This window comes from Thermocatellispora tengchongensis, from assembly GCF_014202315.1.
GTDB classification, from domain to species: domain Bacteria; phylum Actinomycetota; class Actinomycetes; order Streptosporangiales; family Streptosporangiaceae; genus Thermocatellispora; species Thermocatellispora tengchongensis.
In genome coordinates, this window is record NZ_JACHGN010000022.1 from 117403 (window position 1) to 175073 (window position 57671).

At 71.6% G+C, this 57671-nt stretch carries 53 protein-coding genes and 1 pseudogene (1 of these 54 running past the window's edge); 45 read left to right on the forward strand and 9 right to left on the reverse strand.

From position 1 onward, the window contains the following. Nucleotides 1-182 precede the first annotated feature (182 nt). The 3 genes from HNP84_RS39275 (at nt 183) to HNP84_RS39285 (ending at nt 2012) form a co-directional block, all read left to right on the forward strand. The gene (locus HNP84_RS39275) at nt 183-818 is read left to right on the forward strand and encodes a hypothetical protein (protein WP_185055131.1); all 636 of its coding nucleotides are present in this window, start codon (nt 183-185) and stop codon (nt 816-818) included. Beyond that, nucleotides 815-1231 (forward strand): roadblock/LC7 domain-containing protein, encoded by a 417-nt coding sequence (locus HNP84_RS39280; protein ID WP_185055132.1) that lies wholly within the window; start codon nt 815-817, stop codon nt 1229-1231. Before HNP84_RS39275 ends, HNP84_RS39280 begins: the two co-directional genes overlap by 4 nt. Before the next feature lie 232 nt (nt 1232-1463). After that, nucleotides 1464-2012 carry a GTP-binding protein gene (locus HNP84_RS39285; RefSeq protein WP_185055133.1) on the forward strand — a complete coding sequence of 183 codons (549 nt, stop codon included), beginning with the start codon at nt 1464-1466 and terminating at the stop codon, nt 2010-2012. A gap of 67 nt (nt 2013-2079) precedes the next feature. Here the strand turns inward: HNP84_RS39285 and HNP84_RS39290 are convergent, their stop codons facing one another. Further along, nucleotides 2080-2862, reverse strand: coding sequence for an ABC transporter ATP-binding protein (locus tag HNP84_RS39290; protein ID WP_185055134.1), 783 nt, complete (start codon nt 2860-2862; stop codon nt 2080-2082). A gap of 280 nt (nt 2863-3142) precedes the next feature. Between HNP84_RS39290 and HNP84_RS39295 the strand changes: the two genes are divergently transcribed. The 26 genes and pseudogenes from HNP84_RS39295 to frr all read left to right on the forward strand — a co-directional run bounded on the left by HNP84_RS39295 (nt 3143) and on the right by frr (nt 31389). Further along, nucleotides 3143-4120: an ABC transporter substrate-binding protein gene (locus tag HNP84_RS39295; protein WP_185055135.1), complete on the forward strand. Its 978-nt coding sequence runs from the start codon at nt 3143-3145 to the stop codon at nt 4118-4120. Then, nucleotides 4117-4893: an ABC transporter permease gene (locus tag HNP84_RS39300; RefSeq protein WP_185055136.1), complete on the forward strand. Its 777-nt coding sequence runs from the start codon at nt 4117-4119 to the stop codon at nt 4891-4893. The genes HNP84_RS39295 and HNP84_RS39300 overlap by 4 nt, the downstream gene beginning before the upstream one ends. A gap of 17 nt (nt 4894-4910) precedes the next feature. Next, the gene (locus tag HNP84_RS39305; RefSeq protein ID WP_185055137.1) at nt 4911-5702 is read left to right on the forward strand and encodes an ABC transporter permease; all 792 of its coding nucleotides are present in this window, start codon (nt 4911-4913) and stop codon (nt 5700-5702) included. Nucleotides 5703-5724: 22 nt separating this feature from the next. Then, nucleotides 5725-7008, forward strand: a complete 1284-nt coding sequence (locus HNP84_RS39310) for a flavin-dependent oxidoreductase (RefSeq protein ID WP_185055138.1) — start codon at nt 5725-5727, stop codon at nt 7006-7008. 241 nt (nt 7009-7249) lie between these two features. Further along, nucleotides 7250-10396 carry a sensor histidine kinase gene (locus tag HNP84_RS39315; RefSeq protein WP_185055139.1) on the forward strand — a complete coding sequence of 1049 codons (3147 nt, stop codon included), beginning with the start codon at nt 7250-7252 and terminating at the stop codon, nt 10394-10396. 115 nt (nt 10397-10511) lie between these two features. Beyond that, nucleotides 10512-10934: a roadblock/LC7 domain-containing protein gene (locus HNP84_RS39320; protein WP_185055140.1), complete on the forward strand. Its 423-nt coding sequence runs from the start codon at nt 10512-10514 to the stop codon at nt 10932-10934. An 86-nt stretch (nt 10935-11020) separates the two neighbouring features. Continuing rightward, complete coding sequence (locus tag HNP84_RS39325) at nt 11021-11419, forward strand: DUF742 domain-containing protein (protein ID WP_185055141.1); 399 nt, start codon at nt 11021-11023, stop codon at nt 11417-11419. Further along, entirely contained in the window at nt 11400-11993 is a 594-nt protein-coding gene (locus HNP84_RS39330; protein ID WP_185055142.1) for a GTP-binding protein, read from the forward strand. Before HNP84_RS39325 ends, HNP84_RS39330 begins: the two co-directional genes overlap by 20 nt. A gap of 267 nt (nt 11994-12260) precedes the next feature. Then, complete coding sequence (gene ffh, locus HNP84_RS39335) at nt 12261-13811, forward strand: signal recognition particle protein (protein WP_185055143.1); 1551 nt, start codon at nt 12261-12263, stop codon at nt 13809-13811. 232 nt (nt 13812-14043) lie between these two features. Further along, nucleotides 14044-14514, forward strand: coding sequence for a 30S ribosomal protein S16 (gene rpsP, locus HNP84_RS39340; protein ID WP_185055144.1), 471 nt, complete (start codon nt 14044-14046; stop codon nt 14512-14514). A 1-nt stretch (nt 14515) separates the two neighbouring features. Continuing rightward, on the forward strand, nt 14516-14758 hold the full coding sequence (locus HNP84_RS39345) for an RNA-binding protein (RefSeq protein ID WP_185055145.1): 243 nt from the start codon (nt 14516-14518) through the stop codon (nt 14756-14758). Between the two features lie 114 nt (nt 14759-14872). Next, the gene (rimM, locus tag HNP84_RS39350) at nt 14873-15388 is read left to right on the forward strand and encodes a ribosome maturation factor RimM (RefSeq protein ID WP_185055146.1); all 516 of its coding nucleotides are present in this window, start codon (nt 14873-14875) and stop codon (nt 15386-15388) included. An 18-nt stretch (nt 15389-15406) separates the two neighbouring features. Next, nucleotides 15407-16213, forward strand: a pseudogene (gene trmD / locus HNP84_RS39355) (tRNA (guanosine(37)-N1)-methyltransferase TrmD); the annotation flags it as partial. Nucleotides 16214-16689: 476 nt separating this feature from the next. Next, entirely contained in the window at nt 16690-17055 is a 366-nt protein-coding gene (gene rplS / locus HNP84_RS39360) for a 50S ribosomal protein L19 (RefSeq protein WP_185055147.1), read from the forward strand. Nucleotides 17056-17238: 183 nt separating this feature from the next. Next, a complete protein-coding gene (lepB, locus tag HNP84_RS39365) occupies nt 17239-18120 on the forward strand; it encodes a signal peptidase I (RefSeq protein ID WP_185055148.1) in 882 nt (293 codons plus the stop codon). Continuing rightward, the gene (gene lepB, locus HNP84_RS39370; RefSeq protein ID WP_185055149.1) at nt 18117-18815 is read left to right on the forward strand and encodes a signal peptidase I; all 699 of its coding nucleotides are present in this window, start codon (nt 18117-18119) and stop codon (nt 18813-18815) included. The genes lepB (HNP84_RS39365) and lepB (HNP84_RS39370) overlap by 4 nt, the downstream gene beginning before the upstream one ends. A 36-nt stretch (nt 18816-18851) precedes the next feature. Continuing rightward, entirely contained in the window at nt 18852-19538 is a 687-nt protein-coding gene (locus HNP84_RS39375; protein WP_185055150.1) for a ribonuclease HII, read from the forward strand. 39 nt (nt 19539-19577) lie between these two features. Next, nucleotides 19578-19901, forward strand: coding sequence for a DUF2469 domain-containing protein (locus HNP84_RS39380; protein ID WP_067184127.1), 324 nt, complete (start codon nt 19578-19580; stop codon nt 19899-19901). A gap of 1122 nt (nt 19902-21023) precedes the next feature. Then, on the forward strand, nt 21024-21380 hold the full coding sequence (locus HNP84_RS39385) for a YraN family protein (protein ID WP_185055151.1): 357 nt from the start codon (nt 21024-21026) through the stop codon (nt 21378-21380). Nucleotide 21381: 1 nt separating this feature from the next. Further along, entirely contained in the window at nt 21382-22965 is a 1584-nt protein-coding gene (locus tag HNP84_RS39390; RefSeq protein ID WP_185055152.1) for a YifB family Mg chelatase-like AAA ATPase, read from the forward strand. A gap of 370 nt (nt 22966-23335) precedes the next feature. Next, a complete protein-coding gene (dprA, locus tag HNP84_RS56450; RefSeq protein ID WP_312926773.1) occupies nt 23336-25204 on the forward strand; it encodes a DNA-processing protein DprA in 1869 nt (622 codons plus the stop codon). A 1247-nt stretch (nt 25205-26451) separates the two neighbouring features. Beyond that, nucleotides 26452-27378, forward strand: coding sequence for a murein hydrolase activator EnvC family protein (locus HNP84_RS55515; protein WP_221337313.1), 927 nt, complete (start codon nt 26452-26454; stop codon nt 27376-27378). 156 nt (nt 27379-27534) lie between these two features. Further along, on the forward strand, nt 27535-28434 hold the full coding sequence (gene rpsB, locus HNP84_RS39405; protein ID WP_185055154.1) for a 30S ribosomal protein S2: 900 nt from the start codon (nt 27535-27537) through the stop codon (nt 28432-28434). A gap of 690 nt (nt 28435-29124) precedes the next feature. After that, complete coding sequence (gene tsf / locus HNP84_RS39410; protein ID WP_185055155.1) at nt 29125-29958, forward strand: translation elongation factor Ts; 834 nt, start codon at nt 29125-29127, stop codon at nt 29956-29958. 118 nt (nt 29959-30076) lie between these two features. Further along, a complete protein-coding gene (pyrH, locus tag HNP84_RS39415; RefSeq protein ID WP_221337335.1) occupies nt 30077-30772 on the forward strand; it encodes a UMP kinase in 696 nt (231 codons plus the stop codon). Nucleotides 30773-30831: 59 nt separating this feature from the next. After that, the gene (gene frr / locus HNP84_RS39420; protein WP_185055157.1) at nt 30832-31389 is read left to right on the forward strand and encodes a ribosome recycling factor; all 558 of its coding nucleotides are present in this window, start codon (nt 30832-30834) and stop codon (nt 31387-31389) included. Between the two features lie 101 nt (nt 31390-31490). Here the strand turns inward: frr and HNP84_RS39425 are convergent, their stop codons facing one another. Further along, nucleotides 31491-31859 carry a hypothetical protein gene (locus HNP84_RS39425; RefSeq protein WP_185055214.1) on the reverse strand — a complete coding sequence of 123 codons (369 nt, stop codon included), beginning with the start codon at nt 31857-31859 and terminating at the stop codon, nt 31491-31493. 319 nt (nt 31860-32178) lie between these two features. Here HNP84_RS39425 and HNP84_RS39430 point away from each other — a divergent pair, with 319 nt between their 5' ends. Continuing rightward, nucleotides 32179-32985: a phosphatidate cytidylyltransferase gene (locus HNP84_RS39430; protein ID WP_312926775.1), complete on the forward strand. Its 807-nt coding sequence runs from the start codon at nt 32179-32181 to the stop codon at nt 32983-32985. Nucleotides 32986-32995: 10 nt separating this feature from the next. Here HNP84_RS39430 and HNP84_RS39435 read toward each other — a convergent pair whose 3' ends face one another. Continuing rightward, entirely contained in the window at nt 32996-34078 is a 1083-nt protein-coding gene (locus HNP84_RS39435) for a suppressor of fused domain protein (RefSeq protein ID WP_185055159.1), read from the reverse strand. A gap of 44 nt (nt 34079-34122) precedes the next feature. Between HNP84_RS39435 and rlmN the strand changes: the two genes are divergently transcribed. Next, a complete protein-coding gene (gene rlmN, locus HNP84_RS39440; protein ID WP_246519246.1) occupies nt 34123-35316 on the forward strand; it encodes a dual-specificity RNA methyltransferase RlmN in 1194 nt (397 codons plus the stop codon). 141 nt (nt 35317-35457) lie between these two features. On the opposite strand, the gene HNP84_RS39445 is transcribed toward rlmN, so the two are convergent. Both HNP84_RS39445 and HNP84_RS55520 read right to left on the reverse strand, forming a co-directional pair. Then, nucleotides 35458-36156 (reverse strand): hypothetical protein, encoded by a 699-nt coding sequence (locus tag HNP84_RS39445; protein ID WP_185055160.1) that lies wholly within the window; start codon nt 36154-36156, stop codon nt 35458-35460. After that, nucleotides 36153-37172: an ABC transporter ATP-binding protein gene (locus HNP84_RS55520; RefSeq protein WP_281396415.1), complete on the reverse strand. Its 1020-nt coding sequence runs from the start codon at nt 37170-37172 to the stop codon at nt 36153-36155. Before HNP84_RS55520 ends, HNP84_RS39445 begins: the two co-directional genes overlap by 4 nt. Before the next feature lie 102 nt (nt 37173-37274). Between HNP84_RS55520 and HNP84_RS39455 the strand changes: the two genes are divergently transcribed. After that, nucleotides 37275-37943 (forward strand): DivIVA domain-containing protein, encoded by a 669-nt coding sequence (locus HNP84_RS39455; RefSeq protein ID WP_185055161.1) that lies wholly within the window; start codon nt 37275-37277, stop codon nt 37941-37943. A gap of 4 nt (nt 37944-37947) precedes the next feature. Here the strand turns inward: HNP84_RS39455 and HNP84_RS39460 are convergent, their stop codons facing one another. Further along, nucleotides 37948-39417 (reverse strand): PucR family transcriptional regulator, encoded by a 1470-nt coding sequence (locus HNP84_RS39460; RefSeq protein WP_185055162.1) that lies wholly within the window; start codon nt 39415-39417, stop codon nt 37948-37950. Between the two features lie 209 nt (nt 39418-39626). Here HNP84_RS39460 and speB point away from each other — a divergent pair, with 209 nt between their 5' ends. The 3 genes from speB to HNP84_RS39475 are packed head-to-tail and all read left to right on the forward strand — an operon-like array spanning nt 39627 to nt 42780. Continuing rightward, a complete protein-coding gene (speB, locus tag HNP84_RS39465; RefSeq protein ID WP_185055163.1) occupies nt 39627-40565 on the forward strand; it encodes an agmatinase in 939 nt (312 codons plus the stop codon). After that, nucleotides 40562-42112 (forward strand): purine-cytosine permease family protein, encoded by a 1551-nt coding sequence (locus HNP84_RS39470; RefSeq protein WP_185055164.1) that lies wholly within the window; start codon nt 40562-40564, stop codon nt 42110-42112. Before speB ends, HNP84_RS39470 begins: the two co-directional genes overlap by 4 nt. A gap of 20 nt (nt 42113-42132) precedes the next feature. Beyond that, nucleotides 42133-42780 carry a cyclase family protein gene (locus HNP84_RS39475; protein WP_185055165.1) on the forward strand — a complete coding sequence of 216 codons (648 nt, stop codon included), beginning with the start codon at nt 42133-42135 and terminating at the stop codon, nt 42778-42780. On the opposite strand, the gene HNP84_RS39480 is transcribed toward HNP84_RS39475, so the two are convergent. Further along, the gene (locus tag HNP84_RS39480) at nt 42777-43271 is read right to left on the reverse strand and encodes an Lrp/AsnC family transcriptional regulator (protein ID WP_185055166.1); all 495 of its coding nucleotides are present in this window, start codon (nt 43269-43271) and stop codon (nt 42777-42779) included. The genes HNP84_RS39475 and HNP84_RS39480 overlap by 4 nt on opposite strands. Nucleotides 43272-43484: 213 nt before the next feature. Between HNP84_RS39480 and HNP84_RS39485 the strand changes: the two genes are divergently transcribed. The 10 genes from HNP84_RS39485 (at nt 43485) to HNP84_RS39530 (ending at nt 55140) form a co-directional block, all read left to right on the forward strand. Further along, nucleotides 43485-44918 (forward strand): gamma-aminobutyraldehyde dehydrogenase, encoded by a 1434-nt coding sequence (locus tag HNP84_RS39485; RefSeq protein ID WP_185055167.1) that lies wholly within the window; start codon nt 43485-43487, stop codon nt 44916-44918. Nucleotides 44919-44948: 30 nt separating this feature from the next. Next, on the forward strand, nt 44949-46094 hold the full coding sequence (locus HNP84_RS39490; RefSeq protein WP_185055168.1) for an ABC transporter ATP-binding protein: 1146 nt from the start codon (nt 44949-44951) through the stop codon (nt 46092-46094). An 8-nt stretch (nt 46095-46102) separates the two neighbouring features. Next, nucleotides 46103-47347 (forward strand): ABC transporter substrate-binding protein, encoded by a 1245-nt coding sequence (locus HNP84_RS39495; protein ID WP_185055169.1) that lies wholly within the window; start codon nt 46103-46105, stop codon nt 47345-47347. A gap of 6 nt (nt 47348-47353) precedes the next feature. Then, nucleotides 47354-48205, forward strand: coding sequence for an ABC transporter permease (locus tag HNP84_RS39500; protein WP_185055170.1), 852 nt, complete (start codon nt 47354-47356; stop codon nt 48203-48205). Then, nucleotides 48202-48987, forward strand: a complete 786-nt coding sequence (locus HNP84_RS39505) for an ABC transporter permease (protein ID WP_185055171.1) — start codon at nt 48202-48204, stop codon at nt 48985-48987. The genes HNP84_RS39500 and HNP84_RS39505 overlap by 4 nt, the downstream gene beginning before the upstream one ends. A gap of 13 nt (nt 48988-49000) precedes the next feature. Continuing rightward, nucleotides 49001-50395, forward strand: coding sequence for an NAD(P)/FAD-dependent oxidoreductase (locus tag HNP84_RS39510; protein WP_185055172.1), 1395 nt, complete (start codon nt 49001-49003; stop codon nt 50393-50395). A 42-nt stretch (nt 50396-50437) separates the two neighbouring features. Beyond that, nucleotides 50438-52225, forward strand: a complete 1788-nt coding sequence (locus HNP84_RS39515) for a thiamine pyrophosphate-requiring protein (RefSeq protein WP_185055173.1) — start codon at nt 50438-50440, stop codon at nt 52223-52225. A 163-nt stretch (nt 52226-52388) separates the two neighbouring features. Continuing rightward, on the forward strand, nt 52389-53531 hold the full coding sequence (locus tag HNP84_RS39520; RefSeq protein WP_246519247.1) for a DUF418 domain-containing protein: 1143 nt from the start codon (nt 52389-52391) through the stop codon (nt 53529-53531). A gap of 46 nt (nt 53532-53577) precedes the next feature. Continuing rightward, complete coding sequence (locus HNP84_RS39525) at nt 53578-53871, forward strand: hypothetical protein (protein WP_185055174.1); 294 nt, start codon at nt 53578-53580, stop codon at nt 53869-53871. Nucleotides 53872-53961: 90 nt separating this feature from the next. Continuing rightward, nucleotides 53962-55140, forward strand: a complete 1179-nt coding sequence (locus tag HNP84_RS39530) for a cation:proton antiporter (protein ID WP_185055175.1) — start codon at nt 53962-53964, stop codon at nt 55138-55140. 3 nt (nt 55141-55143) lie between these two features. Here the strand turns inward: HNP84_RS39530 and HNP84_RS39535 are convergent, their stop codons facing one another. Beyond that, nucleotides 55144-57057 carry a propionyl-CoA synthetase gene (locus tag HNP84_RS39535; RefSeq protein ID WP_185055176.1) on the reverse strand — a complete coding sequence of 638 codons (1914 nt, stop codon included), beginning with the start codon at nt 57055-57057 and terminating at the stop codon, nt 55144-55146. Then, nucleotides 57057-57671 carry the end of a PEP/pyruvate-binding domain-containing protein gene (locus HNP84_RS39540; RefSeq protein ID WP_185055177.1) on the reverse strand. The gene runs 2025 nt beyond the window's last position, so 615 of the gene's 2640 nt are visible here — the last part of the coding sequence; its start codon lies beyond the right edge, outside the window; the stop codon is at nt 57057-57059. Before HNP84_RS39540 ends, HNP84_RS39535 begins: the two co-directional genes overlap by 1 nt.

Here is a 57671-nt window from a genome sequence, read left to right on the forward strand (position 1 = left end):
ATCGGCCTGTGCCTCCCGGGGCCCACCGGCCTGTGCCTCCCGAGGCCCAGCGGCCTGTGCCCTTGGAGGCGCACCGGCCGGTTCCGCCGGGGCAGGCGGCCCCGCGCCCGGCCTCACCCGCGGGCGCGCCTCCCTGGCCGGTCCGCTCGGCCCCGGCCGGTCCTCCGCCCGCTCAGCCGGCGGTGCTCCCGGCCGCGTACGGCGGCCCCCTGCCGCGCCGCGCGCCCGCCCCCTTCGATCCGCTGCGATCCGACGGCACGGGCCCGCTGCCCCGTGTCGGGGAGCCCCCGCAGGACCCGCAGGACGACTTCCTGCCCATCTACGCCGAGGTGCGGTCGCTGTGGTTCCGCGCCGACCCGGGCCGGGCCGGCCGGGAGGAGCGGGAGGCGCCCGCGGAGTGGACGTCCCCGGCCGACGCGGGCTGGCGCGCGGCCGAGAAGGTCAACGACCCGTCCTTCGGCGGGGTCACCCCGGTCGGCCTGCCCCGGCGCAAGCCCAAGGCCAACCTCGTCCCCGGCTCGGTCGCGCTCCCCGCCCAGGCGGGCACGCCGGCCCCGGCCCCGCCTCCGCCCGCCTCCTCGCCGCTCAGGTACCCGCCGCGGTCGCCGGAGCGGATGCGCAGCAGGTTCGCCGCGCTCCAGGAAGGCGTGCGCCGGGGACGGGCCGAGATCGCCAGGGGGACGGCCGGCCCCCGCCCCGGGCCCGACCAGGACGGGCCCGGTCAGGAGGGGCCCGGCCAGGACGGGCCCGATCAGAACAGGCCCGATCAGAACAGGCCCGGTCAGGACACGTTGGATCAGGATAGGGAGGACCGATGAGGAACCTGAGCCGTCCCGCGCGTGACGTGGACTGGCTGGTGACCGCGTTCGTGGAGGAGGTGCCCGGGGTGGCGCACGCGGCGGTGGTCAGCTCCGACGGGCTGCCGCTGGCGTTCTCGCGCGGGTTCCCACGGGACCGGGCCGACCAGCTCGCGGCGGTCGCCTCGGGTCTGGTGAGCCTGACGCAGGGCGCCTCGCGGGTGTTCGAGGGCGGGGCGGTGACGCAGACCGTGGTGGAGATGGAACGCGGGCTGCTGCTCACCATGGCGATCAGCGACGGGTCGTCGCTGGCGGTGCTGGCCGCGCCCGACTGCGACCTGGGCCTGGTGGCGTACCAGATGACGGTCCTGGTGGAGCGGGCGGGCCAGGTGCTCACGCCGGCCGTACGGGCCGAGCTGTCGCGGTCCCGCTGACCGCTCGCCCGTCCGGGATCGCCCGGCGAATGACGCGATTTCCGCAAATGTCGCTGGATTGTGACCTTACTTTATCTATTCGGTACGCCCCCCTCCCATGCCGATTCGGTCCTAACGATCATCCTTATCGGCCAGGACCGGTAATATCGGACGCGGACAATTCCGCGTGAGCGCGGCAAAGTGGGAAAGGTGCTCAGTGGGGCCTGATTTAGGGACGTCCCCGAACCCGGGGATGACGTCCACGAAGATCGTCGTGGCGGGCGGCTTCGGCGTGGGGAAGACCACCTTCGTGGGTGCGGTATCCGAGATCATGCCGCTGACCACGGAAGCGGTGATGACCGACGCGAGCGTGGGCATCGACGACCTCGCCCACACGCCCACCAAGGCCACGACCACGGTGGCGATGGACTTCGGCCGCGTCACCCTCGACCGCGACCTGATCCTCTACCTGTTCGGCACGCCCGGCCAGCACCGGTTCTGGTTCATGTGGGACGACCTGGTACGCGGCGCGATCGGCGCCGTGGTGCTGGTGGACAGCCGCCGCCTGGGCGACAGCTTCCCGGCCATCGACTTCTTCGAGGAGGCCCGGCTGCCGTTCGTCATCGCCCTCAACGGCTTCGACGGCATGCAGCCCTACAGCGTGGACGAGGTCCGCGAGGCGCTGACCATCTCCGACGACGTGCCGATCGTCACCACCGACGCCCGCTCCCGCGACTCGGTGAAGAGCACGCTGATCACGCTGGTCGAGCACGTCGTCCGGCGCGCCACCACGGCGGCCTGAACAGAGGCGTCACCAGGGGGCGCCACCGGGGGGCGTCTCCCGGGGGCGCCGCCGATCCGGCGGCCGGTCAGCGCGTGCCGGCCGCCTCGTTCACCCGGCCGCGCACCAGGCGGCCGACCTCGGCGCGCAGGTGCACGAACGCCGGGTGCTCGCGGGTGGCGATCTGCTCCCGCGGCGCGGGCAGGTCCACCCGTAGCTCCTTGACCACGGTCGCGGGCGCCTTTGACAGCACCACGACGCGGTCGCCCACGTACACGCTCTCGTCGATGTCGTGGGTGATCAGCAGGATCGTCATGTTGTGCGTGCCGCGCACCCGCAGCACGAGATCCTCCAGGTCCTCGCGCGTCTGCGCGTCCACCGAGCCGAACGGCTCGTCCATCAGCATCAGCGACGGCCGGTACGCCAGCGCCCTTGCGATCGAGGCGCGCTGCTGCATGCCGCCCGACAACTCCCACGGGTACTTGCCCTCCGCCCCGGCCAGGCCCACCTGCTCCAGGGCCTCGGCCGCCGCCTGCCTGCGCTGCTTGGCGTTCATGCCCCTGCGCCGCAGCGGCAGCGCGACGTTGTCGGCCACCGACATCCACGGGAACAGCGAGCGGCTGTAGTCCTGGAAGACGACCGCCAGGTTGTCGGGGGTCCGGGTGACCGGAACCCCGCCGATCCGAATTGTGCCGCCGGTCGGCTTGATGAGCCCGGCAATGGAACGTAACAATGTTGACTTTCCGCAGCCAGAGGGTCCGACAATGCTGAGTAAGTCGCCTTCCGCGACCTTCAGATCGAGGCCGTCAATGGCACGGTGAGCAGTCGGCCCGGTGCCGTACGTATGCGTCAGGTCCGCGATCTCCAGCACGACGAATCCCTCACTATCGCGGTGTTTCCACGGTTACCTCTGGCAACCGATGATCGTGATGAGCAACAGGGGACTCTAGCGGAAGCGTGACCGGCGGAGAAAGGGCCGGAAAGCCTGTCCGGTTGCTCCCACTCTGTCAACTGCTGGGGCCATAGTCGCCCATATCGGAAATTTAATACTAGAGTGGTGAAAGTAGTTTCATGCCGGTATTTCTGCGCTACGATCCTCTGCGTTCCCCTCAAAGATCGTTTTCTGTGCGCGGCGCAGTTCTGGAGGATCCATGAAACTTCGCTCGTCTCTTCTCGCTCTGGTCACAGTCGCAGTCCTCGCGGTCTCCGCATGCGGTGGCTCTTCCGACGAGTCCACAACCGCCAATTCCGGAGGACTGGAAAAGACCACACTCACGGTCGGCACGATTCCGGTCGTGGACACCGCGCCGCTTCAGATGGCCGTGGCCAAGGGCTTCTTCAAGGAGGAGGGGCTGGATGTGAAGCTGCAGACCCTCGCGGGCGGCGCCGAGGCGATCCCCAAGCTCAAAGCCGGCGCGCTCGACGTGAGCTTCGGCAACTACGTCTCCTACTTCGGCGCCCAGGCCAAGGGCGTGCTGGACCTGAAGATCGTCTCCGACGGGTTCCAGAGCGCGCCCAAGACGCACGTGATCATGGTCCCCAAGGACAGCGACATCCAGACCCCCGCCGACCTGAAGGACAAGGTCATCGCGGTCAACACCCGGCGCAACATCGCCTCGATGCTGGTGCGCATCGCGGCCAAGGCCCACGGCGTGGAGCTGGATGAGGACAAGAACTTCGTGGAGTTCCCCTTCCCTGAGATGGAAGGCGTGCTGAAGAACAAGAGGGTGGACGCCGCGCAGGTCGTGGAGCCGTTCGGCACCCAGATCAGCCAGTCGATCGGCGCCCGCATCATCTGGGACACCGCGCAGGGGCCCACGGCCGACTGGCCGGTCGCCGGCTACGCCGCCACCTCCGAGTTCGTCAAGGACAACCCCAACACCGTCGCCGCCTTCCAGCGCGCGCTCAGCAAGGGCCAGGCCCTGGCGGCCGACCGGGCGCAGGTCGTCGCCACCATCCCGACGTACACGCAGATCCCGGCCGAGGTCGCGGCCGGCCTCAACATCGGCACCTTCCCGACCACGCTGAACGCGACCCGGCTGCAGCGCGTCGCCGACGCCATGCGCGAGTACGGGCTGCTGGACGCGCCGCTGAACGTGACGGATCTCATCGTCTCCGGCAGCAAATGACCGAAAACAGCAGGACCCGCCTCGTCAGGGGCGTCATCGGAGCCTTCGCGGCGGCGGCCGTCGCGGAGGCTCTGACCAGGCTCGGCGTCGTGGACGTCGCGCCGGTCACCGAGGTCGCGGCGCGGTTCTTCGCCCTCGCCGCCGACCCGGGCTTCCTGGCCAACGCCCTGGACACCATCCTGGCCTGGGCGCTCGGCCTGGCGCTCGCCACGCTCGCGGCGGTCGCCCTCGGCGTGCTGCTCGGCTCGGTGCCGTTCCTCGGCCGCGCGAGCGAGGTCGTGGTGGAGTTCCTGCGCCCGATCCCGTCGGTCGCGCTGATCCCGCTGGCGATCCTGCTGTTCGAGGGCGGCACCGACATGAAGGTGGCGCTGATCGTCTACGCCGCGTCCTGGCCGATCCTGCTCAACACCCTGTACGCCCTGCGCGATGTGGACCCGCTGGCCAAGGACGCCCTGCGCAGCTTCGGCTTCGGCCCGCTGTCGGTGCTGTGGCGGGTCTCGCTGCCCAGCGCGGCGCCGTTCGTCGCCACCGGCGTGCGCGTGGCGGCGGGGATCGCCCTGGTCGTGGTGGTCGCCGCCGAGCTGCTGGACGGCGGCGAGAGCGGCATCGGCGTGGTGCTGATCGAGGCGCGCAGCACCGGCGGCTCGACCGACGTGATGCTCGCGGTCGCCTTCTGGGCCGGCCTGTTCGGGCTGGCCGTCAACGCCCTGCTGGTCCGCGCGGAGCGGGTGGCCTTCCGCTGGCACGCCGTACGCGCCGGTGAACCGACGTGAGCACGGGGGGACGGACCATGAGAGCGATCACCGGGCTGCTGGCGCGGGGCTGGCTGGCGCTGCTGCTGCTCGTGGTGTGGGAGCTGGTCACCTGGGCCGTGGGGGAGGCGTACTTCCCGCGCCCCTCGCAGATCGCGGCGGCGGCGTACGAGCTGTGGTTCTCCGGCCCCGCGAGCAGCCTGTTCCTGACCGAGAAGGCGCTGGGCGACTTCGGGCCGAGCCTGTTCAACCTGTTCACCGGCTGGTTCCTGACCGCCGTCGCCGGGGTGACCCTGGGCGTGGCGCTGGGGCTGTCGCGGACGGTGGCCGACTACGTGGAGCCGATGGTGCACTTCGGGCGGGCGATCCCGCCGCCCACGCTGCTGTCGGTGTTCGTGATCCTGTTCCCGCTGGGCGCCTCGATGCAGATCGCCGTCATCGTGTTCGGCGTCATCTGGCCGGTCCTGATCAACACCATCGACGGGGTGCGCACGGTCGAGCGGCTGCACCTGGACACCGCCGAGGTGTTCGGTGTGCGCGGCCCGCTACGGCTGCGCGAGGTGGTGCTGCCCGCCGCCGCCCCCAAGATCGTCGCCGGGCTGCGGATCAGCCTCGGCCTGGCGCTGATCCTGATGGTGCTCTCCGAGTTGTTCGGCAGCACGACCGGCATCGGCTCCCATCTCATCGGCATGCAGCGCTCCTTCGAGCTGCCGGAGATGTGGGCCGGGATCGTCGTACTCGGCGTGCTCGGCTACCTGCTCAACTCCGTTTTCGTGCTGATCGAGCGCCGCTGGCTGCGCTGGCACCTGACCGCCAGGGGCGCGGCGTGACGAATCCGAGGGTGGGACTCAGATGCGTGTACTGATCATCGGTGCCGGGATCGGCGGGCTGACGGCCGCGCTCAGCCTGCACGCCGCCGGGATCGACTGCTCCGTGGTGGACTCCGCGCCGGAGCTGCGGCCCCTCGGGGTCGGTATCAACCTCCAGCCGCACGCCGTACGGGAGCTGGTGGACCTGGGGCTGGGAGAGGCGCTGGAGGCGACCGGAATCCAGACGTCGGCCCAGGTCTACGCCAACAGGTTCGGCAACGTGATCCTGACCCTGCCGCGGGGGCGCGGCGCCGGGTACCTGTGGCCGCAGTACTCCATCCACCGCGGCCGGCTGCAGATGATCCTGCTCGACGCGGTGCGAGCCCGCCTGGGGCCCGGCGCCGTCCGGCTGGGGCTGGCCTTCCAGGACTTCGCCCGGGACCCGGAGGAGGAGGGCGGGAAGGCGGGCACGGTGACCGCGCTGCTGCGCGACGTGCGTACGGGCGAGGTGGTGGCGGAGACGGCGGACGTGCTGGCCGGCGCCGACGGCGTCCACTCCGCAGTACGCGCGCGCCTGCACCCGGGCCACGACGAGCTGCGGTGGAGCGGGATCAGGATGTGGCGCGGCGTGACCGAGCGCGACCCCTATCTCGACGGCGCGACCCTGCTGGTCGCCGGCTCCAACGCGGCGGCCAAGTTCGTCGCGTACCCGATCTGCGCCGAGGCGCGGGCGCGCGGACGGGCCTCGATGAACTGGGTCGCCGAGGTCCGGATGGCCGAGGCCGGGGCCGCGGGCCAGGCCGACTGGCACCGCGAGGGCGCCCTGGAGGACGTGCTGCCGCACTTCGCGGACTGGTTTCTCCCGGATTTGGACGTGCCCAAGCTGATTACGGGCGCTGACCGAATCCTGGAATACCCCATGGTGGACAAGGATCCGCTGCCGCGGTGGAACGTGGGCCGGGCCACCTTGCTCGGCGACGCCGCCCACCCGATGTATCCGATCGGTTCCAACGGCGGCTCGCAGGCGATTCTGGACGCGCGCTTTCTCGCCCTCACCCTGGCCCGTAACGTCGATCCCGCCGAGGGCCTGGCCGAATACGAACGCGAGCGGCGGCCCGCCACGACGGACATCGTTCTCGCCTGCCGGCGGCTGCCGATGGACGAGACCATCGAACTCGTCGAGCGGCGCGCCCCGGACGGCTTCGCGGACATCTCCGAGGTGCTTTCGGCGCGGGAACTCGCCGAGATGGCGGCGGCCCAGAAAACGATCAGCGACATGGACGTCACGATGCTCAACCAGCGACCCTCCTGGAATGTGGCCCGGTGAGCGCGGCGGAGTTTCGGACAGTATGTAATACGCCTTACGGCGATGATAGGCCGGGAAGCGGAACTTGAGGGCATTTTCGGGCCTAAGGCCAGAAATTGAACACTTTGAACCATTGGCCGAGGTTGACCGCTTGTGCTCAAATAACCCTCGCCCCATGGATGCGCCCGCGTCCCATCGCGAACATCGTTCGCATCGCGCTTCCCGCTGCACCTGACCGTCCTAGGAGAGGTTGCGCAAGCCAATGAGGACAGCTACGAGCCCCCCGGACCGCGAAAGCCGCGGTCTCGTCGCGGCCTTACAGGCCGGCGTTCCCGCACGCGATCCCGGCGCGGCGCCCGCGACCCGCGACGGCGGCGCGCATCGCAGGAGATGGGGCAGGGGGCTGTCGCTGCGCGACTGGCGGGTGCGAACGCGGCTCGTCGCGCTCGTCATCGTGCCGACGATCACCGGCGTGATCCTGGGGGGCGTGCAGATCGTCTCCTCGATCAGCACCGCGAACGAGTACGGGCGCGCCGGCGAGATCGCCGCGTTCGCGCTCAAGCTCAGCCGGCTGGCGCACGAGGTCGAGCTGGAGCGCGACCTGTCGGCCCGCTACGTCGCCGAGGGACGGCGCGACACCGCGCGGATCGCCATGGAGCAGCAGCAGAAGGCGGTCGATGACAAGCTCAGCGACGTCCGCGCCGGCATCGACGCCGCCGAGCTCGTCAGCGGCGAAACCGGCGGCAGCCGCACGCGCGCCGAGATCGTGCAGATCCGCAGCCGGATCAACGAGCTCAAGGGCACCCGCGCCCTGGTCGCCGGCACCGCCATCCCCGCCTCCCGGGTCGTCGAGATCTACAACGGCGTCGTCACCGACCTGCTCGCGGTCCACGACGAGATCGGGCAGGGCGTCACCGACGACGAGAGCCTGACCGGCAGCATCTCCGCCTTCGCCGCGCTCGCGCGCGCCAAGAACCACGCCTCCATCCAGCGCGCGACGCTCTCGGTCGGCATCGCCGCGGGCTCCTTCGACGTCCCGCTGCTGAACTCCTTCACCGCGGCCCGCGCCCAGGAGGAGAGCGAGCTGGCCACCTTCCGCGCCGAGGCGTCCCTGCAACAGCGCGAGTTCTACAACGACACCGTCACCGGGCAGAAGGTGGACCGGGCCGAGATGACCCGCGTCCGCGCCCTGGTGGCCGCCACCGGCCAGCTCGCCCCCGGCGCGGCGTCCGTGCTGACCCCGGCCCAGCTCAACCGGTGGTTCGACGCCTCCAGCGACACCATCAGGCGCATGCAGACGGTCGAGGAGCAGATCGGCGCCTCGATCGTCGCGGCCAGCGCCCGGCTGCGCGACGCCGAGCGGGCCGACGCCACGTTCGTGTCCGTCGTCGTGGCCCTCCTGCTGCTCGTCGTGCTCCTCGTGACCGTGGTCGTCGCCCGCTCGCTGGTGACGCCGCTGCGCCGGCTGCGCACCGAGGCGCTGCACATCGCGGGGGAGCGGCTGCCCGGCACCGTCCAGAGGCTGCGCGAGACCGGCGAGATGGCCGACGTGGAGGTGCCGCCCATCGGCGTCGTCTCCCGCGACGAGATCGGCGAGGTCGCGCGGGCCTTCGACGAGGTGCACCGCGAGGCCGTGCGCCTCGCCGGTCAGGAGGCCACGCTGCGCAGCAACGTCAACGCCATGTTCGTCAACCTCTCCCGGCGCAGCCAGACCCTGGTCGAGCGGCAGCTCGCCCTGATCGAGAACCTGGAGCAGGGCGAGCAGGACGAGGCCCGGCTCGGCAACCTGTTCCGGCTGGACCACCTCGCCACCCGCATGCGCCGCAACTCCGAGAACCTGCTGGTCCTGGCCGGGCAGGAGCCCGCGCGCCGGTGGAGCCAGCCCATCCCGCTGATCGACGTCGTCCGCGCCGCGCTGTCGGAGGTCGAGAACTACGAGCGGGTCACCCTCAACGTCCCGCCGGGCGTGTCCATCGCCGGCGCGGCCGTCAACGACGTGGTGCACCTCGTCGCCGAGCTGGTCGAGAACGCCATCTCCTTCTCCCCGCGCGAGACCAAGGTCACCGTCTCCGGCAACCGGGTGGACGGCGGCGGGGTGATGCTCTCGATCAGCGACCTCGGCATCGGCATGACCCCGGAGGAACTGGCTCAGGCCAACCACCGCCTGGCCAGCCCGCCCGTGGTGGACGTCTCGGTCTCCCGCCGCATGGGCCTGTTCGTGGTGGGCCGGCTGGCGCTGCGGCACGGCATCCGGGTGCAGTTGCGCCAGCAGGACAGCGGCGGCCTGACCGCGATGGTCCTGCTGCCCGACGCGCTGCTGTCGCAGCCCGGCATGCGCCACCCGGCCTCCGGGTACGGCGTGGCGTTCGGCGACTCGCCGCACGACCGCCAGCCCGTGCTCGCCGGGCCCGGCCCGGTCGTGCCGCAGCCGCGCAACGGCGCCCTGTTCGGCCACGCCATGCCGCAGGCCGCCGCCGACCCCTTCGCGGCAGCCGACCCCTTCGGCAGCGGCGACCCCTTCGGGAGCGGTGGCCCCTTCGCGGCCGGCGACCCCTTCACGGCCGGCGGCCCCGGAGCCGGCCGCAACGGCAACGTGTTCGGCGGCACCGTCGTGGACACCCCCTGGCCGGACCACGTGCCGCCGCCGGGCTCGCAGGCAGGCTGGGCCGGCGACTCCTACGGCGGCGACTCCGGCTCCTGGTCGATGCGCTCCATGCCGTCCATTCCCACCACACCCACCACGCCCACCCCTCCGCCGATGCCGATGCCGAGCGTCCCGCCGCCGTCCTCGGTGCCTCCTGCCGCCGGCCCGCTGCGCAGGTTCGGCATGGGCGAGAGCGACGCGACCGGCCCGCTGCCGAGGGTGCACGACACGGCGGACGAGGCCGAGGAGGACTACTTGCCGATCTACGCCGCCGTCGAGTCCGACTGGTTCCGCAAGGCGGAGCCCGTCGCCAGGCACGGGGACCAAGCCCGCTGGAACGGCACGGGCGAGGACCTGTCCGACCCGGACCGGGACCCCGCGCCCCCGCCCGCGCGGACGGCCGAGCCGAGGCAGTGGACGTCGCCGGGCGACGAGGGCTGGCGGGCCGCGCAGGCGGCGGCCGAGCCCAAGCTCGGCGGCACCACCGGCGCCGGCCTGCCCAAGCGCGTGCCCCGGGCCAACCTGGTGCCCGGCTCGGCCGCCGCGCCCGCCGCCCAGGCCCCCGCACCGCGTCCCACCCTCTCGCCCGACGCCGTGCGCAGCCGCCTGTCCAGCTTCCAGCAGGGCGTGCGTCAGGCCCGCGCCGCCACCCGCGGCGAGCCGGGCGACGAGACCACCGGACACCCGGGACACCCCGGACACCCCGGCCACTCCGCCTTCCGCGACACCTCACGGAATTTCGAGGACGACGGGGAGGGTTCTTGATCGAGCGAACAGGCTTCCCCGGCGGCGCCCCATGCGTGCCCGCCGGTGAGGGAAGGCCCGCCGGTCGGCGGGCGTTGGGACGCGGCCCCCGGCGGGGGCCGGCGAAGGAGGACTCGTGAGAGAGCTGAGCCAGGCAGCCCGTGGCGTCAATTGGCTGATCACCGACTTCGTGCACAACGTGCCGGGTGTCGCGCACACGGTCGTGGTGTCGTCGGACGGGCTTCCGCTCGCGTTCTCGGAGGGATTCCCCAAGGACCGGGCCGACCAGCTCGCGGCCGTCGCCGCGGGATTGATCAGCCTGACGCAGGGGGCGTCCCGCGTCTTCGAGGGCGGCGCCGTCACCCAGACGGTGGTCGAGATGCAACGAGGCTTACTGCTCATCATGTCGATCAGCGACGGCTCGTGCCTGGCCGTGCTGGCCGCGGCCGACTGCGACATGGGCCTCGTCGCGTACCAGATGACGCTCCTGGTTGAGCGGGCGGGCCAGGTGCTGACCCCCGCGGTTCGCGCGGAGCTCCAGGCTTCGCACCCCCGATGATGAGGACGACCTAGGAGGCTGCCGTGACAGGCCACGGATGGACTGGTGACGGCGACGGTTTAGGGGGCCGTCCGCCGTACCATCCGATGGACGATCCCCACCGCTACGGCGGTGGGGCCCAGCATCATGCCGCCGGGCCCAGGGAGCACCAGACCTCCCTGGTCCGCCCGTACGCGGTGACCGGCGGGCGCACCGCGCCCCGCACCCGGCTCGCCATCGAGGCGCTGGTCTCCTCGGTCATGTCGCTCCACCACGACCTCACCAACCGCATCCCCGAGTACCAGGCCATCAGCGGCCTGTGCCGGCAGGTGCGGTCGGTGGCCGAAATCTCCGCAATACTCCGGATCCCGCTCGGCGTGGCCAGGGTCCTGGTCGCCGACATGGCCGCGGAGGGCCTGGTGCAGGTGCACCAGCCGCAACTCGACGCGGGCCAGCCGGATCTCCAACTGCTTGAAAGGGTGCTCAGTGGACTTCGCAGGCTCTAGCAGGGGCGGCGGGCTCACCTCGACGAAGATCGTCGTGGCGGGAGGCTTCGGCGTCGGCAAGACGACCTTCGTCGGCGCGGTGTCGGAGATCTTGCCGCTGACCACCGAGGCGGTGATGACCGATGCCAGCGCGGGCATAGACGACGTCGGCCTGACCCCCAACAAGACCACCACCACGGTGGCGATGGACTTCGGCCGCGTGTCGCTCGACCGGGACCTGATCCTGTACTTGTTCGGCACCCCCGGCCAGCACCGGTTCTGGTTCATGTGGGACGACCTGGTACGCGGCGCGATCGGCGCCGTGGTACTGATCGACACCCGGCGGCTGGCCGACAGCTTTCCCGCGGTGGACTACTTCGAGGAGGCCCGCCTGCCGTTCGTGGTGGCCGTCAACGGCTTCGACGGCAAGTACTCCCACACCGAGGAGGAGATCCGCGAGGCCATGACCATCTCCCCGTCGATCCCCATCGTGCGCACCGACGCCAGGCAGCGGGAGTCGGTGAAGTCCACGCTGATCACCTTGGTCGAGCACGCCCTGACGATCCGCATGGCCGTCCCCGGCGGGGGCAGATGACGGCTGACCCGACCGATCCCGCCGCCCGCGCCGACCGGCCGCACCGGCGACGGGGGAGCCGGGCGCACGGGAGTGGCGGGCACGGCGGCGTACGAGGCGTGGCGTACGGGCGGCGCGCGAGCGGAGCCCGTGCGGGAACGCGCAGGCACGGGCAGGCACGCGCAGGCACGGGCCGCATGGGCCGCCCGACTCCCGGCGACCGGTTAGGCTGGGAGGTCGAGTCGCAGAGACGACGAATGACCTGACGCGCAGAGGCTGGCCAATCACGTGTTCGAGACGCTTTCCGACCGCCTGACATCGGTCTTCTCCTCCCTCCGAGCCAAGGGACGGCTGTCCGAGGCCGACATCGACGCGACCTGCCGCGAGATCCGCATCGCGCTGCTGGAGGCCGATGTCGCCCTCCCCGTGGTGCGCGCCTTCGTCGCCCACGTCAAGGAGCGCGCCCGCGGCGCCGAGGTCTCCCAGGCGCTCAACCCCGCCCAGCAGGTCGTAAAGATCGTCAACGACGAGCTGATCGACATCCTCGGCGGCGAGACCCGCAGGCTGCGCTTCGCCAAGAAGCCGCCGACGGTGATCATGCTCGCGGGCCTCCAGGGCGCCGGTAAGACCACCCTGGCCGGCAAACTGGCCCGCTGGCTGCGCGAGCAGGGCCACGCCCCGATGCTGGTCGCCGCCGACCTCCAGCGCCCCAACGCCGTGCAGCAGCTCTCGGTCGTCGCCGAGCGCGCCGGCGTCGCGGTCTACGCCCCCGAGCCCGGCAACGGCGTCGGCGACCCCGTCGAGGTCGCCCGCACCTCGATCGAGCACGCCCGGCGGCAGCAGCACGACATCGTCATCATCGACACCGCCGGCCGCCTGGGCATCGACCAGGAGCTGATGAAGCAGGCCGCCGACATCCGCGACGCGGTCACCCCCGACGAGGTCCTGTTCGTGGTCGACGCCATGATCGGCCAGGACGCGGTGACCACCGCGCAGGCGTTCATGGAGGGCGTCGGCTTCGACGGCGTCGTGCTGACCAAGCTCGACGGCGACGCCCGCGGCGGCGCCGCGCTGTCGGTGCGCCACATCACCGGCAAGCCGATCATGTTCGCGTCCACCGGTGAGAAGCTGGAGGACTTCGACGCCTTCCACCCCGACCGGATGGCCTCGCGCATCCTCGACATGGGCGACATCCTCACCCTGATCGAGCAGGCGCAGCGGACCTTCGACGAGGAGCAGGCGGCCAAGATGGCCGGCAAGCTCACCTCGGGCGACGGCTTCACCCTCGAAGACTTCCTTGAGCAGATGATGATGGTCCGCAAGATGGGCCCCATCAAGAACCTGCTCGGCATGATGCCCGGCATGGGGCAGATGCGCGACCAGATCAACCAGATCGACGACCGCGACCTCGACCGCGTCGCCGCCATCATCCGGTCGATGACCCCCGCCGAGCGCGAGAACCCCAAGATCATCGACGGTTCCCGCCGCGCCCGCATCGCCCGCGGCTCCGGCGTCACCGTCACCGAGGTGAACAACCTGGTCGTCCGGTTCTTCGACGCGCAGAAGATGATGAAGCGCATGGCCGGCGGCCTCGGCATCCCGGGCATGCCCGGCGGCGGCGCCCGCAAGGCCGCCAAGGCCGCGCAGAAGAAGAACAAGAAGGGCCGGCGCGTCAGCGGCGACCCCCGCAAGGCCGCCCTGGGCAAGAAGCCCGCGGCTCAGGCTCCGCAGGAGTCGCCCCAGCTTCCGCCCGGTCTCGGTGGCGGCCGCCTCCCCGGCGGCCTGCAGCTCCCGCCCGGTTTCGACCCTTCCAAGCTGCGTCTGCCCGGCCAGCAGTGAATTGACCGTCCGATGAACAATGGCCGGTTGTGGTCAAATGTGTGAGCGGCGTGGCCGGGAATTCGGCCGCACCCCTCAGCGTCTGGCACAATGACATGTTGGAACAACGTGGCCATGCGGGTGCCCTCTCATCCCCGCGTGCCGCGCCTGTCCCTCGGGCGGTCTTCCCGTCGTGCCCCACTCGATGAGACGCCGTTCACCCACGCTCATATGTCCAGGAGAGACCACACCCGTGGCAGTCAAGATCAAGCTCAAGCGGCTCGGAATGATCCGCAACCCGCAGTACCGCATCGTCGTCGCCGACAGCCGCACCAAGCGTGACGGCCGTGCGATCGAGGAGATCGGGCTGTACCACCCGAAGGAGAACCCTTCCCGCATCGAGGTGAAGTCCGAGCGGGCGCAGTACTGGCTGGGCGTGGGCGCGCAGCCCACCGAGCCCGTCCTGAAGATCCTCAAGCTGACCGGCGACTGGCAGAAGTTCAAGGGCGAGGACGCCCCGGCGCCGCTTCAGGTCGCCGAGCCCAAGCCCGACCGGCACGCCATCTACGAGGCCGCGGCCAAGGAGTCGCTGACCGGCGACACCGGCGGCGCGGCCACCACGCCGCGCAAGGCCAAGAAGGCCGCCAAGACCGAGGAGGCGGCGGCCGAGGCCCCCGCCGCGACCGAGGCCCCGGCGGAGGAGAAGCCGGAAGGCGAGGCCTGAGGTGCTCGAGGAAGCCCTCGAACACCTGGTCAAGGGCATCGTCGAGCATCCCGACGACGTTCGGGTACGCGCCCGTCGCATCCGCACCGGGCGCGTGCTTGAGGTCCGGGTCCACCCCGACGACCTCGGCAAGGTCATCGGACGTGGCGGCCGCACCGCGAAGGCGCTGCGGACCGTCATCAACTCGCTGGCCGACGGCAAGTTCGTCCGCGTGGACCTGCTCGATCTGAACGAGGCCCGCTAGCCACCCCGTCACCCGTACGAGCCCGAGCGCGGGCTCGTACGGGCGGCGACCCCCGCCCGCGCCCAGGCGACTCCCGCCTGCCGGGGCGGCGAGATCCCGAAAGGTCCCAAATCCGTGCAGCTAGTCGTCGGCAGAATCGGCCGCCCGCACGGCATCCGCGGCGAGGTCACCGTGGACGTGCGCACCGACGACCCCGAGCTGCGCTTCGCGCCCGGGGCGCGGCTCGACACCGACCCGCCGTCCGCGGGCCCGCTGCTCGTCGAGTCCGTACGCCCCCACGCCGGCTTCCTGCTCGTCCGCTTCGCGGGCGTCCCCGACCGCACCGCCGCCGAGGCCCTGCGCGGCACCATGCTCGTGGTCGAATCGGCCGAAGTCCCGCCGCTCGACGACCCCGACGAGTTCTACGACCACCAGCTCATCGGGCTCGCCGTGGAGACCGTCTCCGGCGAGCCGGTCGGCAAGGTGGCCGACGTCCTGCACCACGGGCAGGACCTCCTGGTCGTGCGCCGCGGCGCGGAGGAGGTCTTCGTCCCCTTCGTACGCGCGCTCGTCCCCGAGGTCGATGTCGCCGGCGGACGCCTGGTCGTGGACCCGCCCCCCGGCCTGCTCGACCCCGACCAGGCCATCTGACCCCGGGCCCTCCTTCTCATGCGCATCGACATCGTCTCGATCTTCCCCGAGTACTTCGCCCCGCTCGGCGTCTCCCTCATCGGCAAGGCGCGCGAACGCGGCATCCTGGACGTCTGCCTGCACCAGCTCCGCGACTGGACGGACGACGTGCACCGTACGGTGGACGACACCCCGTACGGCGGCGGCCCCGGCATGGTCATGAAGCCCGAGCCCTGGGGCGAGGCCCTGGACGACATCATCACCAGCGGCGCGGCGACCGGTCAGGACCAGCCCCGGCTGATCGTCCCCACCCCCAGCGGCAGGCCCTTCACCCAGCAACTCGCCGTCGAACTCGCCGCCGAACCGTGGCTGGTGTTCGCCTGCGGCCGCTACGAGGGCATCGACTCGCGCGTCATGGCCGAGTACGCCACGCGGCTGCGCGTGGACGAGGTGAGCATCGGCGACTACGTCCTGGCGGGCGGCGAGGTCGCGGTCCTGGTCATGATCGAGGCCATCGGCCGCCTGCTGCCCGGCGTGCTCGGCAACGCCGACTCCGTCACCGACGACTCCTTCGCCCCCGGCGCGATGCACAACCTGGTCGAGGGCCCCGTCTACACCAAGCCGCCGGAGTGGCGCGGGCACCGCGTCCCCGACGTCCTGCTGTCCGGCCACCACGGCAAGATCGCCCGCTGGCGCCGCGACCAGGCCCTGCGGCGTACACACGCCAACCGCCCCGACCTGCTCGCCGCCCTCGACCCCGCCACCCTGGACAAGCACGACCGCGCCCTGCTGTCCTCCCTGCCCCCGGCCCCGCAGGAGACCGCCTCCACCGAGACCGCCGAACCTCCGCCGTCCGCCACCCCCCACCCGGCACCCCTAGCCCCCGCCGGGCCGGCATCCGCCGCGTCCGGTGCACCCGAGCCCGCGGAACTCGCGCCCGCCGCGCCCGACCCCGCGGAACTCGCGCCCGCCGCACCCGAACCCGCCGAACCGGCGTCCGCCGCGCCCGAACCCGCCGACCCCGCGTCCGGCGCACCCGAGCCCGCCGCGCCCGGGGGACGCCCCCCAGCCACTCCCGCGACCTGAGTGACTGAGCAAGCAAGTAAGTAGATCGTTCGGGCGTCGATTCACGGTGACCGTCCGGTGTATGGCACACTGAATTGCTAGTGTCGGCTGCCCAGGCGCCGGCACGGCGATGGCCGGCCAGAGCGATCGGCCCTTCCGACCGAATATCAGTCCAGCTCGCGCGTCCCCTCCGACGCCGCGCCCCCGCGCGGCCGGGTGGACCTCCGCGTGCTCGTGCCCGATGGGGAACCGCTGTCATGCACACGCAGATCCAGGAGATCGAGAAGGCCTCGATGCGGACCGACATCCCGGACTTCCGTCCGGGCGACACGCTGGAGGTCCACGTGCGCGTCGTCGAGGGCAACCGGTCCCGTATCCAGGTCTTCAAGGGGTTCGTCCTGCGCCGCCAGGGCGGTGGCGCCCGCGAGACCTTCACCGTGCGGAAGGTCAGCTACGGCGTGGGCGTCGAGCGTACCTTCCCGGTGCACAGCCCGGTGATCGAGAAGATCCAGCTCGTCACCCGCGGTGACGTGCGCCGCGCCAAGCTCTACTACATGCGCGACCTGCGCGGCAAGGCCGCCCGCATCCGCGAGAAGCGCGAGGCGACCCCGGCCGCCAAGTAGCCTGCAGCCCACTGTGGCCCGTGATCCAGTGATGGGTCCGGGCCACATGGCCGTCTTGGGGGGTAAGTGTCCCGGGACGTACGGGACAAACCCCTGCCGCCCCCCTCTGATTCGCGACGCGCCCGGGTGCCGTCGTGGCGCTGACGGCCACGAGCGGCCTTACATCATTTAGGCTCGTCAAGGATGACTAGCGAGGACCAGGGGAACGCCGCGGCTGCGCGGGGCCCCGTCGAGGACGAGGTGCACGTGGTCGCGGAAGACACCACCAAGAAGCCTGCCGATGACGACAAGGGCAAGAAGGGCTCGTTCTGGAAGGAACTGCCCGTTCTGGTCGTAGTAGCGCTGGTCCTGGCGCTGATTATCAAGACGTTCGTGGTCCAGGCGTTCTACATCCCCTCCGAGTCGATGGAGAACACCCTGCTGACCAACGACCGGGTGCTGGTCAACAAGCTGGTCTACCGCACGCGCGACATCGAGCGCGGCGACATCGTGGTCTTCTCCGGCGTCGACTCCTGGGACCCCGAGGTCCAGTTGGAGGAGCCGTCCAACCCGGTCGCCGGCTTCTTCCATTGGGTCGGCACCGCCTTCGGGGTGGTGCCCGGCGAGAAGGACTACATCAAGCGCGTCATCGGCGTGGCCGGCGACAAGGTGAAGTGCTGCGACTCCAAGGGGCGCGTCACCGTCAACGGCGTCGCGATCGACGAGGAGAGCTACCTCTATCCGGGCGACGTCCCCTCCCAGCGCTTCTTCGAGGTCACCGTGCCCGAGGGGCGGCTGTGGGTGATGGGCGACCACCGCTCGGTCTCCCTCGACTCCCGCTCCCACACCGGCGACCCGGGCGGCGGCACGATCCCCGCCGACCAGGTGATCGGGCGCGCGTTCGTCATCGTCTGGCCCTTCTCCAGGGCCGCCACGCTGCCGATCCCCGACACCTTCGCCCAGCCCGCCCTCCAGACCGCCGCCGCGCTCGGTGGCGCCACCCCGGCGGTCGCCGGGTTCGCCCTGGCCTTCCCGCTGGTCCTGCTACGCCGGCGGCTGCGGATCAAGCGGAGCGCCTCACGATGACGGCCGCCACCGAGAACGGCGACGAATCCCCGAAGCAGCCGCCCGCCGAGGCCGAGAAGCGGGACGCCGAACCAGCCGACCCCGCCGAGCCCGCCAAGGACGTCACTGAGGGCGCCACTGAGGGCGCCACCGCCTCGGACGGCCCCAAAAAAGGCAAAGGCATCCTGGGCGGCATCCGTGAGACCGTCTTCCTCACCCTCGCGGGCGTCGTGATCGCGCTGCTGGTCAACGCGTTCGTGATCGGCTCGTTCTGGATTCCGTCCGAGTCGATGGAGGACACCCTCCTCGTAGGCGACCGCGTGATCGTCAACAAGCTGAACGGCGACGCCGAACGCGGCGACATCGTCGTCTTCAAAGGCTGGAACGGTCTCGACACCATCAAACGCGTGATCGCCGTGGGCGGCGACACCGTCGAGTGCTGCGACGCGAAGAAGCGCATCACGGTCAACGGCGTGCCGATCGAGGAGAAGGGCTACCTGCACCCCGACGACTACCCGTCGGGCGAGTCCTTCAAGGAGAAGGTGCCCCAGGGGCGCCTGTGGGTGATGGGCGACCACCGCTCGGCGTCCAGCGACTCCCGCGACCACGGCACGATCGCCGAGAGCGACGTCATCGGCCGGGCCGTCGTGATCTACTGGCCCTTCACCCGGATGACCGTTCTGTCCAGACCGGAGACTTTCGACAGGGTCCGATAGCCGTGAGAGGCATGAGGCGCGTACTCTGCCTGTGTCATGACTGATGTGTTTCGCCCTCGACCTAGCGTCGTCAGGCGGGATTCGGGGCTCTACGGCTACGAGCGTGCCCTGACACGACGGGGGCTGGCTCCGATAGCGGGGGTGGACGAGGCGGGCCGCGGGGCCTGCGCCGGTCCTCTCGTCGTGGCCGCGGTGGTGCTCGGCAAGGAGATCGACGGCCTCGCCGACTCCAAACTGCTCACACCCGCGACCCGCGAGGCGCTCCACGACCGCATCATGGCCACCGCCAAGGCGGTCGCCACGGTCGTCATCCCCCCGCAGGAGATCGACGCGCGGGGCCTGCACAAGTGCAACGTGACCGGCATGCGCCGCGCCGTGGCCCGGCTATCCTGTGAACTCGGCTATGTGCTCACCGACGGGTTCCCCGTCCCCGGCCTGCCCGCGCCGTCACTGGCGGTGTGGAAGGGCGACCAGGTCGCGGCGTGCGTCGCGGCGGCGTCGATCGTGGCGAAGGTCACGCGAGACCGCATCATGACGGCCCTGGACGAGCACCATCCGGAGTACGGTTTCGCCGTGCACAAGGGTTATGTCACCGCTCGGCACCGTATGGCGCTCCATCGCCACGGCCCGTGCCCGCACCACCGATTTTCGTTCATCACGGTGGCGCGGTCAGGGCTGGGTAACGAGATAGGTGAGAATGAAGTGGGGGCCGGTGTTGCCTGACCAGGCAGCCCGGGGGAGGCGTGTGACAGGAGGATCGGGATGAGCGCAGAAGATCTCGAAAAGTATGAAACCGAGATGGAGCTGCAGCTCTACCGCGAATACCGCGACGTGGTGGGCTTGTTCACCTACGTCGTGGAGACCGAGCGGCGGTTCTACCTCACCAACTCCGTGGACCTCGACGTACGCACGGCCGAGAACGGCGATGTGTTCTTCGACGTCAAGATGCAGGACGCCTGGGTCTGGGACATGTACCGCCCGGCGAGGTTCGTGAAGAACGTCCGGGTGGTCACCTTCAAGGACGTCAACGTCGAGGAACTGGCCAAGCCCGACCTGGAAATGCCCAAGGAAGGCTTCTCCGGCTAATTCCCCCCAAATCACCACAAATACCAAACCAAGCCCACAAACCCCCCTCCGGCCCCCACAGCCACGTCTTCACCACGCCCAAATCCGCCACCCCCGGCCAGGCCGCGCCTCAGCAGAGTGCTCCGCCCCCTCTCCAGCCCTCTGCCGCCTCCCTCCGGCCCCGGCCACACACCCCCAGACCCGTCCCCGGGCAGACGGCAGGCACTTCCGCGTCAAGACGCCCTCCTCCGCCGCCGGCAACGTCCCCTGCCCGCCGCCACCGCCCCGCCCGATGCGAGTGCGGCCACGCTCACCGGCAGCGCCGCCACAAGCACCGCCCCTCCCCGCGCATACGACCCTCAAGCGCCTCTCATCCCCCTGCCCCCCCGGCATCCGCCCGCCCGGCCGCCGCCACCCCAGCCGCAAACAACACCCGCCACCCGCACCCGCCCGTCCGCGTAACCTCCCCCGGCGCGCCCCATCCGCGTCCGCGCACAGCGCTCGGACGCTCCCTCCCGCGTCCACAGGCGCTCGTTCCGCCCGCTCGCACGCCCGAACGCTCCCCGCCTGCAAGCGCCATGACGCCGCTTGCCGTCTGACAGGGGCGTGCCCGTTCGTATGCGCCCAAGCGGGTGCGTAGCCCCCAGCACGCGACGCTCGCCCCGCCGCACCCGTACGCACCCGCCCTCACCGCGTGCCCCCTGGCAGGAGTCCGCACCGCCCGTACGCCCACAGCCACCCACGCACAGACGCCCATAAGCGCCCCGCCTGCACCCGCCCGCACTCCGACGACAGCCGGAGCGCATAGTCGCAGCAGGCATCGCTCCGCCGTGACCAGTCGGCATAGCCGGCCGTCCGCAGCCGACACATGGCCGCCCGTGCGCAGCCGATACATGGCCGCCCGTGCGCAGCCGATACATGGCCGCCCGTGCGCAGGCGGCACAGGCCGCCCGTGTGCAGGCGGCACAGGCCGCCCGTGTGCAGGCGGCACATGGCTGGCCCGTGCGCAGCCTCACAGCCCGCGCATCCCCGCAGCCGGTTATCCACACCCTGCTACTCCTCGCTCTCGCCTATCCACAGAATCGCGTTCGGCTCCACCTGCCGTCCTTTCCCTGAGAGAAGGTCGGGGCCGGAGGTGGTCCGATGGCCGCGAAAGACAAGCTCGGCAAGGACGGCGAGCAGCTCGCCGTGGAATACCTGCAGGCAGGTGGCATGCAGGTCCTCGACCGCAACTGGCGGTGCCGCGAGGGTGAGATCGACGTGGTGGCGCGCGACGGGGGCACCCTGGTCATCGTCGAGGTGAAGACCCGCTCCGGGCACAGCCACGGCAGCGCGCTCGAAGCGGTGGACCGGGGCAAGCTCGCCCGCCTGCGCGCCCTCGCGGGCAGATGGCTGTCCGAATGGCAGGGCGAGCGCTTCGACTCGGTGCGCATCGATGTGATCGGCCTGGAGAAGGTGGGCAGGACCTTCGCGATCCGCCACGAGCGCGGGGTGATCTGAGATGGCCGTCGCCCGTACTCGCTGCGTCGCGATCGTCGGGGTGAGCGGCCACGTGATCGAGGTCGAGTGCCACATCTCGAACGGCCTGCCCGGCCTGCACCTGATCGGCCTGCTCGACACCGCGCTCAACGAGGCCAGAGACCGCGTCAGGTCAGCCGTGATGAACAGCAAGTACGGCTGGCCCGACTCGCGGATCACGATCAGCCTCTTCCCGGCCAGCCTGCCCAAGCGGGGCAGCCAGTTCGACCTGGCCATCGCGGTGAGCCTCCTCGGCGCGGCGAACGTCATCCCCATCGAACGGATCGCGGAGCCGTTCTTCCTCGGCGAGCTGGGCCTCGACGGGCGACTGCGCCCCGTCCGGGGCATCCTGCCCGCCGTGGCCGCCGCAGGTGACGCAGGGGCGACGAAGGTGGTCGTACCGGCCGCCAACGCCGAGGAGGCCGCGCTCGTGCCCGGCGTCACGGTCCTGCCGGTGGGCGACCTCCGCACGCTCGTCGAGTGGCTGCGCGGCCCCGACCACGATCGCGTACCCCCGCCGGGGCTGTTCGGCCCCTCTGCCGACCCCGACGACGCCCCGCCCGCCGCCGCTCAGAACGGCCAGGCCACCGCCTCCGTACCCGACCTCGCGCGCCCCGCGCCCGACCTTCGCGACGTCGCGGGCCAGCCGCTGGCGCGCAAGGCGCTGGAGGTGTGCGCGGCGGGCGGCCACAACCTGTGGATGCTCGGACCGCCGGGCACGGGCAAGACCATGCTGGCCGAGCGCCTCCCCTCGCTGCTCCCGCCTCTGTCGCTGGACCACGCGCTGGAGGTCACGGCCATCCACTCCATCGCCGGCACTCTTCCGGCGGGGCGTCCCCTCCTGGACCGCGCGCCGTTCGTCAACCCTCACCACACCGCCACGGTCGCCGCCATCGTGGGTGGAGGCACCGGCGTGCCCCGCCCCGGCGCGGTGTCGCTGGCCCATCGCGGGGTCCTGTTCCTGGACGAGGCACCGGAGTTCCCGATGGCCGTACTCGACTCGCTGCGCCAGCCTCTCGAATCCGGCACGGTCACGGTGGCCCGCGCGTCCGGCTCGGTGACCTTCCCCGCGCGCTTCATGCTCGTGATGGCCGCGAACCCGTGCCCGTGCGCCGAGGCCTCCGACGCCTGCCAGTGCACGCCGACGATCCGGCGCCGCTACCTCGCCAGGCTGTCGGGCCCTCTCCTGGACCGCATCGACGTCAAGGTCGCCGTCGCCCGTTCCACCCGCACCGAACTCCTGGCCGACCGCCGTTTCGCCGAACCCAGTGCGGTGGTCGCCGAACGCGTGCTCGCCGCCCGCGAACGCGCCGCCAAACGCCTGGCCCCCACGCCGTGGCGGGTCAACTCCGAACTCCCCGCCAGCGCTCTGCACGGCGAGTTCCGCCCGTCCCCGGCGGCCATGAAGCCGCTGACCACCTGCCTGGACAACGGCGCCCTGAGCGCCCGCGGCCTTGACCGCATAGTCCGCGTGGCCTGGACCCTGGCCGACCTGGCGGCCAAGGACCAACCCGAGGTCGAGGAGACCTCGGCCGCCCTGGCGATGTGGCTGGGAGTAGGCGCCTGACCGGCCACGACCACACCGGCACCCCGAAGGGAACCACATGAGCACGCCCCCCAACCCGGAGCCCGTCCCCACCCCGCCCCACCAGGCATTCGCGGGCCACGCCACCGACGACTCTCGGTCGTACGGCCCGCACGACCCGTCGGCCCCGCACGCATCACGAACGGCCGCCGAGCATGACGCCACCCCTGAGGGCGCCGACCTTCTCCACGCCCCTCAACCGCACGCTCAGCCTGCTGCCGAGGGCGAGCGCCCCTTGCCGTGGGCAGGTACTGCGGGCAGCGCGGGGTCTGGAGAGCCCGGGATGCCATCCCAGGGCGCCCAACTACAAGCCCTTCATACAGGTCGGCATGCCCTCCGTGATCCACACCCGGTGCATGACGAGTACGTCACACGTGATCCACATGCGCTGTCCACCCAGGATGGCGCACCGTATGTGCTGCCTGACCAGGGTGTTGCACTGCATGATCCGCCTGACCAGCGCGCCGCGTCGCGTGTGCCGCCCGAGCAGAGCGTGGCGTCACCTGTGCCGCCCGAGGCGAGCGTGGTGTCGCATGTGCCGCCTGAACTGGGCGTGGCGTCACCTGTGCTGCGGGTGCCCGCTGTGGTGCCGTCTATGCCACCCGAGCCGGGCGTGGCGTCGCATGTGCTGTCCGAGCCCGATGTGGTGTCCCCTGTGCTGCCCGAGCCGAGTGTCGCGCCGCATGGTCTGCTCGGTGAGGGTGCCGCGCTGCATGCACTGCCCGACCAGGGAGTTGCGCCGCATGGTGCCCCCGAGCAGGGCATGGCGTCGCACGGGCTGCCGGAGCAGCGGGTTGCGCCTCATGGGGTGCCGAAGCAGGGAGTAGCGCCGCATGGTCTGCCCGAGCAGGGCGTGACGTCGCCTGTGCCGCCTGACCTGGGTGTCGCGCTGCATGAGCCGGATGACCGGGGCGTCGCGCTGCATGTGCTGCCTGACCAGGCTGTCGCGCCCCATCACCCGCACGAACGGGACGTGACGCCCCGCCCGGTCCAGGATCAGGACGTCGCGCATCACAAGGCGCCCTCCGACACCGCACTTGATGAGGTCAAGCTGGCGAGGGTGACACTGATGCGGCTGGCCGATGCGGGAGATCCCGTCATGGGGAGGCTGGTCAGCCTTTGGGGTCCGTTGGAGGCGCTGGAGCGCATTCGGCGCGGTGACATGGCACTCGGGCCGGGAGAGGTGGGCGGAGAGGCGGGGGGAGAGGAAGGGGAGGGCGGTGAGAGCTGGAAGCGCTTCGCCGACGGATTGCGGCGTCGTCTAGGCGCATGGCGAGCGCGACTGCGCGGGGTGGACCCCAAACGCGATCTGGCCGTGGGCGAGGCGTGCGGTGCTCGCTTGATCGTTCCGGGTGACATCGAGTGGCCGAGCCAGCTTGGCGACCTCGGGGACACCCAGCCCTTGGGGCTGTGGCTCAACGGGTCGGTCAACCTGCGGTTCTCCTGCCTGCGGTCGATCGCCGTCGTCGGCTCTCGCGCCGCCACGGCGTACGGCATCCACATGGCGGCCACCCTTGGCGCGGAACTGAGCGGGGCGGGCTGGACGGTGATCAGCGGCGGCGCGTACGGCGTGGACGGCGCGGCCCACCGGGGCGCGCTGACCGGGGAGGCACCGACGATCGTGGTGCTGGCATGTGGCGTGGACCAGTGCTACCCGAGAGGTCATGACACCCTGTTCGCGGCCGTTCGAGGTCAGGGCCTTCTCGTGAGCGAGTGCCCGCCCGAGGTGTTCCCGACCCGCGCCCGCTTCCTCATCCGCAATCGTCTGATCGCCGCGCTGTCGAGGGGCACGGTGGTCGTCGAGGCGGCGCTACGCAGCGGCGCGCTGAACACCGCCAACCACGCTCTCGCGTTGCAACGCCACGTGGGCGCGGTCCCCGGCCCGGTCACCTCCGACGCGTCCGCGGGCTGCCACCAGTTGCTGCGGCAGGGCAAGGCCATCTGCGTGACCAGCGGCGAGGACGCGATCGACCTCGTGGGCCTGATAGGCGGCGACCTGGCCCCCGACCGCCGCGGTCCCGTCCTCCCACGCGACAGGCTGAGCGAGGTCAGCCGCCGGGTGCTCGACGCCGTACCCGCGAGGGGAGGCGCGGGCCCAGCGGCCATCGCGGTCAGCGCAGGCGTGGACCTGACCACGGCCCTCAGCACCCTCGGCACCTTGGCAGCCGCCGGCTACGTCCACCACTCACCCAAGGGGTGGCGAATAGTCCGCCGCCCGTGATGTCCAGCCTGGGGGCGAGTGTCCGGCAACGGCGGATCTTCCGCAAACCGGGAGAGGTGTGCTGGAACCTGCGCAAACGCTACGTCCTCCCGCGGTCTCCTGCCGACCGTGGCCGTCGGCCAGTCGCGGGGGCCCGGTGGTGGGCCTGCCCGGCGCAGGTGCGCAGGTGCGCAGCTTGGCTGGGGTGTGGTCAGAGGTGGTGGGCTCGGTGCTGCGGTTGTGGTGGGTGCTTGACGTGCTGTGGTGGCGGTGTGGCCGTCGGGAGTTGGTAGATGCTGGCGGTCCCCCGTCCCCCGTCCCCCGTCCTCGGTCCCCGGTCGCCGGTCGGCCGGTTCCCGGTCGCCGGTCGGCCGGTTCCCGGTTCCCGGTCCCCGGTCGGCCGGTTCCCGGTTCCCGGTCCCCGGTCGGCCGGTTCCCGGTTCCCGGTCCCCGGTCGGCCGGTCCTCGGTGCCGGTGCCGCTGCCGGTGCCGAGGCTCGGGCTGGTCCGCTGTGCGGCCGGTGCGGCGGGTGGTGGGTGGGTGTGGTGCGCCACGCCACCACTGCAGAGCACCAGCACTGACCAGGGCCACAGATACCACAGGCACCACGCATCAGCCCTCAGCCCCAGCACCGACCCCATCCCAGCAGGCAACGCAGCAGCACCGCCGACCAACCTCAACCCGCCACCCGCGGACAACGCCACACACCGCATCGCACGGAGCACAGCCGCCGCCCCACGCACCATCACCGACTACGGCCCCCAGGGGTGGTTGATCGATGGGAAGTCCCGGGTGGCTGTGTCACCGTTCGGGAGGAGGCGGCCGGAGGGCGTCGCGTTTCCGTAAGTTGCGGCATCCACCCCCATCCCGTCGGGCGCAAGATCCACCGTTGCCCGGACACTCCCTCCGGGGTCAGTGGTAGCCCGATGCTCAGGTGTCCAGTGGCCTGGGAGCGGAATGTGCCTGCGGTGGGGTGTGTCACCGTTCGGGAGGAGACGCCCGGAGGGCGTCGCGGTTCCGCAAGTTGCGGCATCCACCCCATCCCGTCGGGTGCAAGATCCACCGTTGCCCGGACACTCCCCTGCGGTGCAACCCGCTGCCCCTGGCTCGCGGTTTCCTGACTGATGGGCGGCCTGTCTCACCCGGGTGTGTCCTCCGTGATCAGGAGTTACACCGTTGTTCTTACGCTTCCTCTCACCCGTCGCTTACCGGGTGCCTTCTTGCGTTTCCTGGCCTGTTGGGGCCCCTTCTCGATCGGATTTCTCGCCATGACAGTGCGCCTCTTTGGACTTCGCGGCTTCGTCGGCTCGCTGGGCGTCTCTGGTTTGCGGTCGGTCGGTGGAGGGGGGTGGCCGGCAGTGGGAGGGGGCGGTGCCTGCGGTGTTGATGGGCGGTGTCGTGCTGGCTCGTGTGTGGGCGCTGGCTCTTCTCGGCTTTCTGGTTCGGCTGTCGCTGGACGGGGGCTTCGGGGGGTGGGGTGGCGGTCGTGGGGTGGACGGTTGGGGGTTGTTTGGGTGGTGTGGGGGGCTTTTGTTGGGGTCGTGGTTCTGGGCTTGGCGCACTCCGGTGGTGGTCGGGTTGGCTCGTCCTGGGTGACGGCGGCGGGTGGTGTGCTTGTTGACCATGACGGGGTTGGGGCGTCGCATGGCTCTGGGGAGGTACGGACTCAGGCGGGTGGTGGTTCGGGTGGCGGCGCCTTGTCTGGTTCCGTGGGGCGGGCGCTGCGGTGGGGGTGGCCGGTGGTGGGGGAGGCGGTTGTCGTGCGGGGGTTCGATCCGCCTGCGGCGCCGTGGCTGGCGGGGCATCGGGGGGTCGATCTGGCGGTGGGAGGGGGTGATTTCGTCCGGGCGGCGGGAGCGGGGGTGGTGAGCTTCGCGGGGCCGGTGGCCGGGCGTGGGGTCGTGGTGGTGGCGCATCCGGGTGGGTTGCGGACCACGTACATGCCGGTTCGGCCGTCCGTCCGGCGTGGGGAGCGGGTTGCGGCGGGGGACGTGGTGGGGACGGTGGAGCCGGGGGCCGGTCATTGCCCGGACGTGTGCCTGCACTGGGGGTTGCGGCGGGGGACGCAGTATCTCGACCCGCTGCTGCTCCTCGGCCGGGGCGGGTTTCGGCTGCTGCCCGTGGGCGATAGGAGGGGGTTGACCGCAGGCGGTCAGCGGGGGGCGGGAACGGGTACACTTTTCGGTGGCCTGTGACTTGCGGGCCGACTTCGCGCGCCCGGCGGCGATGCCGCCCCTTCGGTCCGGACGTGAGTCCGGTCGGGGTGGCTCGGGGCGCCAGGGCGGAGGCCGTACGGCTTCCGCGTAACCGAGAACAGCGCCCAGCGATGGGCGCTCCGACCAGGAGGCACCATGGCTCCCGTCGTCACCATGCGACAGCTCCTTGAGAGCGGCGTCCACTTCGGGCACCAGACCCGGCGCTGGAACCCGAAGATGAAGCGCTTCATCTTCACCGAGCGCAACGGCATCTACATCATCGACCTGCAGAAGTCGCTGTCGTTCATCGACCGTGCCTACGACTTCGTCAAGGAGACGGTCGCCCACGGCGGCACCATCCTGTTCATCGGCACCAAGAAGCAGGCCCAGGAGGCCATCGCCGAGCAGGCCACGCGGGTCGGGATGCCGTACGTCAACCAGCGCTGGCTGGGCGGCATGCTCACCAACTTCTCCACCGTGCACAAGAGGCTCCAGCGCCTGAAGGAGCTCGAAGAGCTCGACTTCGACAACGTGGCCGGCTCCGGGCTCACCAAGAAGGAGCTCCTGATGCGCCGCCGCGAGAAGGAGAAGCTGGAGCGCACCCTCGGCGGTATCCGTGACATGTCCCGGGTGCCGAGCGCGGTGTGGGTCGTCGACACCAAGAAGGAGCACATCGGGATCAACGAGGCGCGCAAGCTCGGCATCCCGGTCGTCGCGATCCTCGACACCAACTGCGACCCCGACGAGGTCAACTACCCGATCCCGGGCAACGATGACGCGATCCGCGCCGTCAGCCTGCTCACCCGCGTGATCGCCGACGCGGTCGCCGACGGGCTCATGGCCCGCGCGGGCGCCGGCCGCGGTGACGAGAAGCCCGCGGGCGTCGCCCAGGCCGAGCCGCTGGCCGAGTGGGAGCGCGAGCTCCTTGAGCGCGCCGAGGGCGAGGCTCCGGCCGCCGAGGCCGAGGCCGAGGCCGGCGAGGGCACCGCCGAGAGCGCGGCTGCCGAGGCTCCCGCCGAGGAGGCTCCGGCCGCCGAGGGCCCGCAGCAGGCCTGAGGCCGATGGGCCGGCGCCCGAGCGTCCGTCCGAGCACCCGGGAGATGCTTCAGGGGGCTCGGAGGCTCGGGCTGAGGCCCCGCGGCGCGGGCGGGCGAGCGGCTGTGTGTTCGCGGCCGTTCGTTCGGGTCGCGTCGCGTCGGCCCGTCTCCCATGGCCCGGCTGTCCGGTCCTTCCGGTTCGTCCCCGGTGGTTCGTTCCGCCGGGGTTCGGTCGATCCGGTTCGGGGCCGGCGCCTTGGTCGGCTCCCGGTCGGTTCGGGCGGGGGCCGGTCGATCCGGTTCGGGGCCGGCGCTCTGGTCGGCTGCCGGATGGTTCGGCCGGGGTTCCGGTCGGTTCGGTTCGGTTCGGTTCGGGTTCCGGTCGGGGTCCGAGGCTCCGGGGTCCGGGGGCCGAGCCTCCAGGGTCCGGGGGCCGGGGTTCTGGGGTCCGAGGCTCCGGGGGCCGGGAGTGCGGCCGCCGGTGGGCTCGGCCGGGGCCGGGGCGGGCAGGGCGTGCGGGTGGTCCGGGTGCGGGCCGCGGCCGGAAGCGGTGGCGGCGCGGCGCGGGCGTACTGCGGCCGGGAACGGGAAGTGCGGTGGTGCGGGGCTTCCGGCGCCGCCGCGACCAGCAAGGCTCCCAACGGGTGGGCGGGCGTGAACCCGTCCACCGCACCACGACGACGACGATCCCACGAGGGAAAGACAGACAATGGCTTCTGTGAACATGGCCGACGTCAAGCGGCTTCGTGAGCTGACCGCGGCCGGCATGATGGACTGCAAGAAGGCGCTGGAGGAGGCCGAGGGCGACTTCGACAAGGCCATCGAGATCCTGCGCATCAAGGGTGCGAAGGACGTCGGCAAGCGCGAGGCCCGCACCGCCTCCAACGGCCTGGTGGCCGTGAGCCGGCCCAGCGACTCGCTCGCCGCGCTGCTTGAGCTCAACTGTGAGACCGACTTCGTCGCCAAGGGCGAGCGCTTCCAGGAGCTCGCCGCGACCGTGGTCGAGCACATCATCGCCACCCGCCCGGCCGACGTGCCGACCCTGCTGGAGTCCCAGATCGACGGCAAGACCGTCAAGGAGCTGCTGGACGAGGCGAACGCCGCGCTCGGCGAGAAGATCGAGATCCGCCGGTTCGCCCTGCTGGAGGGCGGGTACATCGGGACGTACCTGCACAAGACCGACCCGCAGCTCCCGCCGACCGTGGGCGTGCTGGTCCAGCTCGACGAGGCCAACGCCGAGGTGGCCAAGGACATCGCGCAGCACACCGCCGCGATGGCGCCGAAGTACCTCAGCCCGAACGCCGTCCCGGCCGACGTCCTGGAGAAGGAGCGCGCGGTCTTCGAGCAGATGACGCGCGAGGAGGGCAAGCCCGAGGCGGCCCTGCCGAAGATCGTGGATGGCCGGATCAACGGCTGGTACCGCGACTTCACCCTGCTGCAGCAGGCGTTCGTGAAGGACCCGAAGAAGACGATCGCCAAGGTCGCCGAGGAAGCGGGTGTGAAGGTCCTGGCCTTTGTCCGCTACAAGGTGGGGCAGGCTTAGTCTTACTACCAGCCCCGATAGAGTTCCAGACGAGGAGGCCGCCGTCGTGCAGGACAACACCGAACCCGCTACGTCGGCGGTTTCGTCGCATTCCGGCCCGCTGCGCTGGAAGCGCGTGATGCTGAAGCTGTCCGGCGAGGCGTTCGCCGGCGGGGAGCCGCTGGGCATCGACCCGACGGTCGTGGGCAAGCTCGCGGACTCAATCGCCGAGGCGGTCCAGGAGGGCGTGCAGGTCGCCGTCGTGGTGGGCGGGGGCAACATGTTCCGGGGGGCCGCGCTCTCCGAGCAGGGGATAGACCGTGCCCGGGCCGACTACATGGGCATGCTGGGCACGGTCATCAACTGCCTCGCCCTCCAGGACTTCCTGGAGAAGCGCGGCATCGACACCCGTGTGCAGACGGCGATCACCATGCAGCAGGTCGCCGAGCCGTTCCTGCCGCGCAGGGCCATCCGTCACCTGGAGAAGGGACGCGTCGTCATCTTCGGTGCCGGCCTGGGCTCACCGTTCTTCTCCACCGACACCTGCGCTGCGCAGCGCGCCCTGGAGATCGGCGCGGAGGCGCTGCTGAAGGGGACGCAGGTCGACGGGGTGTACGACTCCGACCCGCGGAAGAACCCCGACGCCGTACGCTTCGACCATCTCGAATACGGCGAGGTCCTCACCCGCGGCCTCGGTGTCATGGACGCCACCGCCATCAGCCTGTGCATGGACAATGGACTGCCCATCGTGGTCTTCGACCTCATGGGCGATGGCAACATCCTTCGGGCGGTCCGCGGTGAGAAGATCGGCACGCTGGTGAGTCCGGCAAGGTAAGTCAAGCCCGTGGCATACGGGGGCAAATCCCCTTGTAGGCAGGGAAATAGGGAGCCGCTGTGATCGACGAAACCCTCCTCGAAGCCGAGGAAAAGATGGACAAGGCCGTGGCGGTCGCCAAGGACGACTTCGCCGGCATCCGCACGGGCCGCGTCACCCCGTCGATGTTCAACAAGATCACCGCCGAGTACTACGGCACGCCCACTCCGATTCAGCAACTGGCCTCGTTCCACGTGCCCGAGGCCCGCATGGTGATCGTGCAGCCCTACGACAAGGGCGCCATGGGCGCGATCGAGAGGGCGATCCGCGACAGCGATCTCGGCGTGAACCCGAGCAACGACGGCCAGGTGATCCGGGTGGTGTTCCCCGAGCTGTCGGAGGAGCGCCGCAAGGAGTACATCAAGGTCGCGCGGACGAAGGCCGAAAGCAGCCGGGTCTCGGTGCGCAACATACGCAGGCACGCCAAGGAGATCCTCGACAAGCTCGTCAAGGACGGCGAGGCCGGCGAGGACGAGGTGCGCCGGGCCGAGAAGGAGCTCGACGACCTCACCCAGAAGCATGTCGCGAAGATCGACGAGCTGCTCAAGCACAAGGAGAGCGAGCTGCTCGAGGTCTGAGCCCGAGCGCAGGCATGGTCATGATCCTTGCGCCGCCTTCGTGTGGTGCAAGGATCATGCGTTAGAAAGTTAGGACCCCCCTTGGAAGCAGCCGCCGGAAGTCACAGGTCGTCGCGTTCATCGACCTCGTCGGGTTCGTCGGCTTCGTCATCCACGCCATCTGCGTCGGGTTCGTCATCCGCGTCGGGTTCGTCATCCTCGCTGTCCGCGTCGTCCTCGTCATCTGCGTCGTCCTCGCTGTCCTCGTCCTCGTCGTCTTCCTTGGGCTCGCTGGGCTCGTCGGGTTCGTCGGGGGTGGCTTCGCGGGGTTCGTCGGGTTCGGTGGGTGCATCGGGTTCGCCGGCTTCGGCTGAGGCGTCCGGCGGGGGCGGGTCTTCTGAGGGCGAGCCGGTGCTCGGCGCCGGGGGCAGGGGTATGTCCGGTGCGCGGGCTCGGGGGGAGCGTGCGGCCGACGGGGGGAGCGGTGGCACGGCGGTGAGCGAGGGCGACGGTGTCCCCTCCGATGAGGACGGTGCCGGGGGTTCTTCCGGCGAGAACGACTCCGGGGGTGCGGGTTTCGGCGGAGACGGTGATGGGGGGCGCTCTGCCGGCCGGGGGGATGGTGGCGATGGCTCCGCAGGTGGCGACGGTGACGGTGGTTCTCCTGGGGGGAACGCCGGGGGCTCTGCGGGTGGCGATGGCGAGCGGGCCTCTTCCGGGGGGTCCGGCGAGGGGGCCGCGTCCGGTGGGAACGGCCGGGGGGCCGGATCCGGGGGTGGCTCTTCCAACGGCGACGGCGGGCCCTCGGGGGTGAGTGGGCGTACCGGGCGGAACCTGCCCGCCGCGATCGCGGTCGGGCTGGGGCTCGGGGCGCTGGTCGTGGGGACGCTGTACACGGTCAAGGCGCTGTTCCTGGTCGTGGTGGCGGTGGCGGTCGGCATCGGCGTGACCGAGCTGGTCAACGCGTTCGCCACGCGCGGGATCAAGGTGCCCGCGATCCCGGTGGTCGCGGGGCTGGCGGTGATGCTGGGCGGGGCCTACTGGGGCGGGCCGGCGTCGCTGGTCGGCGCGTTCGCGCTGACGGTGTTCGTGCTGCTCACCTGGCGGATGTTCCAAGGTGAGGAGAACTATGTCCGGGACGCCGCGGCCAGCGTGCTCGCGGCGGTCTACCCGGCGCTGCTGGCCGGGTTCGTCGGCCTGCTGCTGGCGCCCGACGACGGGCGGGAGCGCGTGGTGGTGTTCATCGCGGTCACCGTCGCCAGCGATATCGGCGGATATGCCGCGGGCGTGCTGTTCGGCAAGCACAGGATGGCCCCGGTGATCAGCCCGAAGAAGACCTGGGAGGGGTTCGCGGGCTCGGCGCTGGCGTGCATGCTGGTCGGCGCGTGGCTGGTGACCTGGCTGCTGGACGGTGAGATCTGGCAGGGAGCCCTGCTCGGCGCGGTCGCGGTGGTGTTCGCCACGCTCGGCGACCTGATCGAGTCGGTGATCAAGCGCGATCTCGGGCTGAAGGACCTCGGCTCGATCCTGCCGGGGCACGGCGGGCTCATGGACCGGCTCGACTCGCTGGTCGCGACGCTGATCCCGGTGTGGGTGCTGCTGACCCTGTTCGTGTAGCGGGGCGCGGCTAACGGATGTAGCGGTCCGACGGAAGGTGGAGCGGGCCCGGGGCCTGGAGCTCCTGCTCGGTGATGGGGGCCAGCCACAGCCACCGTACGGCCTCGCCGCCGAAGGTGAAGCCGCTCAGATCGGGCAGGCCGGGTGGGTCGGCGGTGAGCAGCACCCCGTGGAAGCCCGAGCCCATCGGGAACGTGGCCGGCTCGTGGTACCACTTGGCGGTGTGCCCGTGGCCGAGCCAGGTCACCGAGTGCCAGGGGTACTGGGCGAGCCACAGGAACAGGCGGGCAGCCTCGCGGGCGTCGCCGCGGGTGGCGAGGGCCAGTTCGACCCGCGCGTACGCCTCCGGCCGGTCGATGTACTGCTCCACCGTGGGCATCCGCTGGCAGCTCATGCCGACGGTGGAGACGATCGTGTAGTCCCGGCCGCGCTCGGGCGGGCGCTCGGTGATGCCGATCGTCGGCATGCGCCCGCCGCTGCCGTCCCAGTAGCGGCCGGCCGTGCCGACCCGGCTGTCCAGGTGGCCCATGACGAACTGCTGGAAGGACGCCCACGCGCCGTCGGCGCGCCGCCACTGCCAGTACGCCGCCGCCTTCGCCACCCGGGGCCCCAGCCCTTCCATGGCCTCGGCCAGGGCCCAGGCGAAGGCCGTCTCCCCGATGGCGTCGCGGGCGTACCCGGGCATGCTGCGGGTGAGGTCCGCCCAGCCGGGGATGACCGCGAGCAGGTCGCCGTCCTCGTAGACGGCGGCGCCGTCGCCCTCCTCGAACCACAGCACGCCGATGTCGCCCAGGGGGCGGCGCCCCTCGGGATGGCGGGTGTTGGCGCGCGGCATGACCGGGGGCAGCCCGGCGTTGAGCCGGGCGAGGTCGATCACGGGCGGGGCGGGGACGTGGTTGGCCAGCCAGACGGCTCCGTGGACCTGTCCGCTCGGCGCGCACAGGTAAGCTACTGAGGACGTCTCGTCGCGTTCGACCACCAGTGTGCGGCTGCCGTACGGGCTGGTGTCGGTGAGCACGACCTCGGCGCCGTCCGGGGTCCACCGACGGCCGTCGTCGTGATCCGAGGAGCCGGCCGGGCGCGATATCGCCATACATCTGGACTTTAGATCACGCGGGCCATGGAGTGTCCGGACAAATGATGCCGAGAGAGGGCGTGTACGAAGTGTCGCCAGTCGCCGGAAGCGCCGGGGAACGCACCAGCAGGCCGCAGCCGGTCGAGATCGGCCGCCGGCCCGAGCCCGGCAAGCTGACCTTCACGCCCCCGCGCCGCGCCAAGCCCGCCCGCCACCTCGCCGACCTCACCATGGAGGAGCGCCGTACGGCCGTCGCCGAGCTGGGCGAGAAGCCGTTCCGCGCCGACCAGCTCTCCCGGCACTACTTCGAGCGGCTGACCCACGACCCGGGCGCGATGACCGACCTGCCCGCCGCCTCCCGCGAGCGCCTGGCCGGCGAGCTGCTGCCGTCGCTGCTCACCCCGGTGCGCGAGATCACCTGCGACGGCGGCACCACCCGCAAGACGCTGTGGCGGCTGTTCGACGGCGCGCTGGTGGAGTCGGTGCTGATGCGCTACCCCGACCGCACCACCATGTGCGTGTCCTCGCAGGCGGGTTGCGGCATGAACTGCCCGTTCTGCGCCACCGGCCAGGCCGGGCTGACCCGCAACATGTCCACCGCCGAGATCGTGGAGCAGGTCGTCGCGGGCGCGCGGGCCCTGGCCGCGGGCGAGGTGCCGGGCGGCCCCGGCCGGGTGAGCAACGTGGTGTTCATGGGCATGGGCGAGCCGCTGGCCAACTACAAGGCCGTGATCGGCGCGGTGCGCCGCCTCGTGGAGCCGTCGCCGCGCGGCCTCGGCATCTCGGCCCGCGGCGTGACGGTCTCCACGGTCGGCCTGGTCCCCGCCATCGGCAAGCTGGCCGATGAGGGCCTGCCGGTCACGCTCGCGCTGTCGCTGCACGCGCCAGACGACGAGCTGCGCGACACGCTGGTGCCGATCAACACCCGGTGGAAGGTCGCCGAGGTCCTGGACGCCGCCTGGTCGTACGCCGCCAAGACCAAGCGCCGCGTCTCCATCGAGTACGCGCTGATCAAGGACATCAACGATCAGGAGTGGCGCGCCGACCTGCTCGACCGGCTGATCCGCAACAAGCTGGTGCACGTCAACCTGATCCCGCTGAACCCGACGCCGGGCTCGAAGTGGACGGCCTCGCGCCCGGAGGACGAGCGGGCGTTCGTGCGCCGCCTGGAGTCGCACGGCGTACCGGTGACGGTCCGCGACACCCGGGGCCGCGAGATCGACGGCGCCTGCGGGCAGCTCGCCGCCGCCGAGTAGCCGCCGGCGTCCTGGCCGGGTCCGTGAGCCCGCCGCCGAGCAGTCGCGGGCGTCACGGGCGGGTGCGTCAGCCCGCCGCAGGGTAGCCGCCGGAAGCGTCATGGGCAGGTCCGTGAGCCCGCCGCCGAGCGGTCGCCGGCGTCATGGGCGGGTGCGGCGCAGCAGCGCGTACGCCGTGAGCGCCGCCGCCGACCACAGCACCGTCGGCACCGCGAACGCGGCGAAGGACGCGGTGAGGGTGCCGTCGCCCGCCGCGCGCATCCAGCCCAGCACCGGCACCAGCACCCGCCCGGCAGGGGTGGCGCTGAGCAGCAGCAGGCCGACGTACCCGCCGAACAGGGCGAGCATCGAGGTCGCCGGTGAGGGGAACACCGGTCTGCTGGTGAGCGCGCCGAGGGCGGTGCCGACCAGCGCGCCGAGCGCGTGCAGCGCGGCCCCTTGCAGGATCACCGCCGGGCCCGGCGTGACCGCGAACCCGTACAACAGCGGCGTGCCGACCGCGACGGCGGCCAGGCCCGCGTTGACCGCGGCGGCGGCAACGAGCCCGGCGATCACCTCGCGCCCCGCGGAGCCCGCGGCGGTCATGGAGACGAGCCGCTGCTCGGCGGGCTCGGTGTCGAGCAGGCCGCGGGCGGCCCAGGCGAACACCACGATCAGCAGCCCGGCGGAGTCGGCGTAGGAGGAGGTCTCGGCCCCGGCCGGCACGGCGACCGCGTAGAAGATGCCGAGCATCACGATCAGCCCGATCAGCGGCTGGAACAGGCGGTGCGAGCGGGCGTACGCGGCCAGCTTGAACCCGGCCAGGAAGATCGCCGCACCCGCGGCGGACCTGCCGCTCATCGCTCCCCCTCCCGCACCGCGTCCGCCACGCTCCCGGAAGGTCCGGGCGCGGGGCGCGCGGCCTGGGGGAGGGCGGCTGTGGGGTAGCTGTCGCCCGGGCGGCCGGCCGCGGTGGAAGGTGGGTCCTGCGATGGAGGCTTCGGCTCGGTGGGCACGGGCTCGTCGAGCGGGGGCTCGCCGCGTGTGGGCCCGCCGCGCGGGGGTTCGATGGTGAGGGTGGGCTCGGTGGTGGCGGCGGGTTCGGTGGTGAGTGTGGGTTCGTCGGGCGGGGGTTCGGTGGTGAGTGTGGGTTCGTCGGGCGGGGGTTCGGTGGTGCCGCCTCTGACGCGGGCCTCGTAGCCCTCGGCGCGTAGCTTGGCGGCGACCTCCTGGGCCCGCGTCGATTCCACCAGCACCTCCACGATCGAGGTGGACACGTGCCGTCCCGCCGCCACCGCGTGCCCGGCCACCGAGACCGGGCGGACCGAGGGGACCCCGCGCAGGCCGCCCTGGTGGTCGCTGACCACGACGATGCCGCTGGCGGCTGCCACCTCGGCGATGATGACCGGCAGCTCGGCCATGGTGTGCGTGTCGAGCCCGGCGAACGGCTCGTCCAGGATCAGCAGGCCGGGGCGGGGCAGCAGGGCCTGGGCCAGGCCGACCTTGTGCGCGCTGCCCTTGGACAGGTCGCGGAGCGGCTGTCCGAGCAGGGCGGTCATGCCCAGGCGCTCGGGCAGGTCGCCGAGGCCGTCGCGGACGCCGCGGATGCGGGCCATCGCGGCGAGGTAGGCCGCGACCGTGAACGGCTGCTCCACAGGGAAGGTCTCCGGCGCGTAGCCGACGACGGCGGGGCGGCCGGTGACGGAGCCGGTGGTGGGGCGCAGGGCCCCGGCCAGCATCTTGAGCAGGGTGGACTTCCCCGCCCCGTTGCGGCCGGTGACCTCGACGATCTCGCCGGGACGCAGGTCCAGGCCGACCTCCCGCAGCACCCAGGGACCTCGCCTGGTGTAGCGGAACGACACGTTGGTCAGGCGCATAGGGGACCGAGCGTATCGGGTCTGGCGTAAGGTTCATGTCTCGCTTTCGCCGGTCGCGCGATCCACAATGAGGTACGGCGACGGGAACGAAAGGTTACGGGCGTGAACCGGTTTCCACGCGTGCTCGGCATGGGCTACGACCAGGAGCAGGTCGACGCGCTCGTCCGGAGGATCGAGGCGACGCTGGGCCGCGGCACGCTGGAGGGCCCGCCGGTGACCGCCGACGAGATCCGCGCCGCCAAGTTCCGCGGCAGGCTCGGCGGCTACAACGAGACCGCGGTCGATTACGCGCTCGACGCGTTCATCGTCGCGATCGAGACCCGAGGGCGGGAGACGACTCCGCCCGCTCCATCCGCGGTCTCCACGGCGTCCCCGGGCGTTCCCGGTGTCAGGGCGCGGCGGGCCGTGATCGCGCCCATTGACGTGCCGGCCGGGCGGTTCGACCCGGCCGTGCTGGAGGCCGGGCCCGAGCCCGACGGCGGTGAGCCGCTGGCCGAGGCGTGGTTCGAGACGCAGGCGGCGCGGGTGGAGCGGGCGGCGTTCCGGGCGGGCCGGTTGGGCATGGGCTACGACGAGGACGAGGTGGACGCCTTCCTGGACCGGATCGTGGCGACCCTGCGCGGCACCACCGAGCACCCGGTGACGGCCGAGGAGGTGCGTACGGCGCGGTTCCCCACGGTGCTGTTCCGCCCCGGCTACCTGATCAGCGAGGTGGACGGGTTCCTGGCCGACATCGCGGGCGTGCTGGAGCACCGTCAGGCCGCGGAGTGAGGGGTCAGTCGATCAGCCCGAGCTGGGCGGCGGCGCGGATCGCCAGCCAGATCTCGGCGAAGTCGCCCGAGGACGCCAGGTCGCGGCCGGTCAGCTCGCCGAACCTGCGCAGCCGGTAGGCCAGGGTGTTCGGGTGCACGTGCAGCGCCCGCGCCGCCTCGTCCACCCGCCGGTCGCGCTCCATCCAGGTGCGCACCGAGGCGAGCAGCCGGGTGCCGTGCTCGGCGTCGTAGCGCAGCACCTCGCCGAGGACGTGCTCGACCAGGCCGGACAGCACGCCGGGGTCGTCGGGCAGCCAGCGGCCGGTGGTGTCGTCGCCGTACAGGACCAGGGGCTGGCCCGACTCGGCGGCCCGGGAGACCGCCCACAGCGCCTCGCGCTGGGGCACCTTGAGCGAGGAGCCGGGCGCGAACGGGCGGCTGGCACCCGCGGCGATGCCGGGCACCCCGGCCAGCGCCTCGCGTACGCCGGGGGTGTCGGCGGCCAGGACGTAGCGGTCCTCGCCGCGGCGCAGCATGAGGTGCGGGTGGTCGGGCAGGGCGCGCACGAGCGCGTCGTCGCCGGCGCGGCGTACCACGAACAGCAGCAGTTCGGCGCCGTCGCCGGCCAGGCCGAGGCGGAGCAGGCGGCGGCGGGCGAGCACCGGGTCGAGCACGTCCTGCAGCATCTCCGACAACGTCTCGGCGCCCTCGCGGCGCAGCGACTCGCGCTCGTGCCGGGCCATGGCGACCTGGAGCGCGGCCACGGTCGCGATGTGCTGGGCCACGGCCAGGCCGGCGGGCCGCGCGCCCTCGCGCTCGAAGGCGACCAGGAACCCGGCCGGGCCGCCGGGGGCGGGCACCGGGAGCAGGAACCCGCCGGGGATGGTCGGCGGCGGGTCGGCCGAGGTGGGCAGCACGCCGAGGTCGGGCGGCACCGGCACGCCCGGGAGCAGCGGGCGGCCCTGCGGCGTGCACAGGTAGACCTCGTAGCCCGACAGCCGCTCCAGCCGCTTGAACAGCGTGCCGGTGTCGAGGTCTTCGGCGGTGAGCCAGCGCAGCGCGCCGAACACCTGGAGCTGCGCGCCCAGCCGCTGCCGCGCGTCCTCCTGCACGGCCGCGGCGACCTCCTGCGCGATGGCGATGAACGGGACGGTCAGCGGCACCTCCAGCACCGGGATGCCGCGCTCCTCGGCGGTCTGGAAGAACGCCTGGTGCAGCGGCGGCACGTGCAGTTGCGCGGACAGCGCCAGCGCCGACACGCCCGCGTCGTCCAGCCGCTGCAGGTACGCCCGCTGCCCGGCCGCCGACCGGGGCACCGCGACCCCGGTCGTCATGATCATCTCAGCGCCCATCAGCCAGGGCGTGGGGTCGTCCAGCTCGCTCACGTGGGCCCACGAAACCGACCGCGACAGCCCGGCCTCCCCGGCGATCACCCGGAGTTGCAGGGCCGGGAAGCGGATCAGATCCTCCACCGTCAGTTTGTGTTCGGCCACAACACACACGGTATCCGTTCGTGACGACACCAGTTGCCGGATGCGGAGGGCGGCACGCAGACTGGCAGGACAAGCGGGCACGACCTGGTCCCTCTGCAGGTCGTGCCCATGATGACCGCGCGCCGCGCCGTCCTCCCGGTTCCCCCTCCTTCCCTCGACGGCGACGGTACGGCGTGCCGCGTCCGACAACCGGAAAGGAAGCCACCCCGATGAGCGAGCCCCGAGGGCCCGTCGACTCCTCCCGCGTGCCCCGGTTCGCCGGACCCGCCACGTTCGCCCGCCTGCCCCGGACCGACGAGGTGGACCACGTGGACGTCGCGGTGGTGGGGGTCCCGTTCGACAGCGGCGTGTCGTACCGGCCGGGGGCCAGGTTCGGCCCGGCCGCGGTACGCGAGGGGAGCCGGCTGCTGCGGCCGTACCACCCCGCGCTGGACGTCTCTCCGTTCGCCCAGGTGCAGGTGGCCGACGCGGGCGACATCGCGTGCAACCCGTTCGACATCGGGGAGGCCGTGGAGACCATCCAGCACGCCGCCGAGAGCATCGACGCCACCCTCGTCACGATCGGCGGCGACCACACCATCGCGCTGCCGCTGCTGCGCGCCGCGGCCAGGAAGCACGGCCCGGTGGCGCTGCTGCACTTCGACGCGCACCTGGACACCTGGGACACCTACTTCGGCGCCGAGTACACGCACGGCACCCCCTTCCGCCGCGCGGTGGAGGAGGGCCTGCTCGACACCGAGGCGGTCAGCCACGTCGGCACCCGCGGCCCGCTGTACGGCAAGTCCGACCTCGACGAGGACCGCCGCCTCGGCTTCGGCATCGTGACCAGCGCCGACGTGATGCGGCGCGGCGTGGACGAGGTCGTGGACGCGCTGCGCCAGCGCATCGGCGGACGCCCCCTGTACGTCTCGGTGGACATCGACGTCCTGGACCCCGCCCACGCGCCCGGCACCGGCACGCCCGAGGCCGGGGGCCTGACCAGCAGGGAACTGCTGGAGATCCTGCGCGGCCTGGCCGGCGCGGACCTGGTCGGCGCGGACGTGGTGGAGGTCGCGCCCGCCTACGACCACGCCGAGATCACCGCGGTGGCCGCGGCGCACGTCGCCTACGACCTGATCAGCCTGCTGGCGATGAAGGAGAAGCAATGACGGACGTCACCGCGGGCGCCAGGGAGGCGCCGCCGATCACGGAGGTCGAGAAGTTCGGCGTCGAGCGCATCCCCGACGCCGACAGGACCGCCCGGCCCCTGGATCTGTTCCGCGTCTCCTTCGGCGGCGCCAACACCTTCGCGACCAGCGTGCTGGGCGCCTTCCCGATCCTGTTCGGGCTCTCGTTCTGGCAGGGGCTGGCCGCGACCGTGCTCGGCCTGGTGGTCGGCGCGCTGATCCTGGCCCCGCTGGCGGTGTTCGGGCCGGTGAACGGCACCAACAACGCGGTCTCCTCCTCGGCGCACCTCGGGGTGCACGGGCGGGTGGTGGGCTCGTTCCTGTCGCTGCTCACGGCCATCGCGTTCTTCTCGATCTCGGTGTGGTCCTCCGGCGACGCCCTGGTGGGCGGCGCGGCGCGGCTGGCCGGGCTGCCCGACGGCGACCTGTCGCACGCGGTCGCGTACGCGATCTTCGCGGTGCTGGTGCTGGTCGTGTGCGTGTACGGGTTCCGGTTCATGCTGTTCGTGAACAAGATCGCCGTGGCGGCGGCGTCGCTGCTGTTCGTGCTCGGCCTGTTCGCCTTCGCCGGCGACTTCGACCCCTCCTACCCGGGCGCGTTCGCCTCCACCGCCGACCCCCTGTTCTGGCCGTCCTTCATCGGCGCCGCGCTGATCGTGTTGTCCAACCCGGTGTCGTTCGGGGCGTTCCTGGGTGACTGGTCCAGGTACATCCCGGCCGCGACCCCGCGCTCGCGGGTGATGGCGGCGGCGTTCCTGGCGCAGATCGCCACGATCCTGCCGTTCTTCTTCGGCCTGGCCACCGCCTCGATCATCGCGACCAAGGCCGCGCCGTACGTGGACCCGGCCGCGCCCGACTACGTGGGCGGCCTGCTGGCGATCTCGCCGGGCTGGTACTTCCTGCCGGTCTGCCTGATCGCGCTGATCGGCGGCATGTCCACCGGCACCACCTCGCTCTACGGCACCGGCCTGGACTTCTCCAGCGTGTTCCCCCGCTTCAGCCGGGTGCAGGCGACGGTGTTCATCGGCACGCTGTCGATCGCGTTCATCTTCGCCGGCCGCTTCGCGCTCAACCTGACCCAGAGCATCTCCACCTTCGCCACGCTGATCATCACGTGCACCGCCCCGTGGATGGTGATCATGATGCTCGGCTACCTGACCAGGCGCGGCTGGTACGACCCGGAGGCGCTGCAGGTGTTCAACCGCCGCCAGCGCGGCGGGCGCTACTGGTTCAGCCACGGCTGGAACTGGCGGGGCATGTCGGCCTGGCTGATCTCGGCGGCGCTCGCCATCGCCTGCACCAACATCCCCGGTCAGTTCGTCGGCCCGCTGGGCGGGCTCGCGGGCGGCGTGGACGTCTCGCTGCCGCTCGGCCTGGCCGTCGCGGCGGTGCTGTACCTGCTGCTGCTCGCCCTGTTCCCCGAGCCCAGGGCGGTGTACGGCCCGCAGGGCCCGCGCCTGGTCCGCGCGGCCGAGACCCCGGTGCCGCCCATCGTGGGCGGCGCGCTGAAGGAGCCCACGACGGCATGAGGGTGTGAGACGGTTGCGGCATGCTCGTTGACCTGTCGGTGCCGATCGTCACCGGGATGCCCGTCTACCCGGGCGACCCGGAGGTGGTCGTGCGCCCCGCGCTGACCGTGGCGGACGACGGGGTGAACGTCCTCGGCCTGCACCTGGGCTCCCAGTCCGGCACCCACGTGGACGCGCCGTACCACGTGGGCGACGGGCTGCCCGACCTCGACGCGCTCCCGCTGGAGCGCTTCACCGGGCCGGCCACGGTGGCCGACGCGCGCGGTCTCGGGCCGCGCGCGCCCATCGGCCCGGAGGCGGTGGCCCCGTACGCCCGCGCCGGGGCCGTCCTGCTCATCGCGACCGGCTGGGCGCGGCACTGGGGCGAGCAGGAGTACCTGGCTCACCCGTACCTGACCCCGGAGGCCGCCGCGCTGATCGTGGAGGCGGGGGTGCGCACGGTCGCGATCGACGCGCTCAGCGTGGACCCGACCCCGGCCGAGGAGTTCCCGGCGCACGCGATCCTGTGCGGCGCGCACGTCGTGATCGGCGAGAACTTGCGCAACCTGGACGTGCTGGCCGAGGCGCAGGAGCGGGGCCGGCCGATCGAGGTCTCCATGTTCCCCATTCGGCTCGCCGCCGCCGACGGCGCGCCGGTGCGCGCCGTCGCCAGGATCGGCGAGGACTAGCGAGTGCCCCAGGAGTACGTCTGCTTACGCAGCTTCAGGTAGACGAAGGTCTCGGTGGCGCGCACGGTCGGGATCGCGCGGATCTTGCCCAGGATGTCCAGCAGGTGCTGGTCGTCGCCGCACACCACCTCGCACATGATGTCCAGCGAGCCCGCGGTGAGCACGACGTAGTCGATCTCGTCGATCGAGGCCAGCTCGTCGGCGACCATCTCCAGGTCGCCCTCGCACTTGATCCCGATCATGGCCTGGCGCGGGAAGCCGAGCGTCAGCGGGTCGGTGACCGCGACGATCTGCATCACGCCCGCGTCGAGGAGGCGCTGCACGCGCTGCCGGACGGCCGCCTCCGAGAGGCCGACCGCCTTGCCGATCGCGGCGTACGGCTTGCGCCCGTCCTCCTGGAGCTGCTCGATGATCCGCTTGGAGAGGTCGTCGAGCACGACGGCGCCCGGCCTGGCGTCAGCGCTCTGGCGTACCTTGGGCGGAGTCGTCATCGTCGATGGTCCTCTCTATCAGGCCGCTGTTGCCTCTGGGTTGCCTGTGTGTTGCGGCCCTGATGCGACATAGTGTCAGCTACACCGACAGTGTCAAGCGATTCCGTAGCAATTTGGTATCTTCGCCACGAAATCCCTTGTCGTGATGCCTTCTCTCTGTCAGAGTCGCCGCAACGTCACGGCATGTTCAGCCACCTCACCTAGGAGGTCAGCGTGACCACCCGTCTGCAGAACTACATCAACGGGCAGCTCGTTGACGCCAAGAGCGACAGGTTCTCGGACGTCATCGACCCGTGCACCGGGGAGGCCTACCTTGAGGCCCCGATCTCCGGTCAGGCCGACGTCGATGCCGCCTACGCCGCCGCGTCCGCCGCGTTCGAGAGCTGGGGGCGGACCACGCCCGGCGAGCGGGCCACGCTGCTGCTGAAGATCGCCGACGCGATCGAGGCCCACGCCGAGGAGCTGGTGCAGGCCGAGTGCCGCAACACCGGCAAGCCGCTGGCCCGGATGAGCGAGGACGAGATCCCGCCCGCCGCCGACCACTTCCGCTTCTTCGCCGGCGCCGCGCGCACGCTGGAGGGCCCGACCTCCGGGGAGTTCCTGGCCGAGCACACCTCGGTGATCAGGCACGAGCCCATCGGCGTGGTCGGCCAGGTGACGCCGTGGAACTACCCGCTGATGATGGCGGTGTGGAAGATCGCCCCGGCGCTGGCCGCGGGCAACACGATCGTGCTCAAGCCGTCCGACACCACCCCGGTCTCCACGGTGAAGCTGGCCGAGATCTGCGGCGCGATCCTGCCGCCCGGCGTGTTCAACGTCGTCGTGGGCGACCGCGGCACCGGCGCGCTCGTGGTCGGCCACCCGGCCGCGCAGATGGTGGCCATCACCGGCTCGGTGGGCGCGGGCATGCAGGTCGCCAAGACCGCCGCCGACGACCTCAAGCGGGTCCACCTGGAGCTGGGCGGCAAGGCGCCGGTCGTCGTGTTCGACGACGTCAAGGACATCAAGGCCGTGGCCGCCTCGATCGCCGAGGCCGGCCTGTACAACGCGGGCCAGGACTGTACGGCCGCCTGCCGGGTGCTGGTCCAGGAGAGCGCGCACGACGCGCTCGTGGACGCCCTGGCCGAGGCCGCGGCGGCGACGCGTACGGGCGACCTGTCCGACGGGGAGGCGCTGTACGGCCCGCTGAACAACGCAGGCCAGCTCGCCCGGGTCGAGGGCTTCTTCGAGCGCCTGCCCGGCCACGCCAAGGTGGTCACCGGCGGGCAGCGGGTCGGCGACAAGGGCTACTTCTTCGCCCCCACCGTCGTGGACGGCCTGCGCCAGGACGACGAGATGATCCAGACCGAGGTCTTCGGCCCGGTCATCACCGTGCAGACCTTCACCGACGAGGCCGACGCGCTGGCCAAGGCCAACGGCGTCAAGTACGGCCTGGCCAGCTCGGTGTGGACCTCCGACCACGGCCGCGCGATGCGGATGTCCAACCGGCTCGACTTCGGCGTGGTGTGGGTCAACACGCACATCCCGTTCGTCTCGGAGATGCCCCACGGCGGCTTCAAGCACTCGGGCTACGGCAAGGATCTGTCGGTCTTCGGCCTGCACGATTACACCAGGGTCAAGCACGTCATGCACTACATCGGCGAATGAGCTGACCGTAAGAAGAGGGATAGCCTGCACATGAGCGAAACCCAGGCGGGCACGGGGGCGGCCACCGCCGCCCCCGCACTCCCCCCGGTGCCCGCCATCGAACTCGACGGGGTCGTCAAGGAGTACGTCGCGCGCGGCGAGACCGTCCAGGCGGTGCGGGGCGTGTCCCTCAGCATCGCCGAAGGCGAGTTCTTCTCCCTGCTCGGCCCGTCGGGCTGCGGCAAGACCACCACGATGCGCATGATCGCCGGGTTCGAGGAGCCCACGCGCGGCGGCGTGCGGCTGCACGGCCAGGACGTCACCGGCGTGCCGCCGAACAAGCGCGACGTCAACATGGTCTTCCAGTCCTACGCGCTGTTCCCGCACATGGACGTGTGGGAGAACGTCGCCTTCGGCCTGCGGCGCAAGAAGGTCCCCGAGGCCGAGATCAGGCGGCGCGTGGGCGAGATGCTGGAGATCGTCGATCTCACCGGGCGGGAGAAACGCAGGCCCAGGGAGATGTCCGGCGGGCAGCAGCAGCGCGTCGCGCTGGCCCGCGCCCTGGTCAACAACCCCCGGGCGCTGCTGCTGGACGAGCCGCTGGGGGCGCTGGACCTCAAGCTGCGCCAGGCCATGCAGATCGAGCTCAAGCGCATCCAGCGCGAGGTCGGCATCACGTTCGTGTACGTGACGCACGACCAGAGCGAGGCGCTGACCATGAGCGACCGCATCGCGGTCATGAACGACGGCCTGGTGGAGCAGCTCGCCGGGCCGCGCGAGATCTACGAGCGGCCCGCCACCGCGTTCGTCGCCGGGTTCATCGGCACCTCCAACCTGCTCAACGGCGCCGTGGAGCGGATCGCGGGCGGCTTCGCCGTGCTGCCGCTCGGCGAGCACGGCCGGGTCCTGGTGGAGGCGGCCGGGCACTCCCCGGGAGACGCGGTCGCGGTCACCGTGCGCCCGGAGAAGATCACGATCTCCACCGAGGAGCCGGCGGGGGATGTCAGCGCCGTGCGCGGCACCGTCTCCGAGGTGGTCTACCTGGGCACCTACAACAGCTACGCGGTCAAGCTCGGCGACGTCGCCGAGATGACCGTCTTCCAGCAGAACGCGCACGACAGCACCACGACCGCGGAGCGGGGTGACTCCGTGTGGTTGTCCTGGCAGCCGCAGCACTCCTACGCGATTGGAAGTTGAACCGCCCCATGGACCTTCGCACCAACCCCGCCTTCCTCCGCGGCATGACCCAGAGCCGCCGGGTCTCCCGGCGTGACGCGTTCCGCATCGCCGGCCTCGGCGCCGCCGGGCTCGCCCTGGCCGCCTGCGGCGTTGAGGGCCGCCGGGCCGCCGCGCCCAGCCCGAGCGCCGTCGCCGACTTCTGGACCGGCAAGAAGCAAAACGGCACGCTCAGGTTCGCCAACTGGCCCCTCTACATCGACAAGGACGGCAAGGACTACCCCTCGCTGGACAAGTTCACCGAGGAGACCGGGATCAAGGTCACCTACCAGGAGGCGATCCAGGACAACTCCACCTGGTTCGGCAAGATCCAGCCGCTCCTCGCCGCCAATCAGGACATCGGCTACGACCTGATGGTGATGACCAACGGCATCCAGCTCAGCCGGGCGCTGGCCCTGGGCTACCTGCTGCCGCTGGACCACAAGCAACTGCCCAACTTCGCCGCCAACGCCGCCCCCAAGGTGAAGAACCCGATCTGGGACCCGAACAACACCCACACCATCCCGTGGACGATCGGCGTCACCGGCATCGCCTACAACCCCGAGTACGTGGACGGCGAGATCACCAGCATCCAGGAGCTGTGGAACCCGAAGTACAAGGGCAAGATCGGCATGATGCTGGACACCCAGGAGGTCGCGAACTTCGGCATGTTCGCCCTGGGCATCGACCCCGACAAGTCGGGCCCGGCCGACTGGCAGAAGGCCGCCGCCAAGCTCCAGGAGCAGCGTGACGCCGGCCTGGTGCGCAAGTACTACGAGAACGACTACGTCGACGCGCTGGCCCGCGGCGACGTGTGGATCACCATGGCGTGGTCCGGCGACATCTTCCAGCAGGTCGCCGAGGGCAAGAACCTGAAGTTCGTGGTGCCCGAGGAGGGCGGCACGATCTGGACCGACAACATGTGCATCCCCAAGACCGCGCAGAACCCGGTCGATGCGCTGAAGCTGATGGACTTCGTCTACAAGCCCGAGATCGCGACCATGCTGGTGGAGTACATCAACTACATCACCCCGGTCCCGGCGACCAAGGAGCTGGTGCTCGCCGACGCCGCCAAGGCCAAGGGCGAGGACAAGGAGTTCCTGGAGGGCGTGGCGAACAGCCCGCTGATCTACCCCTCCGAGGAGGACCAGGCCAGGCTGCGCTCGTACAAGACGTTGACCACGGCGGAGGAGAAGCAGTTCGAGGACCTCTTCCAGCCGATCACGCAGGGCTAGCGCGCGATGCGGCGCCTCACCCCCTACCTGCTGGTGCTGCCGGGCGGGTTGTGGCTGCTCGTCTTCCTGGTGGTGCCGATGGTCTTCATGGCCTCGGTCTCCACCCAGGAGGGCGATGTGGTCAACGGGTTCGTGCAGACCTTCCACTTCGCCACGTACGGCGAGGTGCTGGCGCAGTACCAGACCCAGTTCCTGCGCTCGGTCGGCTACGGCCTCGCGGGCACCGTGATCTCGATCCTCATCGCCTATCCGGTCGCGTACTGGATCGCCTTCAAGGGCGGCTCGCGCAAGGCGACGTACCTGCTGCTGGTGCTGCTGCCGTTCTTCGTCTCCTTCGTGCTGCGCACGGTGTCGTGGAAGTTCCTGCTCGCCGACGACGGCATCGTGCTCGGCCCGCTGAAGTCGGCCGGGCTGGTGGGTGAGGACTTCCACCTGCTGCAGACCACGGCCGCGGTGATCGGCGGGCTGGTCTACAACTACCTGCCGTTCATGGTCCTGCCGATCTACGTGGCGCTGGAGCGGGTCAACCCGACGGTGATCGAGGCGGCCCGCGACCTGTACGCCCCGCGCGCCGTCGCCTTCGCCAAGATCGTGCTGCCGCTGTCGCTGCCCGGCGTGTTCGCCGGGGTGCTGATGACGTTCGTGCCGATGACCTCCGACTACGTCAACGCGGCGATCCTGGGCGGGCCGGAGAACACCATGATCGGCAACATCATCCAGACGGAGTACCTGGTCAACAACGACTATCCCGTCGGCGCGGCCCTGTCGTTCACGCTGATGGCGGCGATGCTGATCGGCATCTTCGCCTACGCCCGCGCGCTGGGCACCGAGAACGTGCTGGAGGCGGCGGCCCGATGAGGACCAGAGGGATCGGCGACCGGCTGCTGTTCGGCTACGTGTGGCTGGTGCTGCTGTGGCTGCTCGCGCCGATCGTCGTCATGATCGTGTTCGGCTTCAACGACACGGCGAGCAAGTCGAACGTCTCCTGGCAGGGTTTCACGCTCAAGTGGTGGGGCCGGCTCGGCGACTACCCCGATCTGGTGAACGCGGTCAGCAACTCGATCACGATCGCGCTGCTCGCCACGCTGATCACCACGGTCCTGGGCACGCTGATGGGCCTGGCGCTGGGCCGGCACCGCTTCCGCGGCCAGGGCGCGACCAACCTGGTGATGTTCGCCGCGATCTCCTCACCCGAGCTGGTCATGGGCGCCTCGCTGCTGTCGCTGTTCATCAGCGTCGGCCTGGAGACCGGGTACGTCACCATCGTGATCGCGCACGTGCTGTTCTCGCTGTCGTTCGTGGCGGTGACGGTGCGGGCGCGGGTGGTCGGCCTGGACCCCTCGATCGAGGAGGCCGCGCGCGACCTGGGCGCCACGCCGTGGGTGACCTTCTGGCGGGTGACGTTCCCGATGATCCTGCCCGGCGTGATCTCCGGCGCCCTGCTCGCCTTCGCGCTGTCGATCGACGACTTCGTGATCACCCAGTTCACCAGCGGCGCCACCGTCACCTTCCCGCTGTGGATCTACGGCGCGGTGCGCATCGGCATCCCGCCGCAGGTCAACGTGCTGGGCACGATGATCTTCATGGTGGGCGTGGCCATCGCGGTGGTGAACTCGGTCACCGCACGGCGGCGGGCCTAGCGGCGGGGGAGACGTGGACGTGCTGAAAGGGCTCGCGGACGCGGCGCGCACGCCGTACTGGCTGGACCGGGCCGACCGGCCCGAGCCCTGCGAGCCGCTGCCGGCGACCACGAGCGCCGACCTGGCCGTGGTCGGCGGCGGGTTCACCGGGCTGTGGACCGCGCTGCGCGCCAAGGAGCGTGACCCGTCGCTGGACGTGGTGCTGCTGGAGGCCCGCCGGGTGGGCTGGGCGGCGACCGGGCGCAACGGCGGGTTCTGCATGGCCACGCTCACCCACGGCCTGGACAACGGCCTGTCCCGCTGGCCGGCCGAGCTGGCGGTGCTGCACCGCCTGGGCATGGAGAACCTGGACGGCATCGAGCGCGCGGTCGCCCGCTACGGCATCGAGTGCGCCTTCGAGCGCACCGGCGAGCTGCACGTCGCCACCGCCCCCTGGCAGCTCGACGGGCTGCGCGAGACCGCCGAGGTCGCCCGGGTCCTGGGCGCGCGCTTCGAGGAGCTGGACCGCGACGCGGTACGCGCCGAGATCGACTCGCCGACGTACGCCGGCGGCTACTGGGAGCGCGACGCCTGCGCCATGCTCGACCCGGCCCGGCTGGCCTGGGGCCTGCGCGAGGCGTGCCGGGCGCTGGGCGTACGGGTGCACGAGCGCACGCCGGTGCGCTCGATCACCCGCACCCGCACCGGCCTGGCCCTGGCCACCCGGCACGGCACCGTGCGCGCGGCCAGGGCGGTGCTCGGCACCGGCGCGTTCCCGCCGCTGCTGCGCCGCCTCGGCCTGTTCGTCGTCCCCGTGTACGACTACGCGCTGGTCACCGAGCCGCTCTCGGCCGCCGACCTGGCCGCGGTCGGCTGGGCCAACCGGCAGGGCGTCGGCGACTCGGGCAACTTGTTCCACTACTACCGGCTGACCGCCGACGACCGCATCCTGTGGGGCGGCTACGACGCGGTGTACTACAACGGCGGCAGAATCCGCCCGGAGCACGACCAGCGCGACGCCACCTTCACCACCCTGGCCCGGCACTTCTACGCCACGTTCCCGCAGCTCGCCCACCTGCGCTTCACCCACAGGTGGGGCGGGATCATCGACACGTGCACCCGGTTCAGCGCCTTCTATGGCCGCGCCCACGGCGGCCGGCTGGCGTACACGGCGGGCTACACCGGCGCGGGCGTCGGCCCTTCGCGCTTCGCCGCCGACGTGCTGCTCGACCTGCTCGACGGCGCCGAGACCGAGCGCACCCGGCTCCGCATGGTGCGCGAGAAGCCGGTGCCGTTCCCGCCCGAGCCGCTGCGCTCGGGCGTCATCCAGCTCACCCGCAGGTCCATCGCCCGCGCCGACGCCCGTGAGGGCCGCCGCGACCTGTGGCTGCGCACGCTCGACCGGCTGGGGCTGGGCTTCGACTCCTGACCCGGCGCGTTATGGCTCGTCGGCGGCGGGTAGCCGCGTGGGATGTCGAAGATGAAGGTCGCCGACCACGTGATCGAACGGCTCCGCGAGTGGGACGTGGAGTACCTGTTCTGCTATCCGGGAGACGGCATCAACGGCCTGGTCGCCGCCATCGGCAGGGCCGAGGGCCCCGCCGTCGTCCAGCCCCGCCACGAGGAGATGGGCGCGCTCACCGCCGTCGGCTACGCCAAGTTCAGCGGCAAGGTCGGCGTGTGCATGGCCACCACCGGGCCGGGCGCGATCCACCTGCTCAACGGCCTGTACGACGCCAAACTGGACCACGTGCCCGTCGTGGCGATCGTCGGCCAGACCGCGCGCACCGCGATCGGGGGCAGCTATCAGCAGGAAGTCGACCTGGAGTCGCTGTTCAAGGATGTGGCCAGCGACTACCTCGCGGTGGTCAGCCACCCCGCCCAGCTTCCCAACGTGCTCGACCGCGCCATGCGCACCGCGATGGCCCGGCGCGCCCCCACCGCGGTCATCATCCACGCCGACGTGCAGGAGGAGGAGTACCGGCCTCCGGAGCACGCGTTCAAGAACATCCCCTCCAGCCCTCCGGGCTACGTCGCGCCGCTGACCCGCGCGCCCGATCGCGAGCTGGACCGCGCCGCCGAGGTCATCAACGCGGGGGAGCGGGTCGCGATCCTGATCGGCCAGGGCGCGCGCAGGGCGGTCCCCGAGGTGATCCGGCTGGCCGAGATGACCGGCGGCGGGGTGGCCAAGGCCCTGCTCGGCAAGGACGTGCTGCCCGACACCCTGCCGTACGTCACCGGCGCGATCGGGCTGCTCGGCACGCGGCCGACGTACGAGATGATGCGCGACTGCGACACCCTGATCATCGTGGGGTCCAACTTCCCCTACGTCCAGTTCCTGCCGGAGTTCGGCCAGGCGCGCGCGGTGCAGATCGACAACGACGGGCACATGATCGGCATGCGCTACCCGAGCGAGGTCAACCTCGTCGGCGACGCGGCGATGACGCTGCGCGAGCTGCTGCCCCGGCTGCGGCAGCGCGAGCACGGCCCGTGGCGGCGCGGCATCGAGGAGAGCGTCGCGCGCTGGTGGCGCACCATGGAGATGCAGGCCAAGGTCGAGGCGCACCCGGTCAACCCGATGCTCGTCTTCCACGAGCTGTCGCCGAGGCTGCCCGAGAACGCCATCGTGTGCAGCGACTCCGGCACCTCCGCCAACTGGTACGCCCGGCTGCTCCGCTTCCACGGCGAGATGCGCGGGTCGCTGTCGGGCACCCTGGCCACGATGGGCGCCGGAGTGCCGTACGCGATCGGCGCCAAGTTCGCCCACCCCGACCGGCCCGCCATCGCGCTCATGGGCGACGGCGCGATGCAGATGAACGGCCTGGCCGAGCTGATCACCATCCGCCGCTACTGGCAGGACTGGGCCGACCCGCGGCTGATCGTGGCCGTGCTGCACAACAACGATCTCAACCAGGTGACCTGGGAGCTGCGCGCCATGGGCGGCTCGCCGCGGGTGCCGGAGACCCAGGACCTGCCGGAGGTGTCGTACGCCGCCTTCGCCCGCTCGCTCGACCTGGACGGCATCGAGGTGGACAAGCCTGAGCAGATCGCGCCCGCCTGGGACCGCGCGCTGTCCGCCGGCCGCCCCGCCGTGCTGGACATCCGGTGCGACCCGGACGTGCCGCCCATCCCGCCGCACGCGGACTTCGAGCAGATGAAGGACACCGCCCAGGCCCTGCTGCGCGGCGACGCCGACGCCTGGGGCGTCATCCGCGAGGGCGCGCGCACCAAGGCCCAGGAGTTCCTGCCGCACCGCTAGATCCGCGCGGCCGGTGACCCGGGTAGCCGTTGGACCCGCAGCCGCTAGACGCCGGTAGCCGTGCCCCACCGACTTTGGTCGCTGCGTGTACACCCTTCTCCGTACCGCGGAGATGGGTGCGCGGCAGGAGGTGATGCGGCCCGTCCGCCCCGATCGTGGAAGCATGAGGCGGATACAGGCGCTAGACGTGTTGCGGGGGATCGCCATCATGGGCACCCTGGGCACGAACATCTGGATTTTCACCAGCCCAGGCGGCCCGGCCGAGCTGCTCGGCGAGACCACCGGAGCGGCCGAGAGCTTCCTGCGGTTCCTCGCCAACGGCAAGTTCCTCGGCCTGCTCACGCTGCTGTTCGGCGTCGGCCTGGAACTGCAGTACCGCTCGGCGCGGCGGCGCGGCGCGCGCTGGCCGGGGTGGTACCTGTGGCGGGCCGCCCTGCTGTTCGCCGAAGGGCTGCTGCACTACATCCTGATCTTCGAGTTCGACGTGCTCATGGGGTACGCGGTCACGTCGGTGATCGTGGCGTACCTGATCGGGCGCAGCGACCGGGCCGTACGCGGGTGGATGGCGCTCATGGGCGGCATCCACCTCGCCCTGCTCACGGTGGGCACCGCGGGCCTGCTCGCCGGGGGCGACGTCGTGCCGGGGGGCGGCCAGACGACCACGCTCTACAGCCAGGGCACCTGGCCGGAGCAGGTGCTCTCCCGGCTGGAGCTGTTCCCGATCTACCGGATCGAGTCGGTGTTCATCATCCCGATGGGCGTGTTCCTGTTCCTGCTCGGCGCGCGGCTGACGCGCGCGGGGGTGTTCGAGGAGCGGGGCGCGCGGCTCCGCCGCCGGCTCATGATCCTCGGGCTGGGCGTGGCGCTGCCGGTCAACCTGGTGACCACCTTCGCCGGTCCCGGGTGGTTCCTGGTGGACCGGTACCTCCTGCCGCCGCTGGTCTCGCTGGGCCTGCTGGGCCTGGTCACCACGCTGGTGGCCCGGATGCGCGCCGAACCGGGACTGCTGCGCCGGGGCCTGTCCAACGTGGGGCGTACCGCGCTGAGCTGCTACGTGCTGCAGAACCTGGTGGCGAGCGCGCTGTGCTACGGCTGGGGCCTGGGCCTGGCGGCCCGCTTCGACGCCCTGCGGCCGTGGTGGGTGGTGGGCGCCTGGGCCGGGATCTGCCTGCTGTTCTCGGTTCTGGCCTCGCTGTGGCTGCGCCGGTTCGAGCGCGGGCCGCTGGAGCTGGTCTGGCAGTGGGCGTACCAGGCGCCCCGGCGTACGCGGGAGCCGGAGGCTGATCGTCCGGTTTCGGTAGGATAAGAGGGATTCGTCGGCATCGTCGGAGGGAGGGCCGCGCTTGCGTCCGGTGGCGGCACGAAACGTGCTCGCCGCAGTGCTGGCGCTCGCGCTCGCCCTCTTCGCCGGCACGGTGGTGCCCGGCTCGGACCAGGCGCACCACAGCAGGCCCGGGGTCACCCAGCCCGACGGCAACCCGCTGCCCGCCTTCCACGCCGACGCGCTCGCGCTGCCACCCGAGGCCGCGCCCCACCCGCCGCAGGCGGTCAGACCGGTCGCGGTGGCCGCCGCGCCCCGCGACCCCGCCGCGCCCCGCCCGGCCACGCCCGCCGCGCCCCGGGCGCCCCCGGCACTCGATCACTGAACCCGTTTCATCCGATCGAGACCGGAGGTCTTCTCATCATGTCCGCACATCGCTGCATGCTGCCCGCGTTCTCCCGCGAAGGGGGACGCCGTGGCACCGGGTGACGCCCTCGTCGCGCTCGGCGGCGCGTTCCTCGCGGCCGGAATCCTCGGCCGCCTCGGCGGCCGGATCGGGCTGCCCACCATCCCGCTGTTCATGCTGGCCGGCATCGCGTTCGGCCCGCACACCCCCGGCCTCGCGCTGGTCCGGGACCCCGGCGAGCTGCGGGTCGTGGCCGCGCTCGGGCTGATCTTCCTGCTGTTCTACCTGGGCCTGGAGTTCTCCCTCGACGACCTCACCCGCGGCGGCGCGCGGCTGGCCGGCGCGGGCGCGGGCTACATCCTGCTCAACGTCGGCGGCGGCCTCGCGTTCGGCTTCGCCCTGGGCTGGGGGGTACGCGAGGCGCTGGTGCTCGCCGGGGTCATCGGCATCTCCTCCTCGGCCATCGTCACCAAGGTCCTGGTGGACCTGGGCCGGCTCGGCAACCCGGAGAGCCGGCTCATCCTCGGCATCATCGTGGTCGAGGACGTCTTCCTCGCCCTGTACCTGGCCGCGCTGCAGCCGGTGCTCGGCGGCGCCGACACCGTGGCCGCCGCCGCGCTGTCCTTCGGCAGGGCGTTCGCGTTCCTGCTCGTGCTCGCGGCCGTCGCGCGCTGGGGGACCCGCCTGGTGCAGCGGCTGGTGGACACCCGCGACGACGAGCTGCTGGTCGTGATGTTCACCGGGCTCGCGGTGCTCACCGCGGGCATCGCGGAGGAGCTGGGCGTCTCCGACGCGATCGGCGCGTTCATGGCCGGGCTGATCCTGGCCTCGACCCGGGCCGCGCCGCGCATCCGCGCGCTCGTGCACCCGCTGCGCGACGCGTTCGCCGCGCTGTTCTTCTTCGCCTTCGGGCTGGCCATCGACCCCGGCGACGTGCTGTCGGTGGCCGTGCCGATCGCGGTGGCCGTCGTGCTCACCGTCGCGCTCAACGTGGCGGCCGGGATCGGCGCGGCCCGGCTCAACGGGTTCGGCGCGGCCGAGGCCGCCAACGTGGGCCTCACCGTGCTCTCGCGCGGCGAGTTCGCGCTGGTGCTGGCCAGCATGGCGCTCGCCGCCGGGCTGGACGGGCGGCTCGCGCCGTTCATCGCGGGCTACGTGCTGGTGCTCGCGCTGCTCGGCCCGGTGCTCGCCGCCCGATCCGACGCCCTGCTCCGCCTGGTGACCCGGCGCCGGACCCCGGTGGCCTGACCGTCAGGTCGCACCGCGCAGCGTCTCGCGCAGGGCGTCCAGCACCCGGGCGTCCTCGATCGTCGAGGGGACCGGCTCGTCGGCCCCCTCGGCGATCCCGCGCATGGTCTTGCGCAGGATCTTGCCCGAGCGGGTCTTGGGCAGCGCGGCCACGATGTCCACCCGCTTGAAGGCGGCCACCGCGCCCACCTGGTCGCGCACGGCCTGGACCAGCTCGGCGCGCAGGGTGGCGGGATCGACCTCGGCCCCGCTCTTGAGCACCACGAACCCCCGCGGCACCTGGCCCTTCAGCTCGTCGGCCACCCCGATGACCGCGCACTCGGCGACCGCCGGGTGGGCCGACAGCACGGCCTCCATCGACCCGGTGGACAGCCGGTGCCCGGCGACGTTGATCACGTCGTCGGTACGGCCCATGACGTACAGGTAGCCGTCCTCGTCCACGTAGCCGCCGTCGCCGGTCAGGTAGTACCCGGGGAACGCGGTCAGGTAGGAGGCGACGTAACGCTCGTCGTCCTGCCACAGCGTCGGCAGCGTGCCGGGCGGCAGCGGCAGCTTGATGCAGATCGCGCCCTCCTCGCCCGGCGCGCACTCCCTGCCGCCGGGGGCCAGGACGCGCACGTCGTAGCCCGGCACCGGCACGGTGGGGGAGCCCGGCTTGATCGGCATCGGGGCGAGGCCGCGCATGTTGGCCGCGACCGGCCAGCCGGTCTCGGTCTGCCACCAGTGGTCCACCACCGGCACGCCCAGCTTCTCCGAGGCCCAGTGGTAGGTGTCGGGGTCCAGCCGCTCGCCGGCCAGGAACAGCGTGCGCAGCGAGGAGATCGCCTCGCGCCGCAGCAGCGTGGCGCCGGGGTCGTCGCGCTTGATCGCCCGGAACGCGGTCGGGGCGGTGAACAGGGCGTTCACGCCGTAGTCGGAGATCACCCGCCAGAACGCGCCCGCGTCGGGGGTGCCGACCGGCTTGCCCTCGTACAGCACGGTCGTCGCGCCGAGCAGCAGCGGGGCGTACACGATGTAGGAGTGGCCGACCACCCAGCCCACGTCGGAGGCGGCCCAGAACACCTCGCCCGGCCGGATGTCGTAGATCGCGCGCATGCTCCACAGCAGCGCCACCGCGTGGCCGCCGTTGTCGCGCACCACGCCCTTCGGCCTGCCGGTCGTGCCGCTGGTGTAGAGGATGTACAGCGGGTCGGTGGCCGCGACCGGCACGCATTCCGCCGGTTCCGCGGCGGCCATCGCCTTGTCCCAGTCCAGGTCGCGCGGGCCCAGCTCGGCGACCGCCTGCTCGCGCTGGAACACCACGCAGCCGTCGGGCCGGTGCTCGGCCAGCTCCAGCGCGGCGTCCACCATCGGCTTGTACGCCACCACCCGCGAGGGCTCGATGCCGCACGAGGCGCACACGATCACCTTGGGCCGGGCGTCGTCGATGCGGATCGCCAGCTCCTTGGGCGCGAAGCCGCCGAAGACCACCGAGTGCACCGCGCCGAGCCGGGCGCAGGCCAGCATCGCGACCACGGCCTCGGGCACCATCGGCATGTAGACGACGACGCGGTCGCCGCGCGCCACGCCCATCGAGCGCAGCACCCCGGCGAACCGGGCCACCTGGTCGCGCAGCTCGCCGTAGGTCAGGGTGCGCCGCGTGCCGGTCACCGGGCTGTCGTAGATCAGCGCCGGCCGGTCGCCGTGGCCGGCCTCCACGTGCCGGTCCAGCGCGTTGTGGCAGGTGTTGAGCTCACCGCCGGGGAACCATCGGTAGAAGGGCGGGTTGCCGGAGTCGAGGACGCGGTCGGGAGCCTTGGTCCAGGTCACGGCCTGGGCGGCCTCGCCCCAGAAACCCTCGGGGTCGTCGATGCTGCGGGCGAACACGTCGGCGTACACCATGCGGCCATCATGCTCCCCGGCGGGCCCGATGGCCATCACCCTCCGTTCAGGCGCACCACGCCGGAGGAGCCGTCCACCGTGACGGGGCTGCCGGTCGCGATGCTGTCGGTGGCGTGCGCGACGCCGACCACGGCCGGGATGCCGTACTCCCTGGCCACCACCGCGCCGTGCGAGTTCGCCCCGCCCATCTCCATCACCAGGCCGCCCGCGGTGAGGAACAGCGGGGTCCAGCCGGGGTCGGTGGACGGGCAGATGAGGATCTCGCCCGGCTCCAGCTTCGCGCCCACCGGGTCGAGCACCACCCGGGCCGGGCCGGTGACCGTGCCGGCGGAGGCGGGCGTGCCGGTCAGGGCGTCCTGTCCCTCTGGGCTCGGGGCCGCCGCCTCGGGGTCGCTGCCGTCGGACAGCAGCACCCGCGGCACCCGCCGCCGTGCCAGTTCGCGCCGGTAGTCCTCGCGCCGGGCCGCCACGACCCCGCGCAGGTCGGCCCGGCCGCCGCGGGCCGCCGCCCGCGCCTCGGGGATCGTGAGGAAGAACACGTCGGCCGGGTCGGCGAGCACGCCGCGCGCGGCCAGCTCCTCGCCCACCGCCGCGAGCTGCCGCCGCGCCGCGGCCAGCACCCGCACGATGAGGAACTTGGGCAGCTCGCG

Coding starts and splice junctions, on each gene's coding strand:
- HNP84_RS39280 (WP_185055132.1), top strand. CDS start 815: ATGAGGAACCTGAGCCGTCCCGCGCGTGACGTGGACTGGCTGGTGACC.
- HNP84_RS39285 (WP_185055133.1), top strand. CDS start 1,464: ATGACGTCCACGAAGATCGTCGTGGCGGGCGGCTTCGGCGTGGGGAAG.
- HNP84_RS39295 (WP_185055135.1), top strand. CDS start 3,143: ATGAAACTTCGCTCGTCTCTTCTCGCTCTGGTCACAGTCGCAGTCCTC.
- HNP84_RS39300 (WP_185055136.1), top strand. CDS start 4,117: ATGACCGAAAACAGCAGGACCCGCCTCGTCAGGGGCGTCATCGGAGCC.
- HNP84_RS39305 (WP_185055137.1), top strand. CDS start 4,911: ATGAGAGCGATCACCGGGCTGCTGGCGCGGGGCTGGCTGGCGCTGCTG.
- HNP84_RS39310 (WP_185055138.1), top strand. CDS start 5,725: ATGCGTGTACTGATCATCGGTGCCGGGATCGGCGGGCTGACGGCCGCG.
- HNP84_RS39315 (WP_185055139.1), top strand. CDS start 7,250: ATGAGGACAGCTACGAGCCCCCCGGACCGCGAAAGCCGCGGTCTCGTC.
- HNP84_RS39325 (WP_185055141.1), top strand. CDS start 11,021: ATGGACGATCCCCACCGCTACGGCGGTGGGGCCCAGCATCATGCCGCC.
- rplS (WP_185055147.1), top strand. CDS start 16,690: ATGCACACGCAGATCCAGGAGATCGAGAAGGCCTCGATGCGGACCGAC.
- lepB (WP_185055148.1), top strand. CDS start 17,239: ATGACTAGCGAGGACCAGGGGAACGCCGCGGCTGCGCGGGGCCCCGTC.
- lepB (WP_185055149.1), top strand. CDS start 18,117: ATGACGGCCGCCACCGAGAACGGCGACGAATCCCCGAAGCAGCCGCCC.
- HNP84_RS39375 (WP_185055150.1), top strand. CDS start 18,852: ATGACTGATGTGTTTCGCCCTCGACCTAGCGTCGTCAGGCGGGATTCG.
- HNP84_RS39380 (WP_067184127.1), top strand. CDS start 19,578: ATGAGCGCAGAAGATCTCGAAAAGTATGAAACCGAGATGGAGCTGCAG.
- HNP84_RS39385 (WP_185055151.1), top strand. CDS start 21,024: ATGGCCGCGAAAGACAAGCTCGGCAAGGACGGCGAGCAGCTCGCCGTG.
- HNP84_RS39390 (WP_185055152.1), top strand. CDS start 21,382: ATGGCCGTCGCCCGTACTCGCTGCGTCGCGATCGTCGGGGTGAGCGGC.
- HNP84_RS55515 (WP_221337313.1), top strand. CDS start 26,452: ATGACAGTGCGCCTCTTTGGACTTCGCGGCTTCGTCGGCTCGCTGGGC.
- rpsB (WP_185055154.1), top strand. CDS start 27,535: ATGGCTCCCGTCGTCACCATGCGACAGCTCCTTGAGAGCGGCGTCCAC.
- tsf (WP_185055155.1), top strand. CDS start 29,125: ATGGCTTCTGTGAACATGGCCGACGTCAAGCGGCTTCGTGAGCTGACC.
- pyrH (WP_221337335.1), top strand. CDS start 30,077: ATGCTGAAGCTGTCCGGCGAGGCGTTCGCCGGCGGGGAGCCGCTGGGC.
- HNP84_RS39435 (WP_185055159.1), bottom strand. CDS start 34,078: ATGGCGATATCGCGCCCGGCCGGCTCCTCGGATCACGACGACGGCCGT.
- rlmN (WP_246519246.1), top strand. CDS start 34,123: ATGATGCCGAGAGAGGGCGTGTACGAAGTGTCGCCAGTCGCCGGAAGC.
- HNP84_RS39445 (WP_185055160.1), bottom strand. CDS start 36,156: ATGAGCGGCAGGTCCGCCGCGGGTGCGGCGATCTTCCTGGCCGGGTTC.
- HNP84_RS55520 (WP_281396415.1), bottom strand. CDS start 37,172: ATGCGCCTGACCAACGTGTCGTTCCGCTACACCAGGCGAGGTCCCTGG.
- speB (WP_185055163.1), top strand. CDS start 39,627: ATGAGCGAGCCCCGAGGGCCCGTCGACTCCTCCCGCGTGCCCCGGTTC.
- HNP84_RS39470 (WP_185055164.1), top strand. CDS start 40,562: ATGACGGACGTCACCGCGGGCGCCAGGGAGGCGCCGCCGATCACGGAG.
- HNP84_RS39475 (WP_185055165.1), top strand. CDS start 42,133: ATGCTCGTTGACCTGTCGGTGCCGATCGTCACCGGGATGCCCGTCTAC.
- HNP84_RS39480 (WP_185055166.1), bottom strand. CDS start 43,271: ATGACGACTCCGCCCAAGGTACGCCAGAGCGCTGACGCCAGGCCGGGC.
- HNP84_RS39490 (WP_185055168.1), top strand. CDS start 44,949: ATGAGCGAAACCCAGGCGGGCACGGGGGCGGCCACCGCCGCCCCCGCA.
- HNP84_RS39495 (WP_185055169.1), top strand. CDS start 46,103: ATGGACCTTCGCACCAACCCCGCCTTCCTCCGCGGCATGACCCAGAGC.
- HNP84_RS39500 (WP_185055170.1), top strand. CDS start 47,354: ATGCGGCGCCTCACCCCCTACCTGCTGGTGCTGCCGGGCGGGTTGTGG.
- HNP84_RS39505 (WP_185055171.1), top strand. CDS start 48,202: ATGAGGACCAGAGGGATCGGCGACCGGCTGCTGTTCGGCTACGTGTGG.
- HNP84_RS39515 (WP_185055173.1), top strand. CDS start 50,438: ATGTCGAAGATGAAGGTCGCCGACCACGTGATCGAACGGCTCCGCGAG.
- HNP84_RS39520 (WP_246519247.1), top strand. CDS start 52,389: ATGAGGCGGATACAGGCGCTAGACGTGTTGCGGGGGATCGCCATCATG.
- HNP84_RS39535 (WP_185055176.1), bottom strand. CDS start 57,057: ATGGCCATCGGGCCCGCCGGGGAGCATGATGGCCGCATGGTGTACGCC.